Source organism: Nocardia sp. NPDC059240, from assembly GCF_042753865.1.
GTDB lineage: Bacteria > Actinomycetota > Actinomycetes > Mycobacteriales > Mycobacteriaceae > Nocardia.
Genome location: NZ_JBHZAC010000001.1, coordinates 565167 through 622703 on the forward strand (window position 1 = coordinate 565167; position 57537 = coordinate 622703).

General features: G+C 69.5%; 51 protein-coding genes (2 of these 51 running past the window's edge). 24 read left to right on the top strand and 27 right to left on the bottom strand.

Annotation, left to right across the window (positions count from 1 at the left end; genetic code table 11):
* Nucleotides 1-553, top strand: partial view of a hypothetical protein gene (locus tag ACFXHA_RS02800; RefSeq protein WP_379352294.1) — the final stretch only. It extends 659 nt beyond the left edge of the window; only the last 553 of its 1212 coding nucleotides appear in the window; its start codon lies beyond the left edge, outside the window; the stop codon is at nucleotides 551-553.
* 7 nt (nucleotides 554-560) lie between these two features.
* On the opposite strand, the gene ACFXHA_RS02805 is transcribed toward ACFXHA_RS02800, so the two are convergent.
* From ACFXHA_RS02805 to ACFXHA_RS02815, 3 genes are all read right to left on the bottom strand, one after another.
* A complete protein-coding gene (locus ACFXHA_RS02805) occupies nucleotides 561-2573 on the bottom strand; it encodes a DUF4153 domain-containing protein (RefSeq protein WP_379352295.1) in 2013 nt (670 codons plus the stop codon).
* 73 nt (nucleotides 2574-2646) lie between these two features.
* Entirely contained in the window at nucleotides 2647-3633 is a 987-nt protein-coding gene (locus ACFXHA_RS02810; RefSeq protein WP_379353423.1) for an ATP-binding protein, read from the bottom strand.
* 83 nt (nucleotides 3634-3716) lie between these two features.
* Nucleotides 3717-4403: a response regulator gene (locus ACFXHA_RS02815; RefSeq protein ID WP_379352296.1), complete on the bottom strand. Its 687-nt coding sequence runs from the start codon at nucleotides 4401-4403 to the stop codon at nucleotides 3717-3719.
* Between the two features lie 141 nt (nucleotides 4404-4544).
* Between ACFXHA_RS02815 and ACFXHA_RS02820 the strand changes: the two genes are divergently transcribed.
* From ACFXHA_RS02820 to ACFXHA_RS02835, 4 genes are all read left to right on the top strand, one after another.
* Entirely contained in the window at nucleotides 4545-5096 is a 552-nt protein-coding gene (locus ACFXHA_RS02820) for a hypothetical protein (protein ID WP_379352297.1), read from the top strand.
* A gap of 125 nt (nucleotides 5097-5221) precedes the next feature.
* Nucleotides 5222-5782, top strand: a complete 561-nt coding sequence (locus ACFXHA_RS02825; protein WP_379353425.1) for a copper chaperone PCu(A)C — start codon at nucleotides 5222-5224, stop codon at nucleotides 5780-5782.
* Complete coding sequence (locus ACFXHA_RS02830) at nucleotides 5775-7004, top strand: Dyp-type peroxidase (RefSeq protein ID WP_379352298.1); 1230 nt, start codon at nucleotides 5775-5777, stop codon at nucleotides 7002-7004. The genes ACFXHA_RS02825 and ACFXHA_RS02830 overlap by 8 nt, the downstream gene beginning before the upstream one ends.
* A gap of 132 nt (nucleotides 7005-7136) precedes the next feature.
* Entirely contained in the window at nucleotides 7137-7472 is a 336-nt protein-coding gene (locus ACFXHA_RS02835) for a YnfA family protein (protein WP_379352299.1), read from the top strand.
* Nucleotides 7473-7559: 87 nt separating this feature from the next.
* On the opposite strand, the gene ACFXHA_RS02840 is transcribed toward ACFXHA_RS02835, so the two are convergent.
* Entirely contained in the window at nucleotides 7560-8189 is a 630-nt protein-coding gene (locus ACFXHA_RS02840; RefSeq protein ID WP_379352300.1) for a TetR/AcrR family transcriptional regulator, read from the bottom strand.
* Between the two features lie 139 nt (nucleotides 8190-8328).
* Between ACFXHA_RS02840 and ACFXHA_RS02845 the strand changes: the two genes are divergently transcribed.
* Together ACFXHA_RS02845 and ACFXHA_RS02850 are read left to right on the top strand one after the other, a co-directional pair.
* Nucleotides 8329-9906 carry an MFS transporter gene (locus tag ACFXHA_RS02845; RefSeq protein ID WP_379352301.1) on the top strand — a complete coding sequence of 526 codons (1578 nt, stop codon included), beginning with the start codon at nucleotides 8329-8331 and terminating at the stop codon, nucleotides 9904-9906.
* Nucleotides 9903-10589 (top strand): SGNH/GDSL hydrolase family protein, encoded by a 687-nt coding sequence (locus ACFXHA_RS02850; protein WP_379352302.1) that lies wholly within the window; start codon nucleotides 9903-9905, stop codon nucleotides 10587-10589. The genes ACFXHA_RS02845 and ACFXHA_RS02850 overlap by 4 nt, the downstream gene beginning before the upstream one ends.
* A gap of 110 nt (nucleotides 10590-10699) precedes the next feature.
* Here ACFXHA_RS02850 and ACFXHA_RS02855 read toward each other — a convergent pair whose 3' ends face one another.
* Nucleotides 10700-11050 (bottom strand): hypothetical protein, encoded by a 351-nt coding sequence (locus tag ACFXHA_RS02855; protein ID WP_379352303.1) that lies wholly within the window; start codon nucleotides 11048-11050, stop codon nucleotides 10700-10702.
* A 188-nt stretch (nucleotides 11051-11238) separates the two neighbouring features.
* On the opposite strand from ACFXHA_RS02855, the gene ACFXHA_RS02860 reads away from it, so the two are divergent.
* Nucleotides 11239-12225: a glycosyltransferase family 9 protein gene (locus tag ACFXHA_RS02860; RefSeq protein WP_379352304.1), complete on the top strand. Its 987-nt coding sequence runs from the start codon at nucleotides 11239-11241 to the stop codon at nucleotides 12223-12225.
* Nucleotides 12226-12244: 19 nt separating this feature from the next.
* Here ACFXHA_RS02860 and ACFXHA_RS02865 read toward each other — a convergent pair whose 3' ends face one another.
* The 4 genes from ACFXHA_RS02865 to ACFXHA_RS02880 are packed head-to-tail and all read right to left on the bottom strand — an operon-like array spanning nucleotide 12245 to nucleotide 14919.
* Nucleotides 12245-13021 carry an SDR family NAD(P)-dependent oxidoreductase gene (locus tag ACFXHA_RS02865; RefSeq protein ID WP_379352305.1) on the bottom strand — a complete coding sequence of 259 codons (777 nt, stop codon included), beginning with the start codon at nucleotides 13019-13021 and terminating at the stop codon, nucleotides 12245-12247.
* Nucleotides 13022-13046: 25 nt separating this feature from the next.
* A complete protein-coding gene (locus ACFXHA_RS02870) occupies nucleotides 13047-13463 on the bottom strand; it encodes an SRPBCC family protein (protein WP_379352306.1) in 417 nt (138 codons plus the stop codon).
* A complete protein-coding gene (locus ACFXHA_RS02875) occupies nucleotides 13463-13990 on the bottom strand; it encodes a GtrA family protein (protein ID WP_379352307.1) in 528 nt (175 codons plus the stop codon). The genes ACFXHA_RS02870 and ACFXHA_RS02875 overlap by 1 nt, the downstream gene beginning before the upstream one ends.
* Before the next feature lie 50 nt (nucleotides 13991-14040).
* Nucleotides 14041-14919, bottom strand: coding sequence for a 3-keto-5-aminohexanoate cleavage protein (locus ACFXHA_RS02880; RefSeq protein ID WP_379352308.1), 879 nt, complete (start codon nucleotides 14917-14919; stop codon nucleotides 14041-14043).
* A gap of 129 nt (nucleotides 14920-15048) precedes the next feature.
* On the opposite strand from ACFXHA_RS02880, the gene ACFXHA_RS02885 reads away from it, so the two are divergent.
* Together ACFXHA_RS02885 and ACFXHA_RS02890 are read left to right on the top strand one after the other, a co-directional pair.
* On the top strand, nucleotides 15049-15927 hold the full coding sequence (locus tag ACFXHA_RS02885; protein ID WP_379352309.1) for an aminoglycoside phosphotransferase family protein: 879 nt from the start codon (nucleotides 15049-15051) through the stop codon (nucleotides 15925-15927).
* Nucleotides 15928-15991: 64 nt separating this feature from the next.
* Nucleotides 15992-16603: a class I SAM-dependent methyltransferase gene (locus ACFXHA_RS02890; RefSeq protein WP_379352310.1), complete on the top strand. Its 612-nt coding sequence runs from the start codon at nucleotides 15992-15994 to the stop codon at nucleotides 16601-16603.
* Between the two features lie 4 nt (nucleotides 16604-16607).
* Here the strand turns inward: ACFXHA_RS02890 and ACFXHA_RS02895 are convergent, their stop codons facing one another.
* The gene (locus ACFXHA_RS02895; RefSeq protein ID WP_379352311.1) at nucleotides 16608-17498 is read right to left on the bottom strand and encodes a DMT family transporter; all 891 of its coding nucleotides are present in this window, start codon (nucleotides 17496-17498) and stop codon (nucleotides 16608-16610) included.
* A 51-nt stretch (nucleotides 17499-17549) separates the two neighbouring features.
* A complete protein-coding gene (locus ACFXHA_RS02900; RefSeq protein WP_379352312.1) occupies nucleotides 17550-17873 on the bottom strand; it encodes an ArsR/SmtB family transcription factor in 324 nt (107 codons plus the stop codon).
* Nucleotides 17874-18043: 170 nt separating this feature from the next.
* Between ACFXHA_RS02900 and ACFXHA_RS02905 the strand changes: the two genes are divergently transcribed.
* Nucleotides 18044-18730: a M23 family metallopeptidase gene (locus ACFXHA_RS02905; RefSeq protein WP_379352313.1), complete on the top strand. Its 687-nt coding sequence runs from the start codon at nucleotides 18044-18046 to the stop codon at nucleotides 18728-18730.
* Between the two features lie 184 nt (nucleotides 18731-18914).
* Nucleotides 18915-19973 carry a hypothetical protein gene (locus ACFXHA_RS02910; protein ID WP_379352314.1) on the top strand — a complete coding sequence of 353 codons (1059 nt, stop codon included), beginning with the start codon at nucleotides 18915-18917 and terminating at the stop codon, nucleotides 19971-19973.
* On the opposite strand, the gene ACFXHA_RS02915 is transcribed toward ACFXHA_RS02910, so the two are convergent.
* Nucleotides 19924-20250, bottom strand: coding sequence for a hypothetical protein (locus tag ACFXHA_RS02915; protein WP_379352315.1), 327 nt, complete (start codon nucleotides 20248-20250; stop codon nucleotides 19924-19926). The two genes, ACFXHA_RS02910 and ACFXHA_RS02915, sit on opposite strands and share 50 nt — an antisense overlap.
* A 229-nt stretch (nucleotides 20251-20479) precedes the next feature.
* On the opposite strand from ACFXHA_RS02915, the gene ACFXHA_RS02920 reads away from it, so the two are divergent.
* Nucleotides 20480-20815, top strand: a complete 336-nt coding sequence (locus ACFXHA_RS02920) for an RNA polymerase-binding protein RbpA (protein WP_379352316.1) — start codon at nucleotides 20480-20482, stop codon at nucleotides 20813-20815.
* Nucleotides 20816-20874: 59 nt separating this feature from the next.
* Here the strand turns inward: ACFXHA_RS02920 and ACFXHA_RS02925 are convergent, their stop codons facing one another.
* Entirely contained in the window at nucleotides 20875-21951 is a 1077-nt protein-coding gene (locus tag ACFXHA_RS02925) for a LuxR C-terminal-related transcriptional regulator (RefSeq protein WP_379353426.1), read from the bottom strand.
* A 135-nt stretch (nucleotides 21952-22086) separates the two neighbouring features.
* Between ACFXHA_RS02925 and ACFXHA_RS02930 the strand changes: the two genes are divergently transcribed.
* Complete coding sequence (locus ACFXHA_RS02930; RefSeq protein ID WP_379352317.1) at nucleotides 22087-22509, top strand: ester cyclase; 423 nt, start codon at nucleotides 22087-22089, stop codon at nucleotides 22507-22509.
* On the opposite strand, the gene ACFXHA_RS02935 is transcribed toward ACFXHA_RS02930, so the two are convergent.
* From ACFXHA_RS02935 to ACFXHA_RS02960, 6 genes are all read right to left on the bottom strand, one after another.
* Nucleotides 22493-23131, bottom strand: coding sequence for a hypothetical protein (locus tag ACFXHA_RS02935; protein WP_379352318.1), 639 nt, complete (start codon nucleotides 23129-23131; stop codon nucleotides 22493-22495). The two genes, ACFXHA_RS02930 and ACFXHA_RS02935, sit on opposite strands and share 17 nt — an antisense overlap.
* A 118-nt stretch (nucleotides 23132-23249) precedes the next feature.
* Nucleotides 23250-24032, bottom strand: coding sequence for an ABC transporter permease (locus ACFXHA_RS02940; protein WP_379353428.1), 783 nt, complete (start codon nucleotides 24030-24032; stop codon nucleotides 23250-23252).
* A 98-nt stretch (nucleotides 24033-24130) separates the two neighbouring features.
* Nucleotides 24131-25123, bottom strand: coding sequence for an ATP-binding cassette domain-containing protein (locus tag ACFXHA_RS02945; protein WP_379352319.1), 993 nt, complete (start codon nucleotides 25121-25123; stop codon nucleotides 24131-24133).
* Nucleotides 25120-38802 (bottom strand): amino acid adenylation domain-containing protein, encoded by a 13683-nt coding sequence (locus ACFXHA_RS02950; protein ID WP_379352320.1) that lies wholly within the window; start codon nucleotides 38800-38802, stop codon nucleotides 25120-25122. Before ACFXHA_RS02950 ends, ACFXHA_RS02945 begins: the two co-directional genes overlap by 4 nt.
* Nucleotides 38803-39201: 399 nt before the next feature.
* Complete coding sequence (lnt, locus tag ACFXHA_RS02955) at nucleotides 39202-40833, bottom strand: apolipoprotein N-acyltransferase (RefSeq protein ID WP_379352321.1); 1632 nt, start codon at nucleotides 40831-40833, stop codon at nucleotides 39202-39204.
* A 103-nt stretch (nucleotides 40834-40936) separates the two neighbouring features.
* Nucleotides 40937-42532, bottom strand: a complete 1596-nt coding sequence (locus ACFXHA_RS02960) for an amidohydrolase (RefSeq protein ID WP_379352322.1) — start codon at nucleotides 42530-42532, stop codon at nucleotides 40937-40939.
* Between the two features lie 111 nt (nucleotides 42533-42643).
* Between ACFXHA_RS02960 and ACFXHA_RS02965 the strand changes: the two genes are divergently transcribed.
* Together ACFXHA_RS02965 and ACFXHA_RS02970 are read left to right on the top strand one after the other, a co-directional pair.
* Nucleotides 42644-42847: a hypothetical protein gene (locus ACFXHA_RS02965; protein WP_379352323.1), complete on the top strand. Its 204-nt coding sequence runs from the start codon at nucleotides 42644-42646 to the stop codon at nucleotides 42845-42847.
* The gene (locus tag ACFXHA_RS02970; RefSeq protein ID WP_379352324.1) at nucleotides 42840-43160 is read left to right on the top strand and encodes a hypothetical protein; all 321 of its coding nucleotides are present in this window, start codon (nucleotides 42840-42842) and stop codon (nucleotides 43158-43160) included. The genes ACFXHA_RS02965 and ACFXHA_RS02970 overlap by 8 nt, the downstream gene beginning before the upstream one ends.
* 3 nt (nucleotides 43161-43163) lie before the next feature.
* Here ACFXHA_RS02970 and ACFXHA_RS02975 read toward each other — a convergent pair whose 3' ends face one another.
* Nucleotides 43164-43595, bottom strand: coding sequence for a MarR family winged helix-turn-helix transcriptional regulator (locus ACFXHA_RS02975; protein ID WP_379352325.1), 432 nt, complete (start codon nucleotides 43593-43595; stop codon nucleotides 43164-43166).
* Nucleotides 43596-43656: 61 nt separating this feature from the next.
* Here ACFXHA_RS02975 and ACFXHA_RS02980 point away from each other — a divergent pair, with 61 nt between their 5' ends.
* A complete protein-coding gene (locus ACFXHA_RS02980) occupies nucleotides 43657-44559 on the top strand; it encodes an LLM class flavin-dependent oxidoreductase (protein ID WP_379352326.1) in 903 nt (300 codons plus the stop codon).
* A 36-nt stretch (nucleotides 44560-44595) separates the two neighbouring features.
* Here the strand turns inward: ACFXHA_RS02980 and ACFXHA_RS02985 are convergent, their stop codons facing one another.
* The 3 genes from ACFXHA_RS02985 to ACFXHA_RS02995 form a co-directional block, all read right to left on the bottom strand.
* Nucleotides 44596-45096: an FxsA family protein gene (locus ACFXHA_RS02985; RefSeq protein WP_379352327.1), complete on the bottom strand. Its 501-nt coding sequence runs from the start codon at nucleotides 45094-45096 to the stop codon at nucleotides 44596-44598.
* A gap of 81 nt (nucleotides 45097-45177) precedes the next feature.
* Nucleotides 45178-45840, bottom strand: coding sequence for a response regulator (locus ACFXHA_RS02990; protein ID WP_379352328.1), 663 nt, complete (start codon nucleotides 45838-45840; stop codon nucleotides 45178-45180).
* A 51-nt stretch (nucleotides 45841-45891) separates the two neighbouring features.
* Complete coding sequence (locus tag ACFXHA_RS02995) at nucleotides 45892-46857, bottom strand: GlxA family transcriptional regulator (RefSeq protein WP_379352329.1); 966 nt, start codon at nucleotides 46855-46857, stop codon at nucleotides 45892-45894.
* A 70-nt stretch (nucleotides 46858-46927) separates the two neighbouring features.
* Between ACFXHA_RS02995 and ACFXHA_RS03000 the strand changes: the two genes are divergently transcribed.
* Nucleotides 46928-47566: an HD domain-containing protein gene (locus ACFXHA_RS03000; protein WP_379352330.1), complete on the top strand. Its 639-nt coding sequence runs from the start codon at nucleotides 46928-46930 to the stop codon at nucleotides 47564-47566.
* A 28-nt stretch (nucleotides 47567-47594) separates the two neighbouring features.
* Here ACFXHA_RS03000 and ACFXHA_RS03005 read toward each other — a convergent pair whose 3' ends face one another.
* Nucleotides 47595-48905, bottom strand: coding sequence for a sensor histidine kinase (locus ACFXHA_RS03005; RefSeq protein WP_379352331.1), 1311 nt, complete (start codon nucleotides 48903-48905; stop codon nucleotides 47595-47597).
* 305 nt (nucleotides 48906-49210) lie between these two features.
* On the opposite strand from ACFXHA_RS03005, the gene ACFXHA_RS03010 reads away from it, so the two are divergent.
* Nucleotides 49211-49978: a TSUP family transporter gene (locus tag ACFXHA_RS03010; RefSeq protein WP_379352332.1), complete on the top strand. Its 768-nt coding sequence runs from the start codon at nucleotides 49211-49213 to the stop codon at nucleotides 49976-49978.
* A gap of 6 nt (nucleotides 49979-49984) precedes the next feature.
* On the opposite strand, the gene ACFXHA_RS03015 is transcribed toward ACFXHA_RS03010, so the two are convergent.
* Entirely contained in the window at nucleotides 49985-50827 is an 843-nt protein-coding gene (locus ACFXHA_RS03015) for a TetR/AcrR family transcriptional regulator (protein WP_379352333.1), read from the bottom strand.
* Nucleotides 50828-51014: 187 nt separating this feature from the next.
* Here ACFXHA_RS03015 and ACFXHA_RS03020 point away from each other — a divergent pair, with 187 nt between their 5' ends.
* Both ACFXHA_RS03020 and ACFXHA_RS03025 read left to right on the top strand, forming a co-directional pair.
* Nucleotides 51015-52541: a TldD/PmbA family protein gene (locus ACFXHA_RS03020; RefSeq protein WP_379352334.1), complete on the top strand. Its 1527-nt coding sequence runs from the start codon at nucleotides 51015-51017 to the stop codon at nucleotides 52539-52541.
* A gap of 39 nt (nucleotides 52542-52580) precedes the next feature.
* Complete coding sequence (locus ACFXHA_RS03025) at nucleotides 52581-53978, top strand: metallopeptidase TldD-related protein (protein WP_379353430.1); 1398 nt, start codon at nucleotides 52581-52583, stop codon at nucleotides 53976-53978.
* Between the two features lie 21 nt (nucleotides 53979-53999).
* Here the strand turns inward: ACFXHA_RS03025 and ACFXHA_RS03030 are convergent, their stop codons facing one another.
* Nucleotides 54000-54608 carry a GNAT family N-acetyltransferase gene (locus tag ACFXHA_RS03030; protein WP_379352335.1) on the bottom strand — a complete coding sequence of 203 codons (609 nt, stop codon included), beginning with the start codon at nucleotides 54606-54608 and terminating at the stop codon, nucleotides 54000-54002.
* Nucleotides 54609-54806: 198 nt separating this feature from the next.
* Between ACFXHA_RS03030 and ACFXHA_RS03035 the strand changes: the two genes are divergently transcribed.
* Nucleotides 54807-55403, top strand: coding sequence for a dihydrofolate reductase family protein (locus ACFXHA_RS03035; protein WP_379352336.1), 597 nt, complete (start codon nucleotides 54807-54809; stop codon nucleotides 55401-55403).
* A gap of 86 nt (nucleotides 55404-55489) precedes the next feature.
* Entirely contained in the window at nucleotides 55490-56455 is a 966-nt protein-coding gene (locus ACFXHA_RS03040) for a S1C family serine protease (RefSeq protein WP_379352337.1), read from the top strand.
* 33 nt (nucleotides 56456-56488) lie between these two features.
* Here the strand turns inward: ACFXHA_RS03040 and ACFXHA_RS03045 are convergent, their stop codons facing one another.
* Nucleotides 56489-56758: a helix-turn-helix transcriptional regulator gene (locus tag ACFXHA_RS03045; protein WP_379352338.1), complete on the bottom strand. Its 270-nt coding sequence runs from the start codon at nucleotides 56756-56758 to the stop codon at nucleotides 56489-56491.
* A 78-nt stretch (nucleotides 56759-56836) separates the two neighbouring features.
* Between ACFXHA_RS03045 and map the strand changes: the two genes are divergently transcribed.
* Nucleotides 56837-57537, top strand: the 5' portion of a protein-coding gene (gene map, locus ACFXHA_RS03050; protein WP_379352339.1) for a type I methionyl aminopeptidase. The gene runs 67 nt beyond the window's last position; 701 of the gene's 768 nt are visible here — the first part of the coding sequence; it begins with the start codon at nucleotides 56837-56839; its stop codon lies beyond the right edge, outside the window.

A 57537-nucleotide genomic window follows, 5' to 3' on the forward strand; every position in this document is an offset into this window, starting at 1 on the left:
GCCGATGCCCGGCCTCACCGTGGTCGGTTCGCGGGCCTGGCTGGTCGTCTACAACCGCACCGAATCCGGATCCCGCCTCGTCGACGGCGTCTGGAGCGCTTGGAAACTGCCGTGCGGCGGCAACGGCCCCGCCGACTGGACGGCACTGTCGGAGCGGCGACTGTTCGCCCTGTGCGGCAACCCCGGCCCCGACTCCGAGGATCCCGCGACCACTCGGCTGCTGACCTCCACCGACGGCGGCGCGACCTTCACCGAAATCAGCCAGCTCGCACCGGAACTCACCGCCGGCGCCACGCTCACGGCCATCGACGCCACCCATCTGATCGTGAGCCTCCGCAACCGGCTGCTGCTCTCGGTCGACGGCGGCGCCACCTGGAACACCACCTACACCGCCCCGGCCAAGGGCTGGGAGCTGCACGGCGCCCACTTCACCACCGACACCACCGGATTCGCGATCATCAGCAAGCCCGGCGCCAGCACCCACGAGGCGACCCAGATGCTCACCACCCAGGACGGCGGCCACACGTGGACCCCCGTCCCGTTCGCCCCCTGACACCGGCTCAGCGACCGGCCGTGGCGCGCGCGTAATTCCAGCCCTGCCACGGATCGTCCGACAGGCGGGCACGGATGACATCGGCGATGGCGGCGCGCTGCGGGGCGGGCAGGCGACCGGCGGCGGGGAGCACATCGGCCGACAGGGTGCCCAGGTAATCGGTGTCGAGGTTCTTACCCGACTGCCAGCGGTCGATATTGCGGTCGGCGACAAAGCCTTCCGGGTTCAGCACCGCCAAACCCAGCAGTGTCACCGCCGCCGCACCGACGGCTGCGCGCGGCACCCAGCCGCGCCGCAAACGCACCAGGCTCGCCAGCACCAGCACGTAGACCAGTGCGATCCAGCCTTCGAACACCTCCACCAGCAACCGCATCACCGTGAACCCGTACGCCTGCTGATAGAGCCACATGCGGTGCAGCGCAGAGGCCACGATCACCAGCGTCAGCCCGCACACCAGCGCCACCGCGATCCGCAGCCAGCGACGTTCGCCTCGGGAGCTCTGCTGCGCGAACCGCAGTACCGCTCCGATCACCGCCAGCGTCAACATGCTCACGATCGACAACTGCCAGAATCCGCCGCGCGCATACTCCGCATACGTGAGCCCCGCCGTGCGCTGCACATACCCGTCCCCACCGAACAACACCGCGATCTGGGTGCCGACGAACGCCGCGAACACCACACACAACGCACCCACCGGAATACCCCACTCCACCGGCGAGAACCGGCGAATCCCCATCCACCCCAACGGATCCGACCCCGCGTAGAAGTCCTCGGCCTCGTCATCCGCCGAGTCCTCGTATCCGCTCTCGTCGCCCACCCGGCCGTCGTCCTGCCGAGTGGCGTCGTGCACGCGGGCGTCCTCGTGTCTCGGCGGCGGCCCGGCCAGCAGGTACAGCATCCCGGCCGTTCCCGCCGCGCCGATCACGAACACCACACCCCATCGGAGCACCGCGGGCACATCGATGTGCGGCAGCAGCCCGTCCACCAATCCCGCGAACACGGCATCGGCTCCCGACAGCAGCGGCACCATGATCAACAACAGGGCCGCCGCCACCGCCACCGACCACCACACCCGCTGCGAACCGCCACCCAGTCGCCCCCGGGTCCCTTGCACCGCTCGATACAGCCACGGCGGCGACATCACCGCCGCGAACGGCACCGCCAGCGCGTCGAACCACAGCCCGTGCACCGAACGCGGCACCACCGCCAGCGACCCGGCCACCGCCGCCCCGATCACACACAACGCGAACAGCCACGACGCATCGCGCACCACCCCCACACCCAGCAGACCCAAAGCCAGTACGGCCCACCCGATCCGCTCCCATCGCACCGGCCGCGAACCGGTGCGGTGCTCCTCGACGGCCGGCAACTCGGTCATGTTCGCACCCTGACCGGCAGTCGAACCCGTTGCGCTGGTAGCGATTTCGTTCGTGGTATCAGGACGATCCGACCCGGTAGCCCGGCGGCGAGCGGCACGATCGACCGCATAGACGGCACCCGTGATCGTCAGCCCAGCCAGCAGCCAGCCCACGCCCGGTCGGTCGACCGGCACCAGCACCGCCGCCGCCAACCCGGTGCCGACGGTCGCGGCGAGCAGCCCGCCCGGCAACGACACCAGCTCCGAGCGCGGAATGCGCGACGGGCGAGGCGAGATCGGGTAGGGCGCGGCAGCCGCAGGCCGCCTCGCCGACCGCCCGGCGGGGTACGCGGTGTAGGAGGTCTGCCGGGGACCCGCCGACGACGAGCCGGGACGGGCCCCGGTGTTCGCGGGTGCGGGCTCCCCGCTCGCTCGACCGATATCGACCGGGCCGAGCAGGTGCGCCGGATCGACATCGCCGCCGAGTGGGTCCGCCGAATCGGCAACGCCGCCGAGCTGGCCGGACGAATCGGCAACGCCGCCGAGTGGGTCCGCCGGATCGGCGACGACTTCGGATGTCGCGGTGGCACTTTCGGGTGCGACGGCAGGCTGTTCGACTCCCGGGTCAGGGAATTCGGACTGTACGTCGGGGTTTTCGGGCATGGCGGAGCCTCCGATGGGTGTGCGGGACCGTCCCGGGAGCGCGGGGCGCGCCGGGTGACGGGTGGGGTGAGAGTCAGGAAGTGGGGAGGGTGACGCGGATGCGGGAGCCCGGGTCGGCGACGGCGATGGTGCCGCCGTGCAGGTCGACGATCCAGCGGGCGATGGCCAGGCCCAGGCCGGTACCGCCGCCGCTGGCCCGGCCGCCGCGGGTGAAACGTTCGAAGACGCGGGCACGTTCGGCGACCGGGATGCCGGGACCGTCGTCGGCGACCTCGAGCACGGTGTGGCCGCGTCCGGCGTGCGCGTAGAGCCGGACCTCGCCGTGGGCGGGCCCGTGCCGGGTCGCGTTGTCCAGCAGGTTGAGCAGTACCTGGTGCAGGCGGGCGCGGTCGGCGTGCACGGTCAGGCCGGGGGTGGCGAGCACGAGGGTGAAGCGGACCGGGCGGTCGATCGCGGCGGCCATCACTTCCGCCTCGGCGACCACCTCCTTCAGCAGCGGCGCCACCGGGATCGTCTCCCGATCCAGCGACACCGCACCGGCTTCCACACTCGACAAGGCGAGCAGTTCCGACACCAGCGCGCTGAGCCGTTCGGTTTGTGCGAGCGCGGTGCGCAGGGTGGCCGGGTCGGGCTGGGCGACCCCGTCGACCAGGTTCTCGAGCACCGCCCCCAATGCGGTGATGGGCGTGCGCAATTCGTGCGACACGTTGGCGATGAACTCGCGCCGCTGCTGATCGGCCGCGGCGAGGTCGGCGGCCATCTGGTTGAATGCCTCCGCCAGCTGCCCCACCTCGTCGCGGGAGGTGGCGCGCACCCGGCGCGAATAGTCGCCCTGCGCCATGCCTTTGGCCGCCGCGGTCATCTCCCGCAACGGCAACGTCATCCCGTGCGCGAGCACCTGCGAGAGCACCAACGCCAGCACCGTGGCCGCCAACGTCGTCTTCTGCGGCAGCCACCCGATCTGCCAGGCGAAGAACCCGAACGCCACCGCACCCGACCCCACCAGCAGGATGGCCAGCTTCAGCTTGATCCACGGCACCCGGTCCAACGGCCGCGGCATCCGCGCCGCCACCCGATTCCCGGCCACGCGCAGCACCGCCCCGACACTCCTGGCGTCCGCGGCCCGCGCGGTGTCTTCGGCACTCATCGCGCCTCCAGCGCGTAGCCGACCCCGTGCACGGTGCGGATCAGGTCGGCGCCGAGCTTGCGGCGCAGTGCCTTGATGTGCGAGTCGACCGCGCGGGTGCCCGACGCATCGGCCCAGCCCCAGATCTCGCTGAGTAGTCGTTCGCGCGCCAGCACCGTGCGCGGACGCCGTGCCAGGTGCACCAGCAGCTCGAATTCCAGTGGGGTGAGCTGTGTTTCGGCCTCGGCGCGCCACACCCGACGCTGATCGGTGTCGATGCGCAGATCACCGACGACCAGCGTGGCCCCGGGCGCGGCACTGCGTTCGACCCGCCGCAGCAGGGCATGCACGCGGGCGGTGAGCACTCGCATGGAGAACGGTTTGGTCAGATAGTCGTCCGCGCCGACCCCGAGCCCGACCAGCATGTCGGTCTCGTCGGTGCGGGCGGTGAGCATGAGCACCGGCACCGGGCGGCGCGCCTGGATGCGCCGGCACACCTCGAGGCCGTCGTAGCCGGGCAGCATCACATCCAGTACCACCAGATCCGGGTCGCCGGCCGCCTCGGCCTCGACCGCGGCGGGCCCGTCGTGCGCGAGGTCGACCGCGTAGCCCTCCGCGCGCAGCCGGGCGGCAATGGATTCGGCGATGGTCGGCTCATCCTCGACCACCAGGATCCGGCGCGGACTCCTCGGACTGGTTTCCATGCCGCTGACACTAGGCAACCGCCGTGGAGATGGTTCGCGCCGAATGTGAAGATTCCGTGGAGAGGCCGGTCGGTCACCGCATCGCAGCCGGTCATACCACCTGGAAACATCCTCTCCGACACGACGTCGTAGCATGTCCCGGTGCGCTCACCGACCGATCACACCGCACGCCTGCGCGGCGCCGCGGTCGGCGCGGCCTCGGGCGCGGTGGCGATCCTCGCGCACGGACTCGGCGGTGGCGCGAGCACACCGGACTCGTCGGCGCTGACACTGCTGCTGGCGGCGTGCACACTCATCGGGGTCGTGGTGGCCTCGCTGCGTCCCCGCTACGGGATCGCCGGGACGATGGCGTTGCTCGCCGTCGGCCAGTCGGTCGGGCACGGCGCGCTGTCGATGGCGCCCGGCCACCACCATCACCTGGCCTCGCCGTCGATGCTGGCCGCGCACCTGATCGCGATCCCGGTGGGCGCGTTGGCCATTCGCGCCGCCGAGGCGGGCATGCGCCGGGCAGTCACCAGTGTGCGGCGATTCATCCTCACGCTCGTCTCCGCTCTCGTCCCTCCCGCCACCTGTCCGCGCGCACGCGCTGGGGACGATCGGGCCGAAGCACGACGCCTGCTGGTCAGTCCCGCCATCGGCCGCCGCGGTCCACCGGGACCCGGCGCCTCGCATTTCTTCTTCGCTCCGGCCTGACACCGCGGCACCGCACGACCCTCGATGCGGTCGATCGCCACGCACGACAGTGCGCTGCGCACACCAGGTTTCGCCGTACACCGGATGCTCCCCTCACCGACAGATGGAGACCTCCCATGTCCCAGATGCCCCGCTGCCACACCTTCCGCCTGCGCACCGGCGGATTCGCCCGCCGTCTCGGCGCGGCCGCCGCCATCGCCACGCTCGCGCTGCTGCCGGTCGCCTGCTCCAACTCCCAGACCGCCTCCGACGGCTCGACCAAGGCCGCCGACGCGCTCAGCATCTCCGATCAGTGGATCAAGGCCGCCGACAGCGGCATGTCCGCCGCCTTCGGCACCCTCACCAACAATTCCGACAAGCCGATCAACCTGGTGGCCGCCACCAGCCCCGCCTCGGCGACCGTCGAGATCCACGAGACCGCCCCCGACGGCGCGGGCGAGAAGACCATGCGTCCCAAGCCCGGTGGCCTGGTCATCCCCGCGCACGGCAAGGCGATCTTGCAGCCCGGCGGCGACCACCTCATGTTCATGGGTCTGAAGGCGCCGCTGCGCACCGGCGCGGAAACCCCGCTCACCCTGACCTTCTCCGACGGTTCCACCACCACCGTCACCGCGCAGGTGCGTGACTTCGCCGGCGGCAAGGAGAACTATCAGCCCTCCGGCGACAACGCCACCCACGGTGGCTGACCCGCGCACACCGCACCCGGCCCTGTCCCGGCGGCGACTGCTGGGCGGCTCGGCCGTCGTGGCGGGCGCGGCCGGGGCCGCCGGGCTCGGCTGGGGTGCGGCCACCGCGAGTCACCGCACCCACGACCACGATCCGGGCCTGGACACCGTCGACTTCTACGGCGCGCATCAGGCCGGTATCGCCACCGAGCCGCCCCTGCATGCGGCGTTCGTCGGCTACGACCTGGCAGCGGGGACCGGCCGCGACGATATCATCGGGCTGCTCAAGATCTGGACCGACGACGCGCTGCGCATCACCCGCGGCGCGCCCGCGCTCGCCGACACCGAACCGGAACTGGCCGCGCGCCCGGCCCGGCTCACCGTCACCGTCGGGTTCGGGCCGCGCCTGTTCACCGTCGCCGGGCTCGAGGATCACCGCCCGCACTGGCTGAAACCGTTGCCGCCGTTCAGCATCGACAAACTCGATGCCGCCTGGTGCGACGGGGACCTGGTGGTGCAGGTCTGCGCCGACGAGGCCACCACGGTCGCGCACGCGGTGCGGGTGCTGTCCAAGCATGTGAAATCGCTGGTCTCGGTGCGATGGGTGCAGCGCGGATTCCGCAATGCCGCACGTGGGCAGACCATGCGCAATCTCATGGGCTCGGTCGACGGGACCGTCAACATCGCCCCCGGCACAGCGGATTTCGATCGCCTGGTGTGGGACGACGGGGCCGCGCGGCCGTGGCTGGCCGGCGGCACCTCGATGGTGTTGCGGCGCATCGCCATGAACCTCGAGACCTGGGACGAACTCGACGCCGACGGGCGCGCCATCACCGTCGGACGCACCGTGGCCGAGGGCGCACCGCTCTCGGGCACACGGGAATTCGACGAACCCGACTTCGCGGCCGTCGACCGGTACGGCATCCCGAAGATCCCGCCGTCCTCCCACATCGCCCGCGCGCATCACGCGCACGACGGGGAGCGGTTCCTGCGCCGCGGCTACAACTACGACGACGCGCCCGCGCCCGGGCACGTCTCCAACTCGGGTTTGCTGTTCGCGTCGTTCCAGCGCGACATCGACGCCCAATACCTGCCCGTGCAGCAGCGTTTGGCCGAATTCGACGCACTCAACCAGTGGACGATTCCGGTCGGTTCGGCCGTGTTCGCGATACCGCCCGGGGTGCCCGGGCCCGGCGGCTACCTCGGTCAGCAACTCTTCGAGGACGCTACGGCGCAACGCTGAGGGCGACCGGTCGGACCGCGTACCCGGGGGACGGTCCGACCGGCACCGGGACGAAGTCCGGCCGGACTTATCGGCCGACATTCCGGGACGGCGGGCAGGCGCGAGGCCGCGGCGGACCCTAGGGTGTCGATCATGACCGTCCTGCGATCGATCCTGCTGTTCGGGCTCGCGGCCGTCGCCGAAATCGGTGGGGCATGGCTGATCTGGCAAGGGGTGCGCGAGCACCGCGGCTGGGCGTGGATGGGGGCCGGGGTAGTCGCGCTCGGGTTCTACGGATTCGTCGCCACCCTGCAACCCGACGCCCACTTCGGGCGGATCCTCGCCGCCTACGGTGGCGTGTTCGTGGCCGGATCCCTGCTGTGGGCAATGGTTTTCGACGGATTCCGGCCCGACCGCTGGGATGTCACCGGGGCACTGGTGTGCCTGGCCGGGGTCGCATTGATCATGTACGCGCCACGCCCGGCGTAGGACACGCTGGTGGATTGCTCCACGTGAAACCGACTGTGACCGAACTGCATTCACGCACTCGATGCAGACTTGCAGTACCGGAACCGGTCAGTCCCGGGTACCGAGTAGCCCGTCGATGAGGGTGCGCGAGAGCGGCAGCGCCGTCTCATCACCCATGCGCGTGGCGGTATTGGCGGCACTGACGATGGCGTCGAGCTGGAATGCCACCGCGTGCGGATCCAGACCCGCCAGATAGCCCTGCTCCTGGGCGCGGCCGATCTCCTTCTCCAGCACTGCGAACCAGTCGTCACGGTCGGCGGCGAGCGCGTCACGCACCGGGCCGGGGCGGCTGTCGAATTCGGGGATGCTCTGGCCACGGAAGCAACCGCCCGGCAGCGTCGGCCCATCGATGTAGGCGAACCAGTTCTCGACGATCGCCCGTAACCGCGCCATCCCGCGCTCCCGGCTGTAGGCCGGGCGGATCACCAGTTCGATGAACTGCTCTCGCGCCGACTGCACGGCCGCGAGCTGCAGCTTCTCCTTGGTCCCGAACAAGGTCGCCACGCCGGACTTGCTGACACCCAGATCCCCCGCGAGCCGCGCCAGACTCAACCCGGTCAGCCCTTCCACCGAGGCCACCTCGGCCGCGCGGCGGGCGATGCTCGCCCGGGCACGCGCGCCCTTGAGGAGCCGCTGATCGGAAATCTCCTGCTCGGCAGGCTGCACGGATTCGTCCACCTCTCCATCTTGGCACCAACGGTTGCATAAACGCACGATCGGTCGTACTTTTCAACAATACGAACGATCGTGCGTACAGTTTGATTCCGCTCAACCAACCCACCGAGATCCGTCATCCCGTCCCGCAGAGAGCACCTCGATGACCGAGACCATCCACCCCCGGCCCACCCCACCCGATCCCGACCCACCGACCACCCCATCGCCCCCGGCTCCCCGATCCCTCACAAGCGAAGCCCCGTCGACAGAACCCGCTTCGACCGAAGTCCGGTCCTCCGCCGCCACGCCCACCAGCGCCGCCGGGCCGACCATCGCGGTGGCCGAAGAAGCGCCGACCACCGTTGCGCAGGCGGCCTCCTCCGCGTCCGCACGCCTGGCCCTGGTCGTCGCCTCGGGCGCGGCGTTCATGTCGTTCCTCGATCTGTCGGTGGTGAACATCGCCTTCCCGGCGATCACCCGTGACTTCCCGGCGACTGCGCCGACCACCCTCACCTGGATCGTCAGCGGCTATGCCGTCGCGTTCGCCGCGCTACTCACCCCGGCCGGGCAGTTGGCCGACGCGCTCGGGCGTGGGCGGTTATTCCTCAGCGCCCTGGCCGGATTCGCGCTCACCTCACTGTTGTGCGCGCTCGCTCCGGGCGCGGACTGGCTCATCGCCGGGCGCTTCCTCCAAGGCGCGACGGCCGCGTTCCTCATCCCCGCAGGGCTGGGCTTGGTCCTGAGTGTCACTGCGCCGCAACGCATCGGGGTCGCCATGGCCGCGTGGACCGCGGCGGGCGGGTTCGCCGCCACGGTCGGCCCGGCCGTCGGTGGGGCGCTCGTCGATTGGTTCGGGTGGCGTTCGGTGTTCGTCATCAATGCGCCGATCGCCGTCGTGCTCATCGTGGCCGGATCGCGCATGGCGCGCGGCGATCAGCGGCAGCCGCACGGGCTGCCCGACCTGCTCGGGACCGCCGCCACCGGAGTGGGGATCGGCGCGGTCGTCGCCGGGGTGACCCAGGGCCAGCAGTGGGGCTGGGGCGATTGGCGCACGCTGATCTGTGGACTGGGCGGGCTCGCGCTGCTGGGCCTGGCGTTGTGGCGGTCGCGGTGGCATCCGCGTCCGGCGATCGCGGTCTCGTTGTGGCGCAGCCGGTCCTACGCGCAGGTCAATGCCGTCGCGTTCGTGTTCGGCGCGACCATGTTCGCCTGGCTGCTGGCGGGGCCGTTGTGGCTCGACACCATGTGGCACTACTCGGTGCTGAAATCGGCCGGCGCGATGACCGTCGGCGCGATCGCCTCGATGGTCACCGCGGTCGCGGCCGGGCGTGCACCCGTGGGCCGGCAGCGGTGGCTGGGCGTGCTGGGCGCGGTCATGTTCGCCGCCTCCACCCTCTATATGAGCACCGGGGTCTGGGATGGCACGCCTGCGCTCTGGAAGGCGTGGATTCCGGCCGGGATCCTCGGCGGCGGCGGGATCGGCTTGCTGATCACCGTGCTGGGCACCACCGCTGCCAGATCGCTGCCGCCGCAACGGTTCGCGGCCGGGGTCGGCATGAATCTGACCGCCCGGCAGTCCGGGGGCGCGCTCGGGGTGGCGGTCTTGGCCGCCGTGTTCGCCGCCCACCCCACCCAGCCGCTGACCGCCTTCCACACCTTGTTCGCCGTGTGCGCGGCCATCGCGGTCACCGCGGCCGTGCTCGCCGCCCTGCCCACCCGCACCCAGGAGACTCCCGCATGAGCGAGCGCATCGAATCCACCGATCCCTTCACCCTGTCCGACGCGGCCGCGACCGCGCTGCTGCGTGACGTGCCCTGGCGGCGGTTCGCGGTCATCGGCGACTCCACGGCCGCGGGCACCGGCGACCCGTGGCCCGGCTACGAAAACGTGCCGTGGGCAGACCGATTGGCGCGCTGGCTGCTGGCCGCCCACCCTCGCACCGACTACCTCAACACCGGTGTCGAGGGCGCGGTCCTCGCCGAGGTCATCGGCGGGCAACTCCCGGCGCTGCAAGCGTTTCGCCCGGACCTGGTTCACATCACCTGCGGCGGCAACGACCTGTTCCTGCGCGACGCCACCCTCGCCGAGGTGGAAACCGCCCTCGACGACCTGTGCACGCGCGTGGCCGCGACAGGTGCGCGACTGTCCCTGTTCACCCTCGCCGACGCCTTCACCGGCCGCATGGCCCCGCTGCGTCCCCGCTTCGCCGGATTCGCCGAGTCGGTGCGCCGGGTCGCGCACCGCCACGACGCCGTCCTCACCGAATTCTGGGACCACCCGGCCCGCTTGCGCGCCGACTGGCTCTCCGCCGACCGCATCCACGTGACCATGGCCGGGCATGCCGTGGTCGCGGCCGAACTCGCCAAGAATTTCGCCCGCCACACCGCCCGCGAACTCCCGCCCGAACTCGCCCACCACGGCTGACCCCGGATACGACAAATGCCGCACCCGGTGCCATCAAGCACCCGGTGCGGCATCGTGTTTCGACTACGGGCCGCGCTATCGCGTTGCCGCACGCCCGCTTTCGGGCGCGCTCACTTCCACAAAGCGGCGATCAGGACGTTCAGGATGGCCAGCCCGCCCGCGGCGTCGGTCATCCACGCCACCTCCTTGCCGCGCTTGGCGTCCGCGCGCCCCATTTCGGCGAACGCCGCGACCAGCACGGCCACCACCAGTTTGACGATCATCTTCGCCATGTCCGGGTGCTTGTCCAGCGAATGAATCGACTCGGCCATCCCCAGCAGCACCACACCGGTCACGATCTGGGCGCGCGCACCCCACACCATCAGTTCCGACACTCGCGGCCGGGAGGCGACGTATCCGCCGACCACCGCCGCCATTCCGAGCAGGTGCGCCGTCACCACGAGGTTGTAGACGAAGGTCATGACTGGACACGGTAATCGATCACACCCTGCCAACGACAGCCGGTAGTACAAAACGGATTCGGCGTCGTCACGACCGGTTCCCCTGGTTTCACTCCCGGACAGGCCGGGTAGTCCTCAGTCATTGGCTCTCTGCGGTGTCCGGTAGGGAGTCTCGCGTCGTGGGCAGCGTGGCCGGCTAGGAGAAAAAGGTGGCGGTTGTACTAGTGCTGCGAGCACGCGGACTCGGTGACTTGCTCACCGCGGTTCCCGCGTTGCGCGCGCTGCGCCGGGCCCGACCCGACGACCATATCGCTCTCGCCGCCTCGCATCGCCTCAAACCGATCGTCGACCTGATCGCCTCCGTCGACGAGATGGTGCCCGTTACCGATCCCCTCGGATTACGTTGGGACGGGGAGAAACCCGCGCTCGCGGTCAACCTCGCCTGCAGCGCCGAAGGCATCGCCGAACTGGTCCGCACCCGGCCCGACCGCATCCTCACCTACCGCAACCCGGCCTTCCCCGAATTATCCGGCCCCGACTGGCAGCCGGACATGCACGACGTCGACCGCTGGTGCCATCTGCTCGAATTCGACGGCATCGCCGCCGACCCCCGCAACCTCGGCCTGGTCCCGCCGGTCGCCGCCACCAGCCACCGCGACGCCGTCCTCGTCCACATCGGCGCGGGCGCCGCCGCGCGGCGCTGGCCGCCCGACCGCTTCGCCGCCGTGGTCCGTCATCTACTGGTGCAAGGCCGCGAAGTCGTATTGACCGGTGACGAATCCGAACGCGAAGCCGCCCTCGGTGTCGCCGCCCGCGCGGGCCTGTCCCCCGCCCACGTCCTCGCCGGCCAGCAGAACCTCATCGAACTCGCCGCCACCGTCGCCGAAGCCGCCCTCGTCATCTGCGGCGACACCGGCGTAGCCCACCTCGCCACCGCGTTCGGCACCCGCACTGTCCTCCTGTTCGGCCCCAACCCGCCGTCACGCTCCGGCCCACCCCCACACCTGCTCGGCCGCCACGCCGTCCTCTGGGCAGGCCAGATCGGCAACCCCGACGCCGCCGTCCCCGACCCCGGCCTCCTGAAAATCGGTGTCCCCGAAGTCATCAACGCCGCCGACAAACAACTCCGCAAACGCCCCTGGCCCGGCACCGGCCTCGACCGCCGCTCCCAACAGTCCTACCGCCGCGTCGGCTGATTCCCCACCGGAGAGGGTGTCAGCCGCGGTAGCGGCGAGCAAGTTCGGGACTTTGACCGTCGAACGCGGCCAGATCAGCGGTGAAGACGTGCTCCAGCAGCAGGGGGTCCTCGACTCCGGGTGCGATAACGACCTCTCCCAGCTCGATTCCGCGCAGCGCGCCGGTGACCAGGTCCTCGGCGCTCATGCGGGGCACCGCGCTCACGTCCAAGCCTTGGGCGGCATGGAAATTGGTGGCCACGACGCCCGGGCAGACCACGTGCGCGGTCACACCCGAACCCGCCAATTCCGCCGCCAGCAACTGTGTCATCGCCACCAGGTTGGCCAGCGTCCCGCCGTAGACCGCACGACGCGGCATGACGGACGCATCGGCGGGTCCACTGAACGCGATCATGCCCGCCACGTTGACAATGCTGCCCGTGCCTCGCTTCTGCATACCTCCGACAGCGGCTCGCATGAGCAAGGTAGGGGCGAGGACCTTGACGTTGACGATTTCCCGGGCCTGCTCGGCGGACAGGTCGGCCAGCGGCATGTAGTGGGCGACACCGGCATTGTTGATCAGCATCCGGAGGGGCTCGGCGGCAACGACTTCGGCGACGGTGTCGATGCCCTCGGGGGTGGACAGGTCGGCGGCGATCGTGCGGACCTCGACCTGCGGATGAGCTACGGCGAACTCTTCGAGGCGGTCCTTGGTGCGCCCGACGATGATCAAGTCGTGGCCGTCGGCGGCGAGCCGTTCGGCGAAGGCCTTGCCGATTCCCGAGGTCGCTCCGGTGACCAGTGCGAGGTTGCCCATCGTGTCGCCCCTTCGGATCGCGCCGCTACGGTTGCTCGTATTCTGCTGCCTCGATGGACTTCTTCATCTCCGCAATGCCGATCTGCGTGCGGATTCGTATCTCGGGAGCGAGGGTGTCGGGCAGGATGTCGGTGGTCCAGATCAGTCGCCCGTACTCGCCCTCGGCGCGGACTTCGAACGAGGCGTGGTGGTAGTCCAGTGCCGGTCTGGCGCCCTCCACCACGGAGTAAGCCAGCCGCCGTGACTCGTCGTCTATGGCGACGATCAACTCCTGGATCACATGGCCGTCAGGGAAGGTCAGGAACCGGTCGACTCCCGCGACCCGGGTTTCCGCCACCCGGCCGGGAAGCAGGCGCTCGTGGACGGCACCGACATCGCGAATGACATCCCAAATATGTTGCGCGGCCGCATTGATCACGACCTCCTGGCGAATGCTCGCCACTACCGCTCCTTCGACCGCACCGGCTCGGCCCGCTCGACCATCGCGACAGGATGCGGGAAGACGAATTTGCGCATCGCCCACCACCGGAAGGCCGTGGCCAGCAAGGTGCCGATCACGGTCGCGCTGAGGAAGTCGGCGATGTTCTCCACCAGTAGCGACACATGCGGAACCCGGAGCTGGAACACATAACTCGACACCGCCAACGGCAACTGTGTGATCACCATGCCGACCGCGGCCACCAGGAAGAACAACGCCGCCTCATGCCGCCCCTGACGACCACCGCGATCAGTGAAAGCCCATTCCCGGTTGAGCACATACGACAGCACCGTCGCGATCAAAGTGGCCAGAATGTTCGCCGTCAACGGCTTCCCGTGCAGCACAGTCCACTTCAGCCCGAAGAACAACACCGTGGTCGTCACGAACGCGATCGCCCCGACGGTCAAGAACTTCAACAACTCCGCATTCCGCACAAACACCGACAGCATCCGCTTGGGCACCCGCGCGACGACAACCTGGACCAAGAACACCCCGCCAGGCTATCCGACCGCCCGAAGCACAGATATTGGCGGACTGCGTATTACCTCTCGCCCCACAGCACAGCCATGACGTCTTGCGCTGCGACCGGCGGACGACCGTGCCGCGCACCGAGGTCGGCCGCCCGCGCCACCAGTTCCTCGTTGCTCGGCTGACCTGGCCCGGCATAATCCTCGAGCCCCACTCGGACATGACCACCCGCTCGCAATGCCGCCTCCGCGAGCCCCGACCCGAGGACGTCGCCCCACGGCACCCCGACCATCCAGGGAAGCCCTGTGTCACTGATCATTTCGACGTACGCATCCAGACCGGCCTGGGTCGGCGGTAGACCGAACAGCGCCGCAGGTCCGCCGAAATACAACTGAATCTTCGTCCGCCCGGGGAGTCGCCCCGCCCGGTGGTGCGCCAGCGTGAGCCGCAGAAAGCCAGGCTCGAAGATCGACACGTGCACCGGCAGGTCGACCTCACGACACCATCCGAACACCCGGCCGACGTCGGCGGCGGAGTTGCCGAACACAGGCAGATCCGAAGGCCCTTCGGCGCCCTCGAACGCCAGTGACAGGCAGCCCGCGTCCACGGTAGCCATGGTCAACGCACCGCGCCGATGCAGTTCTTCGATGTGCGAGAAGCGATCCGCGATCGCGGCAGACCGTTCCCCCGAGGTGGTGGGGTGCATCAGCAATCCGGGACAGGTCTCCCAGATTCGGCTCCAGGCCGCCTCGTAGGGATCGGCCGAATGCACGCTCGGCTCACCGACGTTCGGCTCGTCGTTGTGGTTGTGCACGATGCCCGCGCCCGCCTCGACACACCCGAGCGCCGTCGCCACGATCTCCTCGACCGTCCGCGGCACATGCGGATTCGCCTGCTTCGCCGTCGACCCGTTGATGGCGGCCTCGATCACCAGTGGCGTACCCGAACCCATCCGACCCCCCATTGGCCCTGCGGCTGATGGTCGCAAGCATCACCGGAATCGAGCCATCCCGCAATATCGGCTGGCGCGGACGGTGTGTCCTCCGCGACGATTCGGGGTGTGATTCATGTTCCGGGCCCGGTGCGGGTCAAGGCTCGGTCAGAGGGGGCCGAGGAGTGGCTGGAGCGGCTGCCGGCGGTGGTCGCGGGTATCGAGGAGGATTGGTCGATCACCGTCGGTCGGGCGTTCGATTCCGGTACGGAAGCGTTTGTGGCGGAGGCTGTTTGCGGGGATGGAACGCCCGCGGTGGTGAAGGTGTTGATGCCGCGTAGCGATCACAGCCAGCGGCATGAGATTACGGCGCTGCGGCTCGTCGACGGGGACGGGTGTGTGCGGCCGTTGCGGATGGATGAGGGGCGGGGGGTGCTGTTGCTGCCGCGGTTGGGGCGGTCGCTGGATCGGCTGAGGTGGTCGCAGCGGGCGCGGGAGGAGGTTTTGTGTACCACCGCGATGCGGGTGTGGCGGCGTGCGCCGGGCAGCGGGTTGCCGACCGGTGTCGACAAGGGACGGGACTTGGCCGGGTTCATTGCCGCGAAGTGGGAGGAGTTGGGGCGGCCTTGCTCCGAACGCGCTGTGGAGCATGCCCTGGGCTGCGCCGCGGAACGGGTTGCCGCCCATGATGATTCCCGGGCGGTGCTCGTGCACGGCGACGTTCATCAATGGAATCTACTCGAGGCCGAAGGCGGATTCACGCTCGTCGATCCCGATGGGCTGATCATCGAACCCGAATACGATCTCGGCGTCCTGATGCGCGAGGATCCGCTCGAGCTGATGGCCGAAGGCCCGTGGGTGCGGGCACATCGTCTTGCCCGGCGCTGTGGGCTCGACGTCCATGCCCTGTGGCAATGGGGTGTGATCGAACGCGTCTCGACCGGCCTCGTCTGTACCGAGCTCGGCCTGCAACCCGTCGGGCGGCAGATGCTTGCCGTTGCCGACCGGCTCGCAGTCGAGTGCCCATGATCGGGCCCCTCCGGTCGAGTGGCACAGTGGGTGCGGAAGACGGCCCGAGCGAGGAGGAACAGTCATGAGCGGACGGACACCCAGCCAGTGGGAAGAGATCGTCGCCGCTGATCCGACGCATTCGACGCGGTACGCCGAACGGTTTCGGAATCTCGCGGCCGAGGGGGCCGACATCGTCGGGGAGGCGCGGCTGATCGATGCGATGCTGCCGCGTGGGAGCCGAGTGCTGGATGCCGGGTGCGGTGCGGGACGCTCGGGCGGATATCTGCACAGGGTCGGGCATGTGGTGGTCGGGGTGGACGTCGACCCGGTGTTGATCGCGGCGGCGGAGCAGGACTATCCGGGACCGACCTGGCTGGTCGGGGACCTTGCCGAACTCGATCTGCCGGCGCGCGGCGTTGCCGCCGACTTCGACGTGATCGTGTGCGCCGGAAATGTGGTGACGTTCCTGGCGCCCTCCACCCGGCAGGCCGTACTGAGCGGGTTCGCCCGGCATCTCGCGCCCGGTGGACGGGTGGTCGTGGGGTTCGGGGCCGATCGAGGCTACGAGTTTTCGCAGTTCCTCGATGATGCCGAGCAGGCGGGGCTGACCGAGGACCTGCTGTTGTCGACGTGGGACCTGCGACCCTTCGGCGCAGACTCCGATTTCCTGGTGGCGGTATTGTCCCGGGCGTGAGCCGCTACCGGTCCGAATTCCGCTGTGCCGCAGACAGAGTCAGCGCGGCCATGACGAGAGCGATACCGCCGAGCTCCGGGCCGGAGGGTCGCTGGGACAGGGCGATCGCGCCGATGACGGCGGCGGTCGCGGGCAGCAGAGCCAGCAGCAGAGCAAAGCGGGCGCGCCCGACCGTACGCAGCACCAATTGATCGAGGGCGTAGGGAACCGCGCTGGACAGCACCCCGACACCGACGCCCAGCAGCCAGGTGTCCGGATCGGCGAAGGCGGTTGCGTCCAACAGCACTTGACTGGTCACCAGAATCGGGGCCAAAAGCATTGCGGCGGCGGCCATACCGACGGCCAAGGCATCCAGGCCCGAGCCTGCGTCGGCGACCTGCTTGCCCAGCAGGATGTAACCCGCCCACAGGGCCGCGGCCAGCAGGGCGAAACCGATGCCGAGCGGGCGCGCGTCGGAGGACACTCCGGCCAGCAGGAAGACGCCCGCGATCACCAGGGCGACGGCCGCGAAGTCGCGCGGGCGCCGGGACCCGAGGGTGGCGACCGCGACGGGACCGAGGAATTCGATGGCGACGGCCGTGCCGAGCGGAATGCGCGCGATCGCCTCGTAGAAGGCGATATTCATGCCCAGGGTGACGATGCCGAACCCGGTGGCGACGAGGACCGTCCGCCGCGTCCAGCGCACTCGCCAGGGTCGCCGCCACGCCAGCAGGGCCACACCGGCCGCGGCGGCACGCAGCCAGGCGACGGTCGCGGGTTCGACGGTGCCGAACAGGTGCACGCCGATCGCCGCACCGAGATACTGCGAAACTCCGCCCGCGATGAAGACAACCGGTACCGACCACCCGGGTAGCGCGGCCCGGCGCTGCGGCTCGACTGCGACGGACGTACCCACGCCGACACCGTATCCCCCGCCGCCGTCGACTGGTTCGCGCACTGTCGGCGGCTAGTCCGGCGGATCCTCGCGAGCCGTCGACAGGGCGGCCGAGTAGGCGGCCAGGGCGCTGGGCCAGAACTGTTCGAGGTAGTCGCGTGCGTCGGCCAGGCCGCGGGGGTCCAGGGAGTACAGGCGGCGGTTGCCGTCGGGGCGCATCATCACCAGCCGCGCCTCGCGCAGCACCTTCAGATGCTGCGAGACGGCCGAACTGGTGACGCCGAGGGCGGAGGCGAGGTCGCCGACCGATTTCGGGCCCTGGGGCAGTGATTCGAAGATCGCGCGGCGAGTGTCGTCGGCGAGCGCGCTCAATACTTTCACTCCATTAGCGACCACTTAAATAGATTGGCGGCATGGCTCGGCCGGGTCAATACAGCACCTGCAGTGTCGGCCGCCGTCATGGCGGAATTACGATGGTGTTGTTCCTGTTCGGGGCGCTTTTTGTACCAACGTGACGGTCACAACGCGATTTCGGGCCGGACACTGTCACCTCGTACGTTCGAGGCATGCCCGTAACCGTTCCGTTATCTCGCTTGCGTGGATCCGGCCGGTACCGGACGGCCGCCACCCGCGCGGTCGCCGTGACCGCGGTCGTCGCTTCCTCCCTGACCGCTCTCGCGGCCGCCGACCCCGACGTCGACAGCGCGCTCGCGGGCAGCCCGGTCGCCAACGCGGCCCTGGAATCCGATGCGCCCTTCACCGCGTTCACCCCGCGCGAGGCGCAGATGCCGCAGGTCGTGCCGCAGCCGGTGCTCGAATTCCTGGCCGGTTTGCACGCCGAGCAGAACCGCCCGAAGACCGTGCGCCCGGTCGCCGGTCCGCTCACCTCCGGCTTCGGGGTGCGCTGGGGTGCCATGCACGCGGGCATCGACTTCGGCGACGGTTTCGGCACGCCGATCCGCGCGGTCACCGACGGCACCGTGATCGAGGCGGGCCCGGCCTCGGGCTTCGGCCTGTGGGTGCGGGTCATGCAGGACGACGGCACCATCGGCGTCTACGGCCACATGCAGGACATCCTGGTCCAGGTCGGCCAGCAGTTGAAGGCGGGCGACGTGCTGGCCACCGTCGGCAATCGCGGCTACTCCACCGGACCGCACCTGCACTACGAGGTGCACGCCGGTGAGGGCGCGCCCATCGACCCGCTGCCCTGGCTGGCCGGGCGCGGCATGGATGTCGGCGCACCGGTCGACTGACCCACCCTCTTGCTCCGAACGCCGATGAGGGGCGTACGGATCGGCTTGCGCAACAACGGCGTTCGCGCTCGAAGAGAACGGCCCCGGCTACTACCGCCGGGGCCGTTCTCATACCCGGGTACTACGTGAGCGCCCCACCGTCGGGGGACGTGGCGTGCGGCCGGGCGCTCCTACCGTCAGCTCCATGACCACGCTCGATCGCCCGTCGCTCGCGTCGCTCCCCCGCCCGACCTTCGCTCACCGTCTGCACCGCCCGCTGCTGACGACCACCGTCGCCATGGCCGTCCTGGCGGTTTTCTCCCTGTGCGCCATGGCATTCGACGACCGGATGCTGCTGGGCGAATCGGTCTGGCTCAAACCGCTGAAGTTCGCCATCGCCATGACCCTCTACTGCGGCACCCTGGCCTGGCTGGTGGCGTTCCCGCATCGCGGGCAGCGCCTGACCTGGTGGATGGGCACCCTGTTCGCCGCCACCGCGGTCGTCGATGTGGGTTTCGTCGTGGTGCAGGCCGCGCGCGGCACCTTCAGCCATTTCAACACCCAGCACGACGCGGTCAACACCATCGGCCAGTACGTGTTCATGACCGGCGTGCCGGGCCTGTTCCTGGCGAATCTGGTGATCGCGGTGACCCTTTCGTGGCAGCGCGTCACCGACCGCCCGACCTCGATGGCCATCCGTGCGGGTCTGGGCATCGCGGTGTTCGGGATGGCGCTGGGCTACACGATGGGCTTCAGCGGCAAGCAGCAGACCACCGACGCCGCCGGGCATCCGGTCACGCTCGCCGCGGGCCACACCTTCGAGCACGGGCAGCCGGCCGTGCGCGACGGTGTCGCGGGCATGCCGGTGACGCACTGGTCGACGGCGGGCGGCGATATGCGGATCGCGCATTTCGCGGGCCTGCACGGCATTCAGCTGCTCATCGTGGCCGCCGTCGTGCTGACCCGCTTCGCCCCGACCGTGTCCTGGCTGCGCACCGAGGCCGCCCGCACCAGAGTCATCGGGGTGCTGGCGTTCGGCTACCTCGGACTGGTCGCCCTGCTGATGTGGCAGGCGCTGCGTGGGCAGCCGGTGACCCGGCCCGACGGTGAAACCCTCACCGCCCTCGGCCTTGTCGCCGCCGTCACCGCCGCCGGGATCGGCCTCGTGTACACCCTGAGCGTCCGCGACCAGCGTCCCGGCCGCCACAGCACGCTCAGCGCAGCCGCTCGGCCTCACGCGTCAAGGCCACCAATGTCGCGGTGAGATCGGCGAGTTCGATCATCTCGGCCCCCTCCGAGACGGCCGTGGCCACATCCTCGGCCGCACAGCGGGCCGCGAACCACCGGTCCGACAGATCGGACACCTCCTGGGCACTCAGTACCACCGAATCATCGGGAATACCGGTGCCCTTCACGCTGTTTCGATGTTCGTACGCGCGCTGGCGACATGATTGGCGGCAATACCGCCGGCGGCGTCCGATCTCCGATTCGGCGATCTCCCGCCCGCACCACTGGCAGCAGGACAGCACGCGTCGAGACATGGTCCGCAACATTAGCGGTTGACGGGCGCGACCGGGCGGAAGGGCACGCCGCAGCAAACCGACCCGGCCGGACGAGTAGGATGGTTGGGTTCTCCCCACGGGAACCCACACGTGCGCGTCTGCGTTGGATAGACGTAGCGCAGACGCAGAAACAGTTGTTGAACGACAGAGCTGTAGAACCTCGACAGAGCTGTAGAACATTGCCGACAGGCGAGAAGGGACCGCACTCATGGCAGATCGCGTACTCCGGGGGTCTCGACTCGGAGCGGTGAGCTACGAGACCGACCGCGACCACGACCTGGCGCCGCGCCGGATGGCGAAGTACCGCACCGACAACGGTGAGGAATTCGACGTCCCGTTCGCCGACGACGCCGAGATCCCGCCGACCTGGCTGTGCCGCAACGGCCAGGAGGGCATCCTGATGGAGGGCACCACCCAGGAGCCCAAGAAGGTCAAGCCGCCGCGCACACACTGGGACATGCTGCTGGAGCGTCGCAGCAAGGAAGAGCTCGAGGAGCTCCTGCAGGAGCGCATGGACTTGATCAAGAGCCGCCGCCGCGGCTGAGTCACAGCCGAAGACGACAAAACGGGTCCCCCGCACCATTCGGTGCGGGGGACCCGTTCTCATGCCGAGCCGTAGTGGGCGGCAAGCAGATTGGCGACCAGCTCACGGCGGCTGCGCACCCCGGCCTTCTCGAAGATCGACTTCAGGTGCTGCTGGACCGTGAACGGTGAGACCACCAGCAGATCGGCGATCTGCCGCGTCGAATTGCCCGCCAGCACCAGCGCCGCGATCTGCTGTTCGCGCGGCGTCAGCGGGTAGGCGGCCAGTTTGAGGGGCGCGATCTCCGGGGCGCGGGCAGGCTCGAGGATGACGGCGATGGGCCCGGTCGGCTCGGCGTCGGGGACGGTGTGCAGTCGTGACGCGTGTGCGACCAGCCAGCGGCCGGTGCGGGTGCGCAGCCGGATGCGCGGCACCACCGGTGAATTCGGGTCGTGTTCGAGGCTGCGTAGGCGCATGGCCACCGCGACGATGGCCTGCGGCAGTTCGGCGCGCGGGGGTTGATCGGCGACCTCGGCCAGCAGGGTCTGCGCCTCGGGAGTCATCGCCAGCACCGCCGCGGATTCGTCGAGCAGGAGCAGCCCGGGGGCCGGATGTCCGTCGGGGGCGGCCAGATCCGCCAGCAGTACGGCGGCACGCAATCCCTCGGCCAGATGCGGGGCCACGGTATGCAGGAACCTGATCTCCTCGGCACGGAAACCACGCGGCGAGGGTTCCCGGTGCAGGCACAACACCCCCCAGCAGCTGTCGCCGACCCGCAACGCCGCCCGCAATTCGTCGCCCATCCCGAGCGGCGCGAGGATGTCGCGGAAGCGGACGCTGTCCTCCGGGCTGCCGTGGGTGGCGTCGAACAGCGAGCAGATCGGGTCGGCCGCGGCGGCCAGCACCCGGAACCGGTTCACGTCGGAGTCGAGGAATTCGTTGGCCAGGAACTGCGGGGTGGCCGATTCCGGAATGGCGTCGATGACCGATCCGGTGAACAGCACGGTGGCCGGGTCGGTGGTGGCAGCCCAGTAGGCGGCGATGGGTATCGCCGCACGTAGAGCGGTGAGAGATTCGCTCAGGACGGTGCGCGCGTCCAGCCCGGAATGGCACAGCCGCACGATGTCTCGCTGTGCCCGATCCGCCGACCGGTTCATCCCCACCTGTTCAGGCTACGACCGTGCCACCCCGCTGCGGGATACCACGTTTCTGGAATATCCCCGACGCCCGCTGCGGCGCACAGTGACGGAACGGGCCCGCGCCGGCGGGCCGACCCGATTCGAGGAGTGATCATGTCCGAGCAGAACAAGGCGCTGGTGCAGCGTTTCGTCGACGAATTCTGGAGTGCCGGACGGTTGTCGGCGGCCGATGAGCTGATGGCCGCCGACGTCGTCATCCATTCCCCCGAGGTCGGCGGCATCGAGGGGCTCAAGCAGTTCAACGCCGCCCTGCGTGCCGCCTTCCCCGACTGGCATTCCACGCTGGAAGAGCTTGTGGCCGAGGATGATCGGGTGGCCGAGCGCTGGACCGGGCACGGCACCCAGCACGGTGAGTTCCAGGGCATCGCGGCGACCGGCCACGCGGTGGCGGTGCCCGGTGTCGTGTTCTATCGCGTCCGCGACGGCCGGATCACCGAATTCCGTGGCTCTTTCGATGTGTTGAGCATGCTCGGGCAGCTGGGTGCGCTGCCCGAACAGCTCACGGCTGGACGGTGATGGGAACGGTCGCGCTGCCCAGTGACTTCAGGCTCTTGCCGGGCACTTCGAGGGTGACGGTGATCGCGCCGGTTCCGGCGGTGTAGTGCACCTGCGGATCCTGGTTGAGCGTCACCTTCATGTGGTAGGTCGTGGACTGCCCGGGAGCCAGTGTGGTCGACGGGATGACGGGTTCCAGGAGGTAGTCCATCCCGGTCCCCTCCCGGACGAAGGTCACCGGTTTCCAGGTGTTGCTGCTCGCGTCGAGCAACTGCATCGTGCCCTGGGGGCTCATCTTCGCGCCGCCCGGACCGCAGCTGCAGCGACCCATGGCGGCGACCACGCCGACCGCCTGGCTGGTGGCGGTGGCGGACGGATTGGTCAGCGTGAAGTCGAACGCGATCGCGTCACCGTCGAGCTTGATGGTGGTCGAGCCCGGCACGGTCACGGTGAGATCGACGCCGCCACCTGACCCGGTGCCCTGGTGTCCGGCCGCGGGCACAGCACTGGTCGCCGGAGCCGCCACGGTCGTCGTCGGCGCCGAGACGGACGGTGTGGCGGCCGAGGGTGTGGCGGCCGGTGTCGCGACGGTCGTGTCATTGCATCCGGCGAGCAGCGCGACCGCGGCCGCACAACTCGCCACGGCGACCAGACGTTTCGAAATGTTGATGGTGTCTCCCCGGATCAGGGCCGCATGTGCGGCCCACTCAATTCGATCAAGTTATCGCGGAGCACCTCGTTTCACGTTAACTACCGAACACTCAGTGGCTGGCCACCTTCCGGTACTGCAGCACGGCCACCGGGACGGCGATGGCGAGGATGGCCAGCGAGCAGTAGATCGAGTATTCGACGCAGTGCTCGGCGGGCCACCCGGTCGCGGGTTTGAACGACGGCGGTGACCCGTTGTCGAAGAGTTTGCGCCCGGCCGCCGATACCGCGGTGATCGGATTCCATGCCGCGACCGTCTTCAGCGGCCCCGGCAGCGTCTCACTGGAGATGAATGCCGAGGAGATGAAGGTGAGCGGGAAAAGCCAGATGAGCCCGGCACTCTGGGCCACCTCGACGCTCGGCGACATCAGCCCGGTGATGGCGCCCACCCACGACATGGCGAACGCGAACAGCAGGATCACCGCGAACGCCAGCACCGCGTTCACGACGCCGCCGTTGATGCGCCAGCCCACCACGTACCCGCAGCCGACCATGACGGCCAACGCCAGGATATTGACCACCAGATCCGACAGGGTGCGTCCCATCAGCACCGCCAGCCGCGACATGGGCAGCGTCCGCATCCGGTCGATGATGCCCTTGTGCAGGTCGTTGGCCAGCCCGACAGTGGTGAACGCGGCGTTGAAAGCGACTGTCTGCGTGAAGATTCCGGCCAGCAGGAACTCCCGGTACTGACTGCCGCCCAGTGACGCCCCGAAGATGTAGGCGAACAGGAATACGAACATCAGCGGCTGGATGGTGGCGGTCACCAGCAGGGTGGGCACCCGCAGGATGGTGAGCAGGTTGCGATAGGCGACGATCGCGCTGTCGCGCACCACCCGGGGTAGCAGGATCGCGGGCCCGGAGGCGCGGTGGCGACCGTGCTCCTCGGCGGTGGGGTCGGTGGTGGGTGCGGCGGGCTCGGCGGGGAGCGTCGTCACGACAGGATCTCCTCTTGGACGGGCTCGGGCAGGATGGCGGCGGACTTGCGTTCGGCGGAGCGGCCGGTGAGCGACAGGAACACGTCGTCGAGGCTGGGCCGGTGCACGGTCGCGTCGATGACGCAGACGCCCGCGTCGTCGAGGCGGCGCAGCGCCTCGACCATGGTGCGGGTGCCGTCGCCGACGACGACGGTGAGTTCGTCTGTGCCCTCGGCGGTTTCGGGCTCGCCGATGCCGATTCCGGCGAGCACGCGGCGCGCGGGTGCCGGGTCCTGTCCGGCGGCGAGGGTGACGGTGAGCTTGTCACCGCCGATGGAGGTCTTGAGTTCGTCGGCCGATCCGCGGGCGATGACCCGTCCGCGGTCGATGACGGTGATGCGGTCGGCGAGGAGGTCGGCTTCCTCGAGGTATTGGGTGGTGAGCAGCACGGTGGTGCCGTCGTCGACGAGTTCGCCGATGACCCGCCACATGTCGAGGCGGCCGCGCGGGTCCAGGCCGGTGGTCGGCTCGTCGAGCACGACCACCGGGGGTCTGCACACCAGCGCCCCGGCCAGGTCCAGCCGCCGGGCCATACCGCCGGAGTAGGTGCCCGCGCGTCGCCCGGCCGCGTGTTCGAGGCCGAGCACGGTGAGCAGTTCCTCGGCGCGTTCGGCGGCCCGGCGATGGTTCATGCCGTAGAGCCGCGCCACCATGCGCAAGTTCTCGAACCCGGACAGGTTGGCGTCGATGGCCGCGTACTGCCCGGACAGGCCCAGCCGGGTGCGGGCCCGCGCCGGATTCTTCAGAACATCCACGCCCGCAACATGAACCGTGCCCGAACTCGGGCGTAGCAAGGTGGTGACGATGCGCACGGTGGTGGTCTTGCCCGCGCCGTTGGGCCCGAGCAACCCCATCACGGTGCCGGACGGGATCGACAGATCGATCCCGTCGAGCACCCGCACCTTGCCGTAATACTTCACCAGCCCTTGTACTTCCACCGCGAGACTCATCGGTCCCCCTCCCGCCGGGCGTCGATGGCCGCCAACTGATCCCGCAACACCGGCCCGATGACGGCGAGGGATTCCGGCGTGGTCATGCCGGCGTGCGTGCAGCGCACCAGCTGGTCGTGTACGACGCCGGTGACGTAGGGCTCCCAGGCCGCGGCGCAACGCTCCGGGTCGGCCCGGTTGATCTCGTCGTCGGCGGCGGTGAAGAACAGCATGTCGCCGTCGAAGATGTGCGGTGCGAACCCGTGTGCCTGCTCCGCGCCGTTCTCGTAGCCGGTGTAGAGCCGTTCCAGATGGTCGACGGTGAGCGCCGCGAACGGCCCGGACCGGCTGCGCAGCAGTTCGGCCGCCTCGTGCAGGGTCATGCGCGAGTCGATCTCCGCGTCGCCGCCGAGCAGGTCGCTGCCGAATTCGGCGATGATCGCCGACACCGACGGCACCGCCTGTTCGAGCCACTGATCCGAAAGCTGGTAGCTGTCCATCAGCGCCAGCAGCGCTACTTCGTCGCCGCCCTGCTGCAGCTGCACGGCCACCTCGTGGGCGATGAGCCCGCCCAGCGACCAGCCCAGCACATGGTACGGACCGTCCGGCTGCACCGACTTCATGTGTGCGACATAGTATTTCGCGGCTTCGGCGATGGTGCTGTGGCTTTCCTCGCCCGCCACGTGCGGGGCCTGCAACCCGTAGACCGGTCGTTCGTGCGGCAGCTGCGAGAGCAGCCCGGCGAAGCACCAGGACAGGCCGATCGCGGGATGCACGCAGAACAGCGGCGGCACACCGGAGTCCGTGCCGGGACGCAGCGGCAGCACCGCACCCAAGGCCGCGGCCAGCGCCGCCCCGGCGTCACCCTTGGCGTCGGCGAGCCGTCCGGCGATGGCCGCCGGGGTGGAGTCGCCGAACATGGCCTGCACCGGCAGGTCGATGCCCTCGGCCCGCAACGCCGCCACCACCTTGGTAGCCAGCAGCGAGTTGCCGCCGAGTTCGAAGAACCCGTCGTCGGCTCCGACCAGGCGCGGCGAGTCGGACTGGTCCATGCCGAGCACCTGCGCGAACGCGGCACACAGCGCCGCTTCGATCGGGGTGGACGGTGCCCGGTAGCCCTCGCGGGCCGCGAACACCGGTTCCGGCAGCGCCTTTCGATCGAGCTTGCCGACCGGTGAGAGCGGCACCCGGTCCAGCAGCATGATCGACTGCGGGACCATGTAGTTGGGCACCAGTTCGGCCACGTGCGCGGTCAGTTCGGCCGCACTCGGCGCGGTCCCGGTGCGCGGCTTCACATAGGCGACCAGCGCGGTGGATCCGGCCGGGGTGCGATGCCCGATGGTGGTGGCGAATTCGACGGCCGCGTGCTTGGCCAGCGCCGCGTCGATCTCGCCGAGTTCGATGCGGAAGCCGCGGATCTTGACCTGATGGTCGGTGCGGCCCACGTACTCCAGATCCCGTCCGCGCCCGCCGCGTTCGACCCACCGCACCAGGTCGCCGGTGCGGTACATGCGCTCGCCCGGCTTGCCGAAGGGGTTGGCCACGAAGCGTTGCGCGGTCATCCCGGGCCGCCGCAGGTAGCCGCGGGCCAGGGCGGCGCCGGCCAGATGCAGTTCACCGGTGACCCCGCCGGGCGCGGGGTGCAGGCGCGCGTCGAGCACGCTGGCGCCGACGCCGCGGATGGGTCCGCCGATGGTGATGTGCCCGCCGGGTGCCATGGGCTGCGAGATCACCGTGACGATGGTGGTTTCCGTCGGCCCGTACACGTTGTAGAGCTTGCGGCCCGGGGCCCACCGGGTGACCAGATCCGGTGGCAGCGCCTCGCCGCCGACCAGCACGTGCCGCAGTGCGGTCACGCCGGTCGGGTCGACGGTGCCCAGCGCCGAGGTGGTGATGAAGGCATGGGTGATGCCTTCCTCGATGAACACCTGCCCCAGTTCCTCCCCGCCGACCACGCCGGGCGGCGTGATCACCAGGGTGGCCGCACCGCCGAGGGCGAGCAGCAGATCCAGCATGGCGGCGTCGAAACTCGGTGTCGCGAAATGCAGGACGCGGCAGCCGGGGCCGACGTCGAAGCGGTGCGCGGTCTCGGCGGCGAAGTTGGACAGGCCGCCGTGGGTGACGACCACGCCCTTGGGGATGCCGGTGGAGCCCGAGGTGTAGATGACGTAGGCCGGGTTGTCCATGCGCAGCGCGGTGGTGCGTTCGGCGTCCACGATCGGCGAGTCGGAGGTGGCCAGCACGCGCCGCCGGAACGAGGGCGCGTCCAGCACGGTCCAGTTGGCCCCGTCGGGCATGCGCTCCCGATACGACGACAGCGTGATGCCCACGGCCGCACCGGAATCCAGCAGCATGTGGCTGATGCGCTGCTCCGGATAGTTCGGGTCGACGGGCACGAACGCGGCCCCGGCCTTGGCGATGGCCAGCATGACCGCCACCGATTCGGCCGAGCGCGGAATCCCCATGGCGACCAGGGTTTCCGGGCCGACGCCGTAGCCGATGAGCACCCGCGCGAGCCGGTTGGTCCAGCGGTCGAGGGCGTCGTAGGAGATCTGGGTGCCGGCCGAGCGGACCGCGATGGCCGAACGGTTGAGGTTGGCGGCGGCCTCGAACACCTCCGGGAAGGTGATGGGCAGCCCGGGTTCGGTGCCGCGCACCGGTGCCAGCGCCGACCATTCGGCCGAGTCCAGGAGTTCCAGATCGCCCACGGCCAGGGCCGGATTCGCCGCGGCCGCGCCGAGCAACCGCACGAAGCGCTGTGCGAGCCGTTGCGCGGTCACCGCCTCGAACAGGTCTTCGGCGTAGTTGACCGACACGGTGATGCCGTCGGGTTCGCGGTTGGCGGTCCAGGATTCGGTGAGCGTGAACTGCAGATCGAATTTGGCGATGCCCGGATCGGCGTCGTCGGCTTCGATGCGCATCCCCGGCAGTTCCAGTACCCGCACGGGCTGGTTCTGCACCGACAGCATGACCTGGAACATCGGGTGATGTGCCTGCGAGCGCACCGGATTGAGCACCTCGACCAGGCGCTCGAACGGGACGTCGGCGTGTGCGAAGGCTTCCAGGTCGGTGTCGCGGACCGCATGCAGCAGCTCCGCGAACGCGGCCCCGCCGTCGAGATGGGTGCGCAGCACGAGCGTCCCGACGAACATGCCGACCAGGCGATCCAGTGCCGGATGTCCGCGCCCCGCAATGGGTGTGCCGACGGCGATATCGTCGCCGGAGGTCAGTCGATGCAACAGTGCCACGAGTGCCGCGTGCAGCACCATGAACATGGTGACGCCGTGCTCGGCCGCCAACATCTGCAGCTCACGGTGGGTGAACGCGTCCAGGGTGCATTCGACGGTGCCGCCGCGGTAGGTCGGAACCGGCGGTCGTGGCCGATCTGCAGGCACTGCAAGCAGTTCCGGCAGACCGTCGAGGGCGCGTCGCCAGTAGTCGAGCTGGCGGCTGATCACCGACTCCGGATCGTCCTCGCGGCCCAGCACATCCTGCTGCCACAGCGTGTAATCGGCGTACTGGATGGGCAATTCGGGCCATTCGAGTCCGGTCTTGCCCGCGTGCGCCCGGTAGGCGGCGGCCACGTCGGCGGCCAGCGGCTGCAGTGACCAGCCGTCCATGGCGATGTGATGCACCACCAGCACCAGCACGTGCTCGGTCTTGCCGCCCGCGATGCGCAGCAGGGCGGCGCGCAACGGAATGTCGGTGGCCAGGTCGAAGCCGCCGGCGGTGACGCGGCGAATCTCGGTGGGCACCTCGGTTTCCGGCACGGTGCGCAATGGCAGGGTGACCGCAGCGTCGCCCGGTTCCAGGATCTGCTGGCAGGGTTCGCCGTCGATCTCGGGGAAGACGGTGCGCAGGGTTTCGTGTCGGCGCTGCACCTCGTGCAGGGCCGCACGCAGTGCCGGGATGTCGAGTTCGCCGTGCAGGCGCAGGGCGACGGGAACGTTGTACGCCCCCAAGGCTTCTCCCTGCTCGCCCGCGTTGAACTGCTCCAGGAACCACAGTCGCCGTTGCGCTGCCGAGAGCGGGATCTGCGCGGGCCGAGTGCGTTTGCGCGGTTCGGGCCGCAGATCCGCCGAGGTGGAGCCGGTGTCGAGGGCGATGGCGAGCCCGGCGACGGTCGGTGCGGCGAATACCGCCCGCACTTCCAGGCGTACCCCGGTGGCGGTGGCGAGCCGGGCCACCAATTGGGTGGCCAGCAGCGAGTTTCCGCCGACCTCGAAGAAGCTGTCGTCCGCGCCGAGGGCCTCGGCCCCGACCAGCTCCCCCATCACCTCGGCGACCAGGCGCTCGGTCTCGGTCTCCGGATCCCGCGAGACCACGGCGACGACCGCTTGGGGTTGCGGCAGGGCGTCGCGGTCGAGCTTGCCGACCGGGGTGAGCGGAATGTGGTCGAGCAGGGTGATGGCCGACGGAACCATGTGCGCCGGAAGGTGCTTGGCGCAGTGCGTGCGCAGTTCCTCGAGGTCCGGGGTGGCGGTCACGTCGGTCGGCAGCGCATAGGACACGATGCGCTGCACCCCGGCGATCTCGCGAACCTCGGTGTGGGCGAACTGGATCGCGCGATGCGTGGTGAGCACGGCGTCGATCTCGCCGAGTTCGATGCGGAAGCCGCGCACCTTGACCTGGTGATCGCTGCGGCCCAGGTACACGATGTCCCCGGCCGCGGTCCAGCGCACCACATCGCCGGTGCGGTAGAGCCGGGCCCCTTCGGGACCGTACGGATCGGCCACGAAGCGGGCGGCCGTGAGCGCGAGCCGGTCGAAATAGCCGCGCGCACCGCCCTGTCCGCCGATGTAGAGCTCACCGGGCACCCCGACCGGGACGGGCCGCAGGCGCTCGTCGAGGACCAGGGCACGCGCCCCGCGCACCAGGTTGCCGATGGTGACGGGTTCGCCGACGACCAGCGGTCCGGCGATGGTGACGACCACGGTGGTCTCGGTGGGCCCGTACCCGTTGAACATCGTGCGTCCGGGTGCCCAGCGCGCCACCAGTTCCGGCCCACAGGCCTCCCCGCCGACCATGACGGCGCGCAGGTGCGGCAGCGCCCAGCGTTCCCGGTCGATGGTGGCCAGCGCGGCCGGTGTCATGAAGGTGTGGCTGATCTCCTCGCGATCCATCAGGGCGGCCAGTTCGTCGCCGCCGTACACGTCGGGCGGGACGATGATCATGGTCGCGCCGGCACCGACCGCGAGCAGCAGGTCGAAGATGGCGGCGTCGAAGCTCGGGGACGAGAAGTGCATGGTCCGCGAGTCCCGGTCGACCCGCATGCGGTCGCGGATCTCGTCGGCGAAGTTGGACAGGCCGCCGTGAGTGACGGCCACGCCCTTGGGTTTTCCGGTCGAGCCGGAGGTGTAGATGACGTAGGCGAGGTCGGCGGTCCACAGGGTGGAGGCGCGTTCGGCGTCGGTGACGGGTCCGTCGTCGAGCACCTCGAGTTCGTCGAGGAGTTCGGCGTCGTCGAGCAGCAGCCAGTCGACCCGATGGTCACCGGCGGCGGTGTAGAGGTCCGGTGCGTGCTCGGTCATGCTGATCCCGACCCGGCAGCCGGAGTCGGTGAGCATGTGCCGCACCCGATCCGCCGGATAGTTGGGGTCGACGGGCACGAACGCGGCCCCGCACTTGGCGACGGCCAGCGCCGACAGCACCGATTCCACCGACCGGGTCAGGCCCAGGGCCACCCGGTCGCCGGGGCCGAGGCCGCGATCGATGAGGGCCCGCGCCAGCCGGTTGGAGTAGACGTCGGATTCCAGGTAGGTGAGTTCGGTGTCGTCGAAGCGCAGGAACACCCGGTTGGCATTGAGGTGCGCGGTGGCCGCGAAGTAGGCGGCCAGGCTGCACTGCGGTTCGGGCGCGGGACCCCAGGCGGGGGTGAGCATTTCGCGTTCGAGCGCGGTGCGGGCGTCGATGTCGCGCACCCGGCGGCGCGGGTCGGCGGCGATCGCGTCGAGCACCCGGACCAGGCGTTCGGCCAGGGTTTCCACGCTCGACTGGTCGAACAGTTCGGCGGCGTAGACGAATTCGAAGGCGCGGTCGTGGTCGCCGGGCTCGCCGGTACCGGGCAGCACCCGCAGTTCCAGGTCGAATTTGGCCAGCGCGATATCGAGTTCCTCGGCCTGCAACGACAATCCGGGCAGCCGCAGCGCGGGCACGGGCGTGTCCTGCACGGTGAGGGCGACCTGCAGCAGTGGGCGCGCCCCGTAACGGCGGGAACGCTCCCCCGCCTCGGATTGCAGTTCCTCCACGACCCGCTCGTAGGGCACCTCGGCGTGCGCCATGGCGGCCAGTTCGGTATCGCGGTCGGCCTGCAGCAGTTCGGCGAAGGACCGGTCGGGATCGACATCGGAACGCAGGATCAGCGTATTGACGAACATGCCGACCAGATCGTCGAGCCGGGTGTCGGTACGACCGGCCACGGCGGTGCCGATGACCACGTCGCGGCCGCCGGTGACGGCACGCAACAGCACCGCCAGGGTGGAGCGCAGCACCATGAACAGGCTGACCCCGTGGCTGCGGGCGACGTCGGCGAGCTTGCGCTGCAACTCTTCCGGCACCTCGAAGCGCACCGCCCCGGCCCGCCCGGTCGGTTCGGCCGGGCGCGACCGATCGTAGGGCAGCGGCAGTTCCTCGGGCAGGTCGGCCAGCGCGGAACGCCAGTAGGCCAACTGTGCGGCGGCGGCGCTCTCGGCATCGCTGTCGCGGCCCAGGATTTCGCGCTGCCACAGGCTGAAGTCGGCGTACTGCACCGGCAGTGGCGTCCAAGCCGGGGCCGCGCCGCCGTGGCGGGCGGTGTAGGCGATGGCCAGATCCCGGGTGAGCGGGGCCAGCGACCAGCCGTCGGCGGCGATGTGGTGCAGCGCGATGCCGAGCAGATGACGACGATTCCCGGTGCGCAACAGGGTCATTCGCAGCGGGATCTCGCGGGTCAGGTCGAAGCCGCGCCGTGCCAGCGAGCGCAACGCGGTCCGCGCGCCGACCTCGTCGGCCTCCACCGGGTCGAGCACCGGCAGGCAGCGGGCGGTGTCGAGCACCATCTGATAGGCGCCCTGTTCGTCCTCGGGGAAGACGGTGCGCAGCACCTCGTGGCGTTCCACCACGTCGGCGAGCGCGGCCCGCAGGGCGTCGATATCCGGATCGCCGTCGATCCGCAGCACGAACGCAATGTTGTAGGCACTGGATTCGGGGGAATATCTGTTGAGGAACCACAGTCGCTGTTGCGGCAGCGACAGTGGTACGCGCTCCGGACGCGGTGCGTGCACAGCCAGCGCGACACGCTGCGTCCGGGGCGCTTCCGCGAGTTTGGCGGCCACGCCCGCGACGGTCGGGGCCTCGAACACCGCGCGCACCGGCAACTCGACACCGAATTCGGTGTGCAGGGCCGCGGTCAGGCGGGTGGCGAGCAGCGAGTTGCCGCCGATCTCGAAGAAGTTGTCCTCCGCACCGGGGACCGTGCCACCCAGCACGGTGCCGAATACCAGCGCGACCTGTTGTTCCAGTTCGGTTTCCGGGGCACGGGTGGGTGCGGCGGCCACGAATTCCGGTGCGGGCAGCGCCTTGCGGTCGAGCTTGCCGGACGGGGTGACCGGCACGGTCTCGAGGATGGTCAGCGCCGAGGGCACCATGTAGCCGGGCAGCCGTCCGCGCGCGGTCTCGAGGACCGCGGCCGGGTCGAGTTCGGTGTCGGCGGTGAGATACGCGACCAGGCGCGGGATTCCGCGCTCGTCGTGATGCACCAGCGTGAGTGCAAACGTGACGCCCGGATGCCCGGCCAGCACGTGGTCGATCTCGCGCAGTTCGATGCGGAAGCCACGGATCTTGATCTGGTCGTCGGCGCGACCCAGGAAGCGCAGCTGCCCGGTGCCGTCGGCGACCACGAGATCGCCGGTGCGGTACATGCGTTCGCCGCGACGGCCGTGCGGGTTGGCCGGGAACCGTTGCGCGGTCATGCCGTGCCGGCCCAGATAGCCGCGCGCCAGACCGGGTCCGGACAGGTACAGCTCGCCCGCGACACCCGGCGGCACCGGATGCAGGCGGCCGTCGAGCACGAACAGTCGCATGCCGCGCACGGGCAGGCCGATCGGCACCGGCCGTCCGGCGAGCATGGGCCCGGTGGCGGTGGCGGCGACGGTCGCCTCGGACGGCCCGTACATGTTGTGCATGCGCCGCGCCGGGTGGCCGGGCCGGGAATCCGGTGCGGTCCAGACCTTCACGAGCTCCTCGGGGCAGGCTTCACCACCGACGATGACCGCCTCGAGTTCGGGCAGATCCTCGGTGGGCACGGTGCCCAGGGCTGCGGGGGTGACGAAGGCGTGCGTCACCCGCTCCTCACGCAGGATGCGCGCGAGTTCGATACCGCCGAAGATGCCCGCCGGCGCGACCACGATGGTGGCCCCGGCCGCGAATCCCAGCAGCAGTTCCAGCACCGACGCGTCGAAACTCGGCGACGAGAAGTGCAGGGTACGAGCCGAATCGGTGACCTTGAACAGGTGCATCTGCTCGTGCGCCAGCGACGCAATGCCCGCATTGGTGACCACCACGGCCTTGGGCTGACCGGTGGAACCGGAGGTGTAGATGAGATACGCCGGTCCGCCGGTCCGCAACGGGTGGTGACGGTCCGCGTCGGTGACAGCCGTCGCCGGGAACTGCGCGCACTCCTCGGCCAGTTGCTCGGAGCCCAGCAGCAGCCAGTCCACGTAGTTCTTGCGGTGCCGCCCCCGATTACGCGGCCAGTCGGGCATATCGGCGTGGCGTTCGGCGTCGGTGATGGCGAGCATCGCGCCGGAGTCGGCGAGCATATGGGCGATGCGGTCGGCCGGGTAGTCCGGATCGATCGGCACATACGCCGCACCGGTTTTCGCGACCGCCCACACCGCGAGAATGCTGTCGACGCCGCGCGGCAGCGCGATGGCCACCACGACCTCCGGGCCCGCGCCGTGCTCGATGAGCACGCGCGCCAGCCGGTTGGACCGCTCGTCGAGCTCCCGATAGGTGGTGTCGGTGCCGAGATACCGCACGGCCACCGCGTCCGGGACGCGTTCGGCGGTGTCGGTGAGCAGCCGGGCCAGGGTGACGGCGGGTTCGGCGGGAGAACCCATGATGGGGACCAGTTTCGCGGTCTCCCGGGTGTCCAGCAGCGGCAGGTCGCCGACCGGGACGGACGGGTCGGCGACGGCCGCGGCGAGCACCGCGCCGAAGCGCCGCGCGATGGCCTCGACCGTGGCGTGGTCGAAAACGTCGGCGGCATACCCGAATTCGGCGGTGAGCGGCGCTTCCTCGCCGGGGGTACCGGCGGGTTCGTGCACGGTCAGTTGCAGGTCGAATTTGGCGATATCGGTGGCCATCTCGACCACCTCGGTGTCCACCCCGGGCAGGTCGATGCGCAGTTCGGGGCTGCTGTCGTAGGACAGCATGACCTGGAACAGCGGGTGCCGGGCCGCGGAACGTTCCGGATTGACCACCTCGACCAGCCGCTCGAACGGCACGTCGGCATTGGCGAAGGCGTTGAGGTCGGTGTCGCGGACCTCGGTGAGCATGCGGTCGAATCCGGCGGCCGGATCCACCCGGGTGCGCAACACCAGGGTGTTGACGAACATGCCGACCAGCTCGTCGAGCGCGGGATCGCTGCGCCCGGCGATCGGGGTGCCGATGGCGATATCGGTGGTGTTGCACAGGCGCGCAAGCACTGTCGCGAGCGCGGCGTGCAACACCATGAAAGTGGACACCCCGCGTTCGGCGGCCACGGCGGCCAACGCGGTGCGGGTGGGCGCGGGAATGGTGAATTCGACGGTGCCGCCGTCGGTGGAGCGCTGCCGCGGACGCGGACGATCCAGCGGCAGGTCGAGCTGATCGGGCAGATCCGCCAGGGCGGCCCGCCAGTAGGCGAGCTGTCGGGCCAGCGCGCTGGCCGGGTCGGCCTCGTCGCCGAGCAGTTCGCGTTGCCACAGCGCGAAATCCGCGTACTGCACGGGCAGCGGCGTCCAGGCGGGGGCGGCGCCGCCGGCGCGGGCGGCGACGGCGGTCATGATGTCGCGGGTCAGCGGGGCGATGGACCAGCCGTCGCCGCTGATGTGGTGCAGCACCATCAGGAACAGGTAGGAGTCGGGACCGGTGGCGTAGAGCGCCACCCGCACGGGGGCCTGGCTGCGCAGATCGAAACCGTACCCGGCGAATTCGGTGGCGAGGGCGACCACGTCGGAGCCTACGGCGTCGATCGGGTCGAGGGTGAGCGGGATCTCGGCGGCCGGATGCACCAGCTGGCACGGGCCGTCGGGGGTGTCGGGGAAGGTGGTGCGCAGGCTCTCGTGCCGGGCCAGCACATCCACGAGTCCGGCGCGCAGCGACGCAATGTCCAGCGGCCCGGTCAGTTTCACGGCCAGCGGCATGTTGTACGCGGCGGCGTGCTCGGCGAAACGGTTGAGGATCCACAATCGCTGCTGAGCCAGCGAGAGCGGAACCTGTTGCGGGCGTGGACCGGCCACCAGTTTCGGGGAGGCCTGTTCCGGGCGGGCGTCGGCCAGCCGCGCGGCGAGCGCGGTGACGGTGGAGGATTCGAACAGATCGCGGATGGTGAGCGAGACGCCGAGCGCGGCATTGACCCGTGCCACCGCCCGCGCGGCGGTCAGCGAGTTGCCGCCCAGGTCGAAGAAGCTGTCCTGGACATCGAATTCGTCGGTACCGAGGACCTCGGCGAAGATGCCGGTGAGCTGCCGCTCCACATCATTGCTCGGGGCGGCCGCGGGACGGGCGACGGGGCGGCGGGCGCCCGCGTCGGGTGTGGGCAGGGCCTTGCGGTCGACCTTGCCGTTGGCGCTCAGCGGTAGTTCGTCGAGGACCATCAGCAGCGACGGCACCATGTAGCCGGGCAGGGTGCGCCGCAGTCCGGCGCTGAGGTCGGCCGGGTCGAGGGGATCCGCGCCGGGCGCGGCCACCGCGTAACCGATGAGCTCGTCACCGCCGCGGCCGCGGCGGGCCACGCAGACCGCGCGCGCCACCCGCTCGTCGGCGAGCAGGGCGGCCTCGATCTCGCCGAGTTCGATGCGCAGGCCGCGCACCTTGACCTGGAAGTCGCTGCGGCCCAGGTACTCCAGCACACCGGAACGGCCGCTGCCACGCCAGCGCACCAGGTCACCGGTGCGGTACATGCGGGTGCCGGGGGTGAACGGGTTGGCGACGAACCGGTCGGCGGTCAGCGCGCCGCGTCCGAGGTAGCCGCGCGCGAGTTGCACGCCCGCCAGATACAGCTCACCCACGACACCGGGGGCGACGGGTTGCAGGCGCGCGTCGAGCACGTAGGTGCGGGTGTTCCAGATCGGCGCGCCGATCGGCACCTCGGTGGTGCCCGGGGTGCAGTGCCAGGCGGTCACGTCGACCGCGGCCTCGGTGGGGCCGTAGAGGTTGTGCAGTTGCGGTGCTTCGGGACCGGTGCCCAGCGCGGCATGGAATTCCGCGACGGTCGCCGCGGGCAGCGCCTCACCCGAGCAGAACACGCGCTCCAGCCCGGTGCAGCCCGCGACATCGGTGTCGGTGAGGAACACCGACAGCATGGACGGCACGAAATGCGCGGTGGTGACGCTCTTCTCAGCGATGATCCGGGCCAGGTAGCCCGGATCACGATGCCCGTCGGGGGCGGCGATGACCAGTCGCGCACCGATCTGCAACGGCCAGAAGAACTCCCACACCGACACGTCGAAGGTGGCGGGGGTCTTCTGCAGCACCACATCGGCGCTGTCGAGCGGGTAGGCGTGCTGCATCCAGCGCAAACGGTTCACGATGGCGGCGTGGGTGACGCCGACACCCTTGGGCTTCCCGGTCGAACCGGAGGTGAAGATGACATAGGCCAGGTGATCCGGGCGCAGCGGGGCGTGCCGGTCGGCGTCGTTGACGGGACGGCCGGAGCGTTGTGCCAGGTCGGCGGTGTCGATGTCGAATCGTGGTGCGCTGCGCGGCAGTTCGAGCCGGTCACGGGCCGCGGTGAGCACGCACAGCGGGCGCGCCTGTTCCAGGATGGCCTGGATGCGGTCGGCCGGATGGTCCGGGTCGATGGGGAGGTAGGCCGCGCCCGCCTTGACGATGGCGTACATGCCGATCAGCAGGTCCAGGCTGCGGCGCACGGCCAGCCCGACCAGGGTGTCGGGGCCCGCGCCGCGCGCGATGAGTTCGCGCGCGAGCCGGTTGGCGCGCTCGTCGAAGGCGGCGTAGGTGAGGGTCTCCCCCTCGTAGTCGAGGGCGACCCGGCTCGCGGACATGGCGGCGCGGTCGGCGAACAGGCCCGCCAGGGTGCCCTCCTGCCGGGCCACCTGGGTCGAATTCCATTCGTGCAGGACGCGTTCGCGTTCCAGCTCGGTGAGCACCGGCATATCGGCGATCACGGTCGCCGGGTCGGCGGAGACGAATCGGGCCAGGTAGTCCAGGAATCGGCCGTGGTGCATGGACAGTTCGGCATCGCCGTAGAGGCGCGGGTTGGCCTCGAAGTCGATGTGGATGCGATTGCCCAGGCCGTTGTAGAGGTTGATCGAGAGGTCCTCGACCGGGCCGGTGGACAGCACGTTGATCGAGCCCATCAGGCTGCCGAACTTGAGCTCGCTGTGGAAGAGCATGAGATTGACCATCGGCCCGAAGAAGCCGCGTGAATCCCGGGAGTAGCCGCAGTCTCTGCGAATGTCGTCACTGCGGTAGCGCTGGTGCCGCAGGGCGCCGGTGATCTGCAGTTCGATGGCGCGCACGGTGTCGGCGACGGAGTCGGTGTCGGCGAACTGCACGCGGATGGGCACCACATTGGAGACCACGCCGCCCGAACGCCGCAGCGCGACGGTGGTGCGCGCGGAAACCGGCAGGCTCAGCACCACGTCCTGGGTGCCGGTGACGGCCCGCACGTACCCGGCCAAGGCCGCGACGAACAGTGCCGAGGAGTTGGAGTTGTGTGCGGTGGCGGCGGCTTCGATGGCGGCCTCGACATCGCGGCCGATCACGGCGGTGGCGCTGCGGCGGCCCGCATCCGACACCACGGGCAGCGATCCGTTGGCCGACAGCGTGATCGGCTCGCCGGTTCCGGTGAGCTGTTCCCGCCAGTAGTCGCCGTCCGTGACGAAACGGCTGGTATCCCGGTAGCGGTTCTCATCGCCGTAAATGGTCGCCAGCGGGGTGGCCCGCGAGACCACCGGCTCGGTCTGGTTCTCCAGGGCGGTGTAGATCTCGGCGGCGCGGGTGGTGCCGTTCATGGCGCCGTAGCCGTCGATGACGATGTGGTGGCCGCGGGTGTACCAGATCCAGTCCGAATCACCGACGCGCAGCACCACATTGATGGTGAGCGGATCGTGCTCGATATCAATGGGTGAGCTGGCGTGCTCGTTCATCCAGGCGCGCGCGGCCGCCCGCGGATCCGGTTCCTCGCGCAGATCGATGCGCGCCCAGCCCGGCCGCCACGTGGGGTCGATGACCTGGTGTGGGACACCGTCGATCTCGAGCAGCCGGACGTGGCCGACTTCGCTCTCGGACCCGAACCTTTCGATCGCGTACAGCAGTCGCCCGACATCCAGATCGCCGTGGATCTCCACGAATTGCGCGATGGTCAGCGGAATGTCGGGTCGGATGCGCTGGGCGTACCAGAGTGCTGATTGCGCGGGAGAGAGCGCGAAAGGTTGAGCCGAGAATTCACCCGAAGAACATTGGTCGACACGGTCGGTGGCCAATGAACTCATCAAACACTCCGTTCTGACGCTGTTAGACGCAACTCCCCGAGCCCGAAAAAACGATCACGGTGGGTCCCCCGGAGTCCGCGTTCGCGCGCACGCGCGAACCGTAGGACGTGGCCCACGCCCTATGATTCGGAGCATCACGCCGAGCGGATCGGTGGTGATCTCGAGTTGCCCGCAACGAACAGCGTTGGCGGAGCGAAGATTTAGTTCAGTTACCTCATAGCAAACCTCGCGATTGGCGCTTAACTCGCATAAGGAAACCGCGCGAACTCGGACATATCGGAAAACCCAACAGGCCCCGGCAAAATTTCGGCGAATTTATCGCCGGTGCGGGACGGCCCTCTCACACGTGCCCGCGATTGCCTTGCCTCAGAGCATCACTTGCTGTCGTGGCCCAGAGCATCACTTGCTGTCGTGACTCAGATCAGCACTGCCACGACGCCGAATCAGCGCCACGAAGGTGGCAGCCGCGGCCAGAATACACAACAACACCTCGGGCGCGGGGCCCAAACGCGTCGCAAGTGTCGTGTTGTCGCGCAGCGGCAGCGTCGCTACCAGCGCCGCAGGCACGAACTGCGGCGTCTGCTGCTGGATCGTCCCGTCCGCGGTGATCATCGCGCTCACCCCGGTGGTCACCGAAACCACCACGGCGCGACCGTGCTCCACCGCGCGCACCCGCGACATGGCCAGCTGTTGATACGTCATCTCGCTGCGGCCGAAGGTGGCGTTGTTCGACGGGACGGTGAGAATCTGCGCGCCGGCGCGAACGGATTGCTCGAAGGCCCGGTCGAAGGCGACCTCGTAACAGGTCGCGACGCCGATGGCCACGTTGTCACCGCCGTTGGCGGGCTTGACATGCACCACGCCGTCACCCTTGCCGGGGACGAAATAGCCTGCCCGGTCGGCGTATTCGGAGAAGTGGCGGAAGAAGTTGCGGTACGGCAGATATTCGCCGAACGGCTGAATGATCTTCTTGTCGTGGCGCTCCGCCGGCCCGGCGTCACCGTTCCAGACGATGACCGAGTTGGTGGTGGTGCGATCGGCGTTGACCAGGACCGCGCCGACCAGGATGGGAGCCTTCACATCCACGGATGCCTGCGAGATTTCCTGTGCCGCATCGGCATTGCGCAGTGGGTCGATATCGGAGGAGTTCTCCGGCCAGATCACCACGTCCGGCTGCGGGAAGCGGCCCGCCGCGATCTCCCGAGCCAGCTGCTCGGTGCGGTTGACGTGATTGTCGAGAACGGCGCGGCGCTGGGCGTTGAAGTCCAATCCCAGTTCCGGCACGCTGCCCTGGATGGCGGCGACCGTGATCGGCCGGTTGCCGTCCTCCGGGCCGGGCAGCGCGGTCCGGAGGATCACTCCGGTAACCGGAACTATAGCCACAAGCATTGTCGCAGCAACAATCCGGTTCCACGATGTGAGACGGACTGCTCCCCATCTGGGCGTATTCGATGTGACCGCAGCCACTTCCGGGCTATCGGCCCCGTCCCCTCGCAACCTTCGCAAAACCACCAGCGCCACGGCGGCCAGCCCGGTACCGGTCAACGCCACCGCGAAGCTCACCAGCGGCGCACCACCCACCATCGCGAACGGCAGATACCACCCGTCGGCCTGCCCGAAAGCCAGCTTCCCCCAGGGAAATCCACCGAACGGGAAACTCGACCGCGCCCACTCCGCCAGCGACCACACCGAAGCCACCCACAACGGCCACCCCCGCAGCCGCACCACCCACCGCGTCAACAGCCCGAACAACCCCACATACAACGCACACACCGCCGACAGCGCAATCCACGGCACCGGCCCCACATAAATCCCCGTCCAAGGCAGCAACGGCAGAAAGAACCCCAGCCCCGCTACAAACCCCAGCCCGAAAGCCCCACGCGCCCGGACCGTTCCACGCACCGCAAGCGTCAACACCGCGATCCCCACGGGCGCCAGGAACCACAGCGTCCGAGGCGGGAAGCTCGCGAAAATCAGCAGACCCGCCACTACCGCCGCGATCAGCCGGGACACACCCGGACGCGATTGCATCCATTCGAATAGTCGGTTCGCCGACGACCTCGCGCCGTTCACGGTCCCATCCTGATCGATCAGTGCTGAACCGGCTGTACCGGAAGGGTTTTCGGGGTCGAGCTCAGGCTTCATGGATGGTGACTCCGCGGTGGACGGTGCGCAGGCAGTTCGGTGCGGTGGCGTCCGGGGTGAGCGGCGGGAGGCCGGGGACGCGGGAGCGGGGGTCGGTGGACCAGCGCTGGACCGAGTCGGCGGCGGCCGCGACGACGAGTTCGCGGGCATCCCAGATGGCATAGGAGGCAGGGGCTCCCGGGACCAGGGTGCCGGCGACGCCGTCGCGGACACCACCGGCGCGCCAGGCGCCGCGGGTGGCGGCGGAGAAGGCGGCACGCGGGGAGATCTGGTGGCCGGGGGTGCGGTGATTCACCGCGGCACGCAATGCTTCCCACGGGTCGAGGGCAGTGACGGGGGCGTCGGAGCCCAGGGCCAGGGAGATGCCCGCGGAAGCCATGGCAGCGAACGGGTTCAGGGTGGCGGCGCGCTCGACGCCGAGGCGGGTGGCGTACATACCGTCGGTGCCGCCCCAGGCGGCGTCGAATCCCGGTTGGACGCTGGCGATCACGCCCCAAGCGGCCAGCTTCTCGATCTGCTCGGGCGTGATCATCTCGGCGTGCTCGAGGCGGTGCCCGCGCGAGGCGACGGCCGGTCCACCGAGCCGGTCCACCACCTGCTCGAATCCGGCGACCACGGCGTCCATGGCGGCATCGCCGATCACGTGGAATCCGGTCTGGATTCCGGCTTCGGTGCAGGCCAGCACATGTGCGGCAATGGCTTCGGTGTCGAGGTAGGAGGTGCCGACGGTGTCGCGGTCGGCATAGGGTGCGCGCAGCCAGGCAGTGTGCGAGCCGAGCGCGCCGTCGACGAACAGGTCACCGCCGAGCGCGTGCACACCGAGTTCCTTGACCAGCGTGCGGGCTTCGTCCGCGCTGCGAACGGCCTGCCCCCAGTACGCGCGCACTTCCACCCCGTGCGCGAAGTCGAGGAGTTCGCGGACATCCTCGGCCCCGGAGATCTCGGGTCCCGCGCATTCGTGCACGGCCACAACACCCTTGGCGGCGGCCGCGTCCAGCGCCACCCGCCGGGCCTGATCACGCTGTTCGCGGCTCAACGCCCCGAGCGCGGCACCCCGAACCCGATGATGCGCGTCGGCGCGCAGCGGCTCGCCCCGGGTGAACCCGGCGGCCTCGGTGATCCCGGGCACCGCGTCCAGCAGCGCCGTGGAGGCGACGGCCGAATGTGCGTCCACCCGAGCCAGATACACCTGCCGGCCGGGCGCGGCGGCATCGAGCTCGGCCACCGACGGCGGACGCCCGTCCGCCCATCGCGTCTCATCCCAGCCCTCACCGAGTACGACACCCTCGGGATGGGCGGCCGCGAACTCCCGCACCGTCTCGAGGCACGCCTCGAGCGAATCGGCCTGCGCCAGATCCAGTCCCGTCAGCTTCAACCCCAGCGCGGTCACGTGCACATGCGGGTCCACGAACCCCGGGGCCACGAACGCCCCGTCCAGCTCCACGATCTCCGCATCCGGATGCAACGCCCGCCCCGGCGTATCCAGCCCCACCCACACCACGGTCCCGTCGCTGACGGCCATGGCCGTCGCGTCAGGATTGCTCGAACTGTAGATACGACCGCCGACAAGCAACTGGGTACTCACGGGTGCCCAGTCTGCCGGACGGGTGCGCCGCGCCGACAACCGCACCGCACGCCGCGCCAGCGCACGCCCCGGAATCGCCGTGCGGTGCTACCCCGGTGCTACCGTCGTCGCATGAAGATCTCCGTTTCGCTCCCCGATGATCGGGTCACCGAACTGATCAAGGAACAGCCGAACGTCTCCGATTTTCTGTATCGCGCGGCCCGCCGCATGCTCGTCGCCGAGGAGCTCGCCGCACTCGCCCCCGACACCGAGGTCTCCGCCGCCGCCGAGGCCGCCGAGGCCGTCTCGCTGGAGGCGTGGGCCGCCGGTGAGTGAGGTCCCCGGCATTCAGGGTGAGATCTGGAAGCTGCGCGGCGTCCGCGACCTCGTGCACACCGTGGTGGTCCTCGATTCGGTGCCGCATGTCGTCCGGGGCGGGCTGATCGCGGTATCGATGGTGATCCCCGCCCGCGAGGCCCCGAATCCCCGTGCGCTGCTGACCATTCCGATGCCGGGCAGCGATCAGGCGATCGCGGTCTTCCGGATCGCCACCTTCAGCGCGTCACTGTTCCTCGAGAAGGTCGGCATGCTCGATGCCGCCACCCTCGAAAGTGTCCGCATGGCGCTGCGGGCCCGCTTCGACCTCTGACCCTCACCGTGTGAGCGTGCGCAATGCCTCGATCAGCCCGGCCGCACTCGCACCGAGGGGTGCGAGGAACCGCGTCTCGGCCTCGGCTCGGACCTTTTCGGCCGCCGCGAGCCGCGCCTGCCCGTCGACGGTCAGTTCGATGATGTTCTTGCGCCGATCCTCGGCACTGCGCCGCCGCGCGAGCAGCCCTTTGGCCTCGAGGGTGTCGGTGAACTGGGTCATCGTGGTGCGGTCGATGCGCAGGCGCTGCGCGAGATCCAGTTGCGACAGCGGGATGTCGGTGTCGTCGAGCAACACCAGGACGGCCAGTTCTCGGCTGTCGATTCCCAAGGGCCGCAAGGCGGTCGTGATGTCCTCGGCCAACCGGTGGTAGGCGTGTTTCAGCAGGTAGCCGAGGCGGGAGTGCAGAACGTCGTCGGGTGCGGGGTCGGCCATGCGGCCGATTCTATCGTTCTACTGATAGTCAGCAGCACTGATCATCAGTAGAGTTGACGGTATGGTGGATATCGAATTCGGCGTGAAGACCACGCCCCAGCGGGTCGCGTACGGCGACATCCTGCGCGTCTGGGAGGAGGCCGACGAGCTGCCCGAGATCGCCGACGCCTGGTTGTGGGATCACCTACTCCCCCTGGGCGGCCCCGCAGACGGGCCGGTCCTCGAGGGCTGGACCCTGCTCGCGGCGCTGGCCGCCCGCACCCGGCGGTTGCGCCTGGGACTCCTGGTGACCAGCAATCGGATTCGCGAACCCGCGGTGCTGGGCAAGATCGCGAGCACCGTGGATGCCGTCTCGGGCGGGCGGTTGATCATGGGCCTCGGGGTGGGTGGCACCCGCCAGCCCGCCGATACCGGCGGCATCGCCGGACCCAATCCGGCCGAGGCCGAGTACACCGCGTACGGGCTGCCGATCGTTTCCCCCGGCGAGGGCCTGGCGCGGCTGGCCGAGACCATCGACATTCTCGAAAGCATGTGGAGTGAAAAGGAATTCGACTTTCACGGCCGCTACTACACGCTGCTCGGCAACCGCAACGAGCCCAAGCCCGTCCGGCGCCCGCCGCTGCTGATCGGCGGGTGGGGCGATCGCACTCTGCGGCTCGTGGCCGAACGCGCCGACCTGTGGAACATCCCGGGACCGCCGCACAACGACCTCGAATTCCTCACGCGGCGTTCGCGAATGCTGGACGCGCACTGCGCCGAGATCGGCCGCGATCCCGGCGAGATCACCCGGTCGGTGCAATACATCGTCGACTACGCCGACCCGGCGGGCACCCGCGCCACCGTGCTGGAACTCATCGGCGCGGGCTTCGGCCATATCGTGCTCAGCCTGCGCGCACCCTATCCGGACAAGGTCGCGGCGTGGCTGGTCGACAACGTGATCACCCCGGTGCGCGAACGGCTTTAAGCCGGGCACCGGGGTGAAGGTCGTGCGCAGTAGCGGTCAGCGCGGGTCGATGGCCCGGTAGCCGGGGCCGGGACCCTGGCCGTCGTCGTAGTACTCGGTGACGACCGTGGCGTCGATGACTTCACCGTCCGGGTCGATGACCACGTTGCGGTAGCCGTAGGGGCCGACCGCGGTGGCGACGCGGCTCAGGCGGCGCGCGGCGAAGGCGGCCACGACCGGACGGAACAGGAAGCGGGTGAACGGCAGCAGGGCGAGGAGGCCCAGGGCGGTGGTGAGCAGGCCGGGGACGAACATCAGGACCGCGCCCGTGGCCACCAGCGCGCCGTCGGCGACGGCGGTGCTCGGGTCGAGGTCACCGCGCGCGGCGCGGCGGAAGCCCTCGAAGACGCGGCGGCCCTGGGAGCGGACCAGCACCAGACCCACGGCCGAGCCCGCCAACAGCAGCAGGATCGTAGGGAACACACCGATGAAGTGACCCACCACGACCAGCGTGGCGATCTCGGCGACGAAGTAGGCGAGGAACAGCAGGGCAGGCATCGGGCGATCCTTTCGATCGATCTACCCGTGCAACGCACGAGGACCCGTTTTTTCTCCCGGATGCGTCGCCGGTCACACCGATCAGGCGCTACCGGGGCGAACCAGCCCGGTCTCGTAGGCCAGCACCACCGCCTGGACCCGGTCGCGCAGGCCGAGTTTGGTGAGCACCCGCCCGACATGCGTCTTGACGGTCGCCTCCGACAGGAACAACGCACCCGCGATCTCGGCATTGGAGCGTCCAGCAGCAATGTGCTCGAGCACTTCCCGCTCACGCGCGGTCAGCACATCCAGCACACCCGGATCGCGCCCCGCGGCCGGATCCTCGGCAATGAGCCGATCCAGCAGCCGCTTGGTCACCTTCGGCGAGACGACCGCGTCCCCGGCGGCCACACTCCGAATCGCGGAGATGAGGTCCTCCGGCGGCGTGTCCTTGAGCAGGAACCCACTCGCCCCCGCCCGCAACGCCCCCAGCGCATGCTCATCGAGATCGAAGGTCGTCATCACCAAAACCCTGCTCCCCCACCCGGACTCGATAATCCGCGCGGTAGCCGTCACCCCGTCGGTCACCGGCATCCGCACATCCATCAACACCACATCCGGCCGCAACTCCCCCGCCCTGGCAATAGCGGTAGCCCCATTGTCCGCCTCCCCCACCACCTCGATATCGGGGTGAGCACCAAGCACCATCCGCAACCCCGCACGCATGAGCTCCTGGTCATCGACAACTAGAACGGTGATCGGCACCCCCACAACCTATCCGGTCCGCACCACCCACCCCGAATCCCCGTACGACCCCTACTGAACCGTCGGCGGTCGAGTGGTGGTGAAGCGGTTGCGGTAGTCGGTCGGAGTCGTGCCGAGATGGCGAGCGAAGGCGCGGCGCAGGGTTTCGTCGCTGCCCAGGCCGCTGTGTTGCGCCGCCGAGGTGACGGTGTGACCGTCGAGCAGCAGCTGTCGGGCGGCGTCGAGGCGGATGCGTTCGACCCAGCGGCCCGGGGTGGTGCCGAGTTCGGAGTGGAACAGTCGGGTGAGGTGGCGGGTACTGACCGCGGCAACGGCGGCCATGGCGGGCAGGCTGTGATCGGCGGTCGGGTCGGCGATGATCGCCAGCGTCAGCGGGTGCAGGAGGCTGCCGGGTGCGGGGGCGCTCGCGGCGGCGTCGGCGAATTGGGCCTGGCCGCCCGGGCGGCGGATGAAGAACACGAGTTCACGTGCGACGGTTCGGGCCACCCCGGGTCCGTGATCGTCCTCGACGAGGGCGAGGGTGAGGTCGATGCCCGCGGTGATGCCCGCCGAGGTGACGAACCGCCCGTCGTGGACGTGGATGGAGTCGGGAACCATCCGCACGCGGGGGTAGCGGCGGGCGAGGGTGTCGGCGTGCCGCCAGTGTGTGGTGGCACGGCGACCGTCGAGCAGCCCGAGTTCGGCGAGGACGAACGCGCCCGTGCAGACCGCGGCGACCCGGGTGGCACGGGCGGACAGTTCTCTCGCCGTCGCGAGCAGCTCGTTTTCGATGGGTTGTGCGGCGAGCCGGTCACCGCCGGCGATCACGACAGTGTCGACCGGCCCGGCAATAGCCGCGGTAGCCGTGCCCGAGAGGGCCAATCCCGTTGCGGTGGTGACGGTTCCACCGAGCGCGGAGACCAGCGTGACCGCGTACGGGTGCCCCAGCGCGCCCGCCTGGTGCAGCACCTCCGACGGTCCACTGACATCGAGCAGGGTCACGCCGTCGAAGACGACGAACGCCACATGATGGGTCATGTCCGAATCTGTGGTTCTTCTGTCTGAAAGGACATGGTGGCGAGCCTATGCGACCGGCGAGGCTGAGACCATGACCGAATCGATTGCAGGCGTGAATATTCCGGATTCCACCCTGGCCCGCGAGGCCACCGAGCTCGTCCGTACGACAGCGTCACCGCTGCTTTTCGACCATTCCCGGCGCGTCTTCCTCTGGGGAGTCCTGCGCGGCCGGGAAGCGGGTCTGCGGTTCGATCCCGAGCTGCTGTACGTGGCGGCGATGTTCCACGACCTCGGGCTCACGCAGCGTTTCCGGCGCACCGACCAGCGCTTCGAGATCGACGGCGCGGACGAGGCGCGGCGCTTCCTGTCGGCCCACGGCATCACCGCCGAAGCGGCCGAATTGGTGTGGACCGCCATCGCCCTGCACACCACACCGGAGATCCCCTTGCACATGGCCCCCGAGATCGCGTTGGTCACCCGCGGTGTCGAATTCGATGTGCTGGGAATCGGTTACGAGGCGCTCTCCGACGAGCAGCGCGCGGCCGTCGTGGCGGCCCACCCCCGCCCGAACTTCAAGAACGCCATCCTCGCCGCCTTCACCGAGGGCATCCAGGATCGCCCCGCCACCACCTTCGGCAATGTGAAAGCCGATGTCCTGAGCCACTTCGTGCCCGGATTCGAGCGCGGTGATTTCGTCGAGGTCATCAAGAACTCCGGCTGGCCCGAGTAGGCGGCCGCCTCTTTCGGCTGCGGCACACCTATTCGTCGGGGAGAGTGCGGTCGAGGGGGATGGTGGCGCGGACGGTCCAGCCGCCGTGGGGGTTTCGGCCGGCGGTGAGGGCGCCGCCGAGGACGGCGATGCGTTCGCGCATGCCGACCAGGCCGAGGCCGCTGCCGGGGATGCGCGAGGGGGCGGTGACCGCCGGTTTGTTTGGGCCGCCGCCGTTTCCGTTGCCGCCGTTTCCGGCATTGCCGATGCCGTCGGCTGTGACGATGCGGTGGCTGCCAGAACCGTGGCCGCAGTGGCCGACGGGGCCGGTCGGGGCGGCAGCCGACACCGGGACGCCGCCGGAGTCGGTGATGTCGAGCAGGACGTCGGTGTCGCGGCGGGTGACGCTGACCGCGGCGTGCGGGGCGGCGCCGGCGTGGCGCAGGGTGTTGGTGAGAGATTCCTGCACGATGCGGTGGATGCCGAGGCTGACCTCGGGGGTGACGGTGTCGAGTTCGCCGCTCAATTCGAGGGATACGTCCAGCCCCGCGCTGCGCATCATGTCGACCATCTTGGCGATGCCTGCGGTCCCGTGTTGCGGAAGTTGTTCGGGCGCATGCTCGGTGCGTAGCAGTTCAACGGTGCGGCGCAGCTCGCGCAGGGCGTCACGGCCGGTCCCGGCGATGGTGGACAGCGCCTGCTCGGCGGTATCGGGATCGCCGCGCAGCGCGTAGCGTGCGCCGTCGGCCTGCACGATGATGACGCTGACCGCGTGCGCGACCACATCGTGCAGTTCGCGCGCGATCCGCATGCGTTCGGCGGCGACGGCGTCGTGGGCGCGGCGTTCGCGGTCGTAGTCGGCGACGGCCAGGCGCGCGGCGACCTCGGCGTCGTAGGCGTGCCGCGCGCCGACGAATTCGGCCAGCGTCCAGCACAACGCGTAGTAGAGCGCGGTGAACGCGATGTCGGTGCCCGAGGGATTGCCGATGGCCATCGCCGAGATGAGGCTGTCGAGCACCAGAATGCCCAGGTAGACGAGCCCTTGGCGGCGGCCGACATACGCGACGAGGGTGTAGAGCATGATGCCCAGCCCCAGCAGCGCGGGATGCACCGACTTGTCGCCCACGGCCCCGTGCACCATCGACGCGGTGACCGACAGCAGCACCATGGCGACGGCCGCGGCCCGGGTGTGGGTGCGGCGGAACACGATCGGCACCACCAGCACGACACTCAGCACCAGATAGGTGGCCTTGTAGGTGCTGTTGCTCACGGCCAGCACGTCGATGCCCAGCAGCAGCAGGGCCAGGATCGTATCGGTGATGAGGGGCTTACCCCGCAACCACAAGCTGAACCGGCGCACCCGTCCACCCTACGGTCCGCCCGCCGCCACCTGCGGTCACGCTCCGGAGCGGCCGACTCGCCCGAGCCCATCCGTCACACACCTGCGGGGTCGGATCACCAGGCTCGCGGACGTTCGTTTGCGCCGCTGCTGTACCGCAGCGCACCCACTCGGATACCCCGGTTCGGTGGGCTCGGTCCCGTCCGCAGCTCACGCCCCGGCGGCAGGGTCTTCCACGTGGCCGCTGGTCCCGCTCGGCAACCGGCGGATCGCCCCCTGCGGCGGGCGGTTTGATCTTGTGTGGTCGGCTCTGGTTGGGTCGGCCAATGAGCCTTGCGGACTGGGCGGTCCTACTGACCGCGGCGACGGCGGCCGGATGGGTCGATGCGGTGGTCGGCGGGGGCGGGCTGATCGTGTTGCCGACCCTGTTCGTGGTGCTGCCGGGGCTGGCCCCGCAGACGGCCTTGGGCACCAACAAGATTGCCGCGTTCTCCGGCACCAGTGCCGCGGTGATCACCTTCGCGCGCAAGGTGCCGATGCGCTGGAAGGTGTTGCTGCCCGGCGCGGTGCTGGCCGCGATCGCGGCGGCCTGCGGTTCGGCGGCGGTCGCGCTGATCGACAAGAAGTACTTCGTGCCCATCGTGATGGTGGTGCTGATCGGTGTCGCGATCTTCGTCACGCTGCGCCCGTCGGTCGGCGTCACCATGGCCACGCATCCCCCGACCCGGCGCAAGACGATCCTGGTGGTGGCGTTGGCGGCCGGGCTGATCGGCCTCTACGACGGCATCCTCGGTCCCGGCACCGGCACGTTTCTGATCATCACCTTCGCCACCCTGCTCGGCACCGAGTTCGTGCGCGCCGCCGCGATGGCGAAGGTGATCAACTGCGGTTCCAACCTGGGCTCGCTGATCTTCCTGGCGAGCACCGGCCACGTGCTGTGGGCGCTGGGCCTGTCCATGGCGGTCGCGAATGTGGCGGGCTCCGTGGCCGGTTCACGCATGGCCCTCGCCAAGGGTGCTGGTTTCGTCCGAATCGTCCTGCTGATCGTCGTCACCGTCATGGTCATCCGGCTCGGCTGGCAGCAGTTCGCCTGATCCGGATCAGACGCGCGCGTCGTCGGGTTGGCGGTGGCCGCCGGGGAGGGAACGGGGGGCGCCGCCGTCGAAGGTGGAGCGCTGCAGCGACTCCGGGGTGAGGCGGTGGATGGTCGCGATGGGGCGGAAGGCTTCCGGGTCCGCCTGGTAGGTCTCCGGCCCCGGATGTAGCGGGCCGTCGGCGAGCAGCGCGCCCTGCTCGCCGGGCAGTTCGCGCGGGGCGGGGGCGGGCTGGGAGAGCCAGGGGGCCAGCACCTTCGAGGTGGTCTCCTGGATTTTCCGTTGCAGCGCTTCACCGTCTTCGAGGCCGGGACGCTGGAACAGCACCGTGAGCGCACCCGAGACCGCGCCGACGACCGCACCGACGAGGGCGGCCGCGCCGACATCGTCGAGTTCCTCGGGGAACGCGCCGCGCAACTGCCGGGCGATCTCCTGCTGGGAGGCGAGCTGCGCGTAGGCGGCGCGACCGGACACCGCGGGCACGGTGCGCGAAACCTGTGCGCGCAGCACAGCGATCCGGGCGGCGAGGGTGTCGCCGAGATGATCGCCGGGATTGTCGCCGGCCGCGCGCAGGGCGCGCAGCAGCACCTCGACGGGACGTTCCCCGGGGCGGCGGGTGGCGATGGCGCGCACGGCGGCCTGCACACGTTCGTCCGGCTCGGGGAACAGTAGTTCCTCTTTGCTGGCGAAGTAGTTGAAGAACGTCCGGGTGCCGACTTCGGCGGCGGCCGCGATATCGGCGACGGTGGTCGCCTCGTACCCTCGGCTCTCGAACTGTTCTACGGCGGCTTCGAGCAGGGCTCGACGGGTGCGTTCCCGTTTACGATCGCGCAGTGCGGATGGCGGCACGCGGGCAGACAGTACGGCATCCGGTCAGCAAAACGTGGCAGGTACTGGAGTTGTGCGCGGCGTTTCATGGTGTGCTACATCGCAGTTCGCGCATTGTTGCAGCGTATGCAGGTTTGCGCGGCGTGAATTTCATTCGGGCTGCGTGGTTTGTTGAACCTCCGGCGTGTCGGCCTCTAGGTTGGATCGGGTGAGCATCGCTACCAAGGTTGTGGACGAAGCGTTCCGCGCGCTGCCGCTGTCCGCGCTCGCCGACGCCGCGCTGGGCGCGGCCCGCGCCGCCGGGGCCGAGTACGCGGACCTGCGCGTGCACCGACTTGTGCAGCAGTCCATCCGATTGCGTGACGGCCGCGTCGAATCGGTGTCCGACAGCATCGATCTCGGCTTCGCGGTGCGCGTGATCGTCGACGGCACCTGGGGTTTCGCCTCGCACGCCGACCTGACCGTCGACACCGCCGCCGAGGTGGCGCGGCGCGCGGTCACCGTGGCGCGGACCCTGCGCGGACTCAACCGTGAACGCGTCGAGTTGGCCCCGGAGCCGCGCTACGACGGCGCGGAATACGTCTCCGCCTACGACATCGACCCCTTCGCCGTGCCGACCCCGGAGAAAGTGGCGCTGCTGCTGGACTATTCGGAGCGTTTGAAGGCCGCCGACGGCGTCGATCACGTGACGGCGTCGGTGCTGCAGGTCAAGGAGCAGACCTTCTACGCCGACAGCTTCGGCTCCCGCATCACCCAGCAGCGCGTCCGCCTGCACCCGGAGATCGAGGCCATCACCGTCGACCCGTCGGCGGGCGTCTTCGAGACCATGCGCACCCTCGCCGCCCCGGCCGGACGCGGCTGGGAATACGTGAGCGGCGCCGACGGAACCTGGGACTGGGCAGGCGAACTCGCGCGGATGCCCGAATGGCTGGCCGAGAAGGTGAAGGCCCCCACCGTGGCGGCCGGACCCACCGACCTGGTCATCGACCCCAGCAATCTGTGGCTGACCATCCACGAGTCCATCGGCCACGCCACCGAATACGACCGGGCGATCGGCTACGAATCCGCGTACGCGGGCACTTCTTTCGCCACCCCCGACCTGCTCGGCACACTGAAGTACGGCACCCCGATCATGCATGTGACCGGCGACCGCACCCAGGAGCACGGCCTGGCCAGCGTCGGCTGGGACGACGAGGGCGTGGCCGGGCAGCGCTGGGATCTGGTGCGCGACGGCGTCCTCGTCGGCTATCAACTCGACCGCGTCTTCGCGCCGCGCCTGGGTCTGGAACGCTCCAACGGCTGCTCGTATGCCGACTCCGCGCACCACGTGCCGATCCAGCGCATGGCGAATGTGTCGCTGCAACCCGATCCCGAACGCGACACCAGCACCGCCGAACTGATCTCCCGCGTCGAGAACGGCATCTACATCGTCGGCGACAAGTCGTGGTCGATCGATATGCAGCGCTACAACTTCCAGTTCACCGGCCAGCGCTTCTTCCGCATCCGCAACGGCGAACTGGCCGGACAGCTGCGCGATGTCGCCTACCAGGCCACCACCACCGACTTCTGGGGATCCATGGAAGCCGTCGGCGGCCCCTCGACCTGGGTGCTCGGTGGCGCGTTCAACTGCGGCAAGGCGCAACCCGGTCAGGTGGCGGCGGTCTCGCACGGCTGCCCGTCGGTGCTGGTGCGCGGCATCAATATTCTCAATACCCGCGCCGAGGCCGGGCAGTAGGAAAGGACCGACCGTGAGTAAGGAGCCGGCACAGTGAGTGTGCTCCCCGCCCCCGACGTCGTCGAACGCGCGCTGCGGTCCTCGCGCGCCGACGAGGCCATGGTGATCGTCACCGACGCGCACGAGGCCTCGCTGCGCTGGGCCGGAAATTCCATGACCACCAACGGTTCCTCGGTCGCGCGCGACTGGGTGGTGGTCTCGATCTTCCGCGACGGCCCCAACTCCGCGCGCGTCGGCAGCGTCAGCTCCACCAGCGTGGACCCCGCCGACATCGAGGCCGTGGTGCGCGCCAGCGAACAGGCCGCCCGCGACGCCGAACCCGCCCGCGACGCCATGCCGCTGCTGGATCCCGACGCCGTCGACGCCGACACCCTCGACAAACTCCTGGAGTGGGAGGGCGACCCGGCGACCACCGATATCGGCGTGTTCACCACCCTCGCACAGGATCTCGCCACCGGTTTCGACGGCACCGACCGCCTCTACGGTTTCGCCCACCACCAGGTGCACTCCACCTGGCTGGGCACCTCCACGGGGCTGCGACGGCGCTGGGTGCAGCCCACCGGTTCGGTCGAGATCAACGGAAAACGCGGCACCGGCGCGGAATTGGCCAGCGCCTGGGTCGGCACCGGCACCACCGATTTCGCCGACGTCGACACTCCCAGCCTGCTCGCGGAGCTGTCGCGTCGCCTGGATTGGAGCAAGCGCCGCGTCGAGCTGCCCGCGGGCCGTTACGAGACGCTGCTGCCGCCCTCCGCGGTCGCCGACCTGATGATCTACATGACCTGGACGATGGAGGGCCGCGGCGCACACGAGGGCCACACGGCGTTCTCCCGCGCGGGCGGCACCCGAATCGGGGAGCGGCTCACCGGGATTCCGCTCACCCTCTACTCCGACCCGAGCGCGGCGGGCCTCGAGTACCGCCCGTTCGTGGCGACCGGATCGTCCTCGGAATCGCTGTCGGTGTTCGACAACGGTTTGACCGCGGTGCGCACCGACTGGGTCCGCGAGGGCGTCATCGACTCGCTGGTCTATCCGCGTGCCACGGCCGCCGAATTCGATGCTCCCGCCACCCTTCCCGGCGAGAACCTGCTCATGACCGGCGGCACCGACGCGAGCCTCGCGGACATGATCGCGAATACCGAACGCGGTCTGCTGCTGACCTGCCTGTGGTACATCCGTGAGGTCGACCCGGCCACACTGCTGCTCACCGGCCTCACCCGCGACGGCGTCTACCTGGTCGAGAACGGCGAAGTCACCGGGGCGGTCAACAACTTCCGCTTCAACGAGAGCCCCTTGGATCTGCTGCGCCGCGTCAGCGAGGCGGGCCGCACCGAGATCACGCTGCCGCGCGAGTGGAAGGACTGGTTCACCCGCACCGCCATGCCGCCCTTGCGGATTCCCGACTTCCACATGTCCTCGGTCAGCCAGGCCACCTGATCGCGCCCGGCCGCGCGCGGCTCATTCCGCGCGCGGTCGGTGCATGAACCAGTTGGGTACTCCGAGCACCTCGGCCTCCTCGAGCACGGTGAAGCCGAAGCGCTCGTAGAACTTCACGTTCTCGCGCTTGTCGGTTTCCAGGTACGCCGCTTCGCGCCGATCGTCCACGCGGGCACAGAAATCCGCCAGCATCAGGCTGCCGATGCCCTGCCCCTGCAATCCGGCGTCCACGGCCACCGGACCCAGATGCCAGTGCGGTTCGGCGGGATCGCGTCGCGCCCACTCGTTGCTCCAACCCACCACTCGCCCGGTGGTCCCGGGTGGGGTACCCAGTAGCACCGTCGGCAGGATGCGCGCCTTCTCCCCCGGCGTCGGATGGCAGCGGCCCGGCGGGGCCATCCCGCACACACCCACCACCCGGCCCTCGCGTAGCGCTCCCGCGACGGTTCCGCGCCCCGCCACCCCGTAGACCGCCGCGCGGAAGAATCGGGTCAACGCCTGCTCGCGGCGTTCCGGGTTCGGGCCGAAGGCCGCCACATTGATGGGGTTGTCACGCATTCCGCGCGCGAGCACGTCGGCCGCCGCACGCCGCTGCGATCGCGCCAGGTCCCGTACTTCGCTATCACTCATCGCCGTGTCTCTCGCCGTGTTCTCGAGTCAGCGTCTCCATCATCCCCCGCGCGCCGGTTTCGGGGTCGAAACCGCTCCGCGCCATGGTTTCCCGACAACTTCGCGCGCCGAGTACGAAGATTCGGTGGTATCGGCTCCGACCACACAGCAGAGACGGCAGCCACGCCGCTTCGTTCCCTCTCTTGAAGGAGTACGGCCATGAGCAAGGTAGTCACCGGCGCGAACATGTCCCTCGACGGATTCATCGCCGGCCCCGGCGAAACCGGCTTCGAGCATCTGTTCGCCTGGTATCAGGGCGGCGATGTCGCCATCCCCAGCACCCATCCCGAGATCCCGTTCACCCTCACCGCCGACGACGCCGCCTATCTGCGCGCCTGGCTCGATCAGGTCGGCGTCTACATCGTCGGCAAGCGCCTGTTCACCCTCACCGATGGCTGGGGTGGCATCCATCCGGCCGACAAGCCGATCGTGGTGGTCACCCACACCGTGCCCGAGCAGTGGATCGCCGAGCATCCCGACGCCCCGTTCACCTTCGTCACCGGCGGTGTGAAGGAGGCCGTCGATGTCGCGCGCGGTATCGCGGGCGGGAAGATGGTCGGCGTCAGCGGCGGCGATATCGCCCGGCAATGCCTGGATCAGGGCCTGCTGGACGAGATCTGGGTCGATCTGGTGCCGGTGCTGCTCGGCGGCGGCGTCCCCCTGCTGGGTGAGCTGGCGAACGCACCCGTCCTGTTGGAGGATCCGGAGATCACCGCGGGCTCCCGCGTCACCCACCTCAAGTACCGCCTGCGCTGAACCTGGTTGCGCTGTCGGCGAACCGGTTGTCGTGCGGCCTGTACGCGCGCATCCTGGAGCCATAGCAACGTAATCATGTAATCGGGATGGTGGTCGTCGTGGACGACGAAGCTGCGCAGCCCGGCTTCGGGACACCCGACGCCGACGCACTGGACTCCTACTCGCGCACCGTGATCGCGGTCGCCAAAACGGTCACCCCGCATGTGGCCAGCGTGCAGACCCGTCGCGGCGGCGGCTCGGCCGTGGTGTTCACCGACGACGGTTTCCTGCTCACCAACGCGCACGTGGTGGGCGAATCCTCGAGCGGGACCGTGGTGTTCGCCGACGGGCTGGAATCGAAATTCGATGTGGTGGGCGTGGATCCGCTCTCGGATCTGGCCGTGCTGCGGGCCCGCGGCGGCGCGCCACCGGCGGTCGAACTCGGCGATGCCGACCGCCTGGTGGTGGGCCAGCTGGTGGTCGCGGTCGGCTCCCCGCTCGGACTGGCCGGATCGGTGACGGCCGGGGTGGTGAGCGCGCTGGGCCGATCGGTGCCGGTGGGCAATCGCCGTGCCGCCCGCATGGTCGAGAACGTGATCCAGACCGACGCCGCCCTCAACCCCGGCAATTCCGGTGGAGCACTGGCGGATTCAGCCGGCCGGGTGGTGGGGATCAATACCGCGGTCGCCGGCATCGGGCTGGGTCTGGCCATCCCGATCAATGACACCACGCGGCGCATCATCAGCACCCTGCTCACCGAGGGCCGCGTGCGCCGTGCCTATCTGGGGGTGGTCGGGGTGCCCGCGCCGCTACCGACGGCGGTGGCCGCCCGCACCGGTCAGGACGCGGGACTGCGCATCGTCGAGGTGGTACGCGGGGGTCCGGCCGAGCGGGCGGGATTGCGGCGCGGGGATCTGGTGCTCAGCATTTCCGCCACCGAGATCCGTGACGCGCAGGGCATTCAGCGGCAGTTGTTCGCCGACGCCATCGGCCGCTCACTACCGGTGACGGTGCTGCGCAACGGCGCGATGGTGGATGTGATCGCGGTGCCGATCGAGCTCACGGTCGACTGAACCGAGCACGCGGCACACCGGACCTGCCGCGCCTCACGATGCCGAGCGATGCTCCGCGGCGCTGGGCTGCCAGATGTCGGCGAGCTCGTCGAGGGGGATGTCGAGGGCTCGGCTGAGCGCCACCACGGTCCCGAAGGCGGGCGTCGGCAGCCGACCGGATTCGATCTTGCGCAGGGTCTCGGGCGAAATACCCGCGGCGGCAGCCACTTCCAGCAGATCGCGCTGCCCGCGGGCGGCACGCAACGCGGAACCCAGGCGGCGGCCCGCCTCGAGCTGAGCGGGCGTGAGGGGCAGTCGGACCATGACCGCCACCCTACGGTTGGTATTTAAATACCGCAACCCGCTATGGTCGGTATAAAAATACCAATCCAGGAGGTTGTCATGGTCGAGCTCAAGAGCCCGGCGGAAATCCAGCGCATGGCGGTGACCGGGCGTTTCGTCGCCGAGGTGCTGAGCGAACTGCGCACGAAGGCCCAGATCGGGGTGAACCTCCTCGAACTGGAGGCCGTGGTGCGTGAACGCATCCGCGAGCGCGGCGCGGTCTCCTGCTACTGGGACTACTCCCCTTCCTTCGGGCGCGGCCCGTTCCGCAACACCGTCTGCCTGTCGGTCAATGACGCCGTGCTGCACGGACTTCCGTTCGACTACGCCCTGCGCGACGGCGACGTGCTGACCATGGACCTGGCCGTGAGCATCGACGGCTGGGTCGCCGATTCGGCCGTCACCGTCATCGTCGGCACCCCCGATCCCGAGGACACGCGTCTGGTCCGCGCCACCGAGGACGCCCTCGCGGCGGCCATCGCCGTGGCTCGGCCCGGCAACACCATCGGCGATCTCTCGGCTGCCATCGCGGCGGTGGCCGAGGCGGGCGGGTACCCGATCAATACCGAGTTCGGCGGCCACGGCCTGGGCCGGACCATGCACGAGGACCCGCACATCCCCAATCAGGGCCGTGCCGGGCGCGGTTTCTGGTTGCGTCCGGGTCTGACCATCGCCATCGAGCCCTGGTTCGCCCGCGGCACCGACCGCATCGTCACCGATCCGGACGGCTGGACCCTGCGTGCGGCCGACGGTTCGCGCAC

Coding starts and splice junctions, on each gene's coding strand:
- ACFXHA_RS02965 (WP_379352323.1), top strand. CDS start 42,644: ATGAAGATCTCCGTTTCGCTCCCCGATGATCGGGTCACCGAACTGATC.
- ACFXHA_RS02995 (WP_379352329.1), bottom strand. CDS start 46,857: ATGACCCATCATGTGGCGTTCGTCGTCTTCGACGGCGTGACCCTGCTC.
- ACFXHA_RS03035 (WP_379352336.1), top strand. CDS start 54,807: ATGAGCAAGGTAGTCACCGGCGCGAACATGTCCCTCGACGGATTCATC.
- ACFXHA_RS02915 (WP_379352315.1), bottom strand. CDS start 20,250: ATGTCTCGACGCGTGCTGTCCTGCTGCCAGTGGTGCGGGCGGGAGATC.
- ACFXHA_RS02890 (WP_379352310.1), top strand. CDS start 15,992: ATGAGCGGACGGACACCCAGCCAGTGGGAAGAGATCGTCGCCGCTGAT.
- ACFXHA_RS03045 (WP_379352338.1), bottom strand. CDS start 56,758: ATGGTCCGACTGCCCCTCACGCCCGCTCAGCTCGAGGCGGGCCGCCGC.
- ACFXHA_RS02910 (WP_379352314.1), top strand. CDS start 18,915: ATGACCACGCTCGATCGCCCGTCGCTCGCGTCGCTCCCCCGCCCGACC.
- ACFXHA_RS02945 (WP_379352319.1), bottom strand. CDS start 25,123: ATGAGTCTCGCGGTGGAAGTACAAGGGCTGGTGAAGTATTACGGCAAG.
- ACFXHA_RS03040 (WP_379352337.1), top strand. CDS start 55,490: ATGGTGGTCGTCGTGGACGACGAAGCTGCGCAGCCCGGCTTCGGGACA.
- ACFXHA_RS02805 (WP_379352295.1), bottom strand. CDS start 2,573: ATGCCCGAAAACCCCGACGTACAGTCCGAATTCCCTGACCCGGGAGTC.
- ACFXHA_RS02855 (WP_379352303.1), bottom strand. CDS start 11,050: ATGACCTTCGTCTACAACCTCGTGGTGACGGCGCACCTGCTCGGAATG.
- ACFXHA_RS03010 (WP_379352332.1), top strand. CDS start 49,211: ATGAGCCTTGCGGACTGGGCGGTCCTACTGACCGCGGCGACGGCGGCC.
- ACFXHA_RS02930 (WP_379352317.1), top strand. CDS start 22,087: ATGTCCGAGCAGAACAAGGCGCTGGTGCAGCGTTTCGTCGACGAATTC.
- lnt (WP_379352321.1), bottom strand. CDS start 40,833: ATGCAATCGCGTCCGGGTGTGTCCCGGCTGATCGCGGCGGTAGTGGCG.
- ACFXHA_RS02880 (WP_379352308.1), bottom strand. CDS start 14,919: ATGGGTTCGGGTACGCCACTGGTGATCGAGGCCGCCATCAACGGGTCG.
- ACFXHA_RS03030 (WP_379352335.1), bottom strand. CDS start 54,608: ATGAGTGATAGCGAAGTACGGGACCTGGCGCGATCGCAGCGGCGTGCG.
- ACFXHA_RS03000 (WP_379352330.1), top strand. CDS start 46,928: ATGACCGAATCGATTGCAGGCGTGAATATTCCGGATTCCACCCTGGCC.
- ACFXHA_RS02925 (WP_379353426.1), bottom strand. CDS start 21,951: ATGAACCGGTCGGCGGATCGGGCACAGCGAGACATCGTGCGGCTGTGC.
- ACFXHA_RS02975 (WP_379352325.1), bottom strand. CDS start 43,595: ATGGCCGACCCCGCACCCGACGACGTTCTGCACTCCCGCCTCGGCTAC.
- ACFXHA_RS02950 (WP_379352320.1), bottom strand. CDS start 38,802: ATGAGTTCATTGGCCACCGACCGTGTCGACCAATGTTCTTCGGGTGAA.
- ACFXHA_RS02905 (WP_379352313.1), top strand. CDS start 18,044: ATGCCCGTAACCGTTCCGTTATCTCGCTTGCGTGGATCCGGCCGGTAC.
- ACFXHA_RS02985 (WP_379352327.1), bottom strand. CDS start 45,096: ATGCCTGCCCTGCTGTTCCTCGCCTACTTCGTCGCCGAGATCGCCACG.
- ACFXHA_RS02835 (WP_379352299.1), top strand. CDS start 7,137: ATGACCGTCCTGCGATCGATCCTGCTGTTCGGGCTCGCGGCCGTCGCC.
- ACFXHA_RS02810 (WP_379353423.1), bottom strand. CDS start 3,633: ATGCCGCGGCCGTTGGACCGGGTGCCGTGGATCAAGCTGAAGCTGGCC.
- ACFXHA_RS02845 (WP_379352301.1), top strand. CDS start 8,329: ATGACCGAGACCATCCACCCCCGGCCCACCCCACCCGATCCCGACCCA.
- ACFXHA_RS02920 (WP_379352316.1), top strand. CDS start 20,480: ATGGCAGATCGCGTACTCCGGGGGTCTCGACTCGGAGCGGTGAGCTAC.
- ACFXHA_RS02980 (WP_379352326.1), top strand. CDS start 43,657: ATGGTGGATATCGAATTCGGCGTGAAGACCACGCCCCAGCGGGTCGCG.
- ACFXHA_RS02825 (WP_379353425.1), top strand. CDS start 5,222: ATGCCCCGCTGCCACACCTTCCGCCTGCGCACCGGCGGATTCGCCCGC.
- ACFXHA_RS02850 (WP_379352302.1), top strand. CDS start 9,903: ATGAGCGAGCGCATCGAATCCACCGATCCCTTCACCCTGTCCGACGCG.
- ACFXHA_RS02815 (WP_379352296.1), bottom strand. CDS start 4,403: ATGGAAACCAGTCCGAGGAGTCCGCGCCGGATCCTGGTGGTCGAGGAT.
- ACFXHA_RS02865 (WP_379352305.1), bottom strand. CDS start 13,021: ATGGGCAACCTCGCACTGGTCACCGGAGCGACCTCGGGAATCGGCAAG.